At 49.8% G+C, this 56,368-nt stretch carries 62 protein-coding genes and 1 pseudogene (1 of these 63 cut by a window edge); 24 read left to right on the top strand and 39 right to left on the bottom strand.

Features of this window, described 5'->3' with window-relative positions; all coding sequences use genetic code 11:
- The 6 genes from KNP03_RS12120 to KNP03_RS12095 form a co-directional block, all read right to left on the bottom strand.
- A protein-coding gene (locus KNP03_RS12120) for a GNAT family N-acetyltransferase (protein ID WP_214829585.1) crosses the window boundary here: on the bottom strand, positions 1–334 show its 5' portion. The gene continues 185 nt to the left of window position 1, outside the view; 334 of the gene's 519 nt are visible here — the first part of the coding sequence; its start codon is at positions 332–334; the stop codon falls past the left edge of the window.
- Between the two features lie 49 nt (positions 335–383).
- Entirely contained in the window at positions 384–812 is a 429-nt protein-coding gene (locus KNP03_RS12115) for a hypothetical protein (RefSeq protein ID WP_214829584.1), read from the bottom strand.
- Entirely contained in the window at positions 809–1,228 is a 420-nt protein-coding gene (locus KNP03_RS12110; protein ID WP_214829583.1) for a YwiB family protein, read from the bottom strand. Before KNP03_RS12110 ends, KNP03_RS12115 begins: the two co-directional genes overlap by 4 nt.
- Positions 1,229–1,297: 69 nt before the next feature.
- Positions 1,298–1,861: a TetR/AcrR family transcriptional regulator gene (locus tag KNP03_RS12105; protein ID WP_214829582.1), complete on the bottom strand. Its 564-nt coding sequence runs from the start codon at positions 1,859–1,861 to the stop codon at positions 1,298–1,300.
- Complete coding sequence (locus tag KNP03_RS12100) at positions 1,858–2,745, bottom strand: SDR family oxidoreductase (protein ID WP_214829581.1); 888 nt, start codon at positions 2,743–2,745, stop codon at positions 1,858–1,860. The genes KNP03_RS12105 and KNP03_RS12100 overlap by 4 nt, the downstream gene beginning before the upstream one ends.
- A 156-nt stretch (positions 2,746–2,901) precedes the next feature.
- Positions 2,902–4,605 carry a glycoside hydrolase family 13 protein gene (locus tag KNP03_RS12095; RefSeq protein WP_214829579.1) on the bottom strand — a complete coding sequence of 568 codons (1,704 nt, stop codon included), beginning with the start codon at positions 4,603–4,605 and terminating at the stop codon, positions 2,902–2,904.
- Positions 4,606–4,817: 212 nt separating this feature from the next.
- Here KNP03_RS12095 and KNP03_RS12090 point away from each other — a divergent pair, with 212 nt between their 5' ends.
- Positions 4,818–5,282 (top strand): GNAT family N-acetyltransferase, encoded by a 465-nt coding sequence (locus tag KNP03_RS12090; protein WP_214829577.1) that lies wholly within the window; start codon positions 4,818–4,820, stop codon positions 5,280–5,282.
- A gap of 47 nt (positions 5,283–5,329) precedes the next feature.
- Positions 5,330–6,094, top strand: a complete 765-nt coding sequence (locus KNP03_RS12085) for a MerR family transcriptional regulator (RefSeq protein ID WP_214829574.1) — start codon at positions 5,330–5,332, stop codon at positions 6,092–6,094.
- 7 nt (positions 6,095–6,101) lie between these two features.
- Here the strand turns inward: KNP03_RS12085 and KNP03_RS12080 are convergent, their stop codons facing one another.
- The 5 genes from KNP03_RS12080 to KNP03_RS12060 are packed head-to-tail and all read right to left on the bottom strand — an operon-like array spanning position 6,102 to position 11,220.
- Positions 6,102–6,755, bottom strand: coding sequence for a hypothetical protein (locus KNP03_RS12080; protein WP_214829572.1), 654 nt, complete (start codon positions 6,753–6,755; stop codon positions 6,102–6,104).
- 18 nt (positions 6,756–6,773) lie between these two features.
- Positions 6,774–7,355 (bottom strand): hypothetical protein, encoded by a 582-nt coding sequence (locus KNP03_RS12075; RefSeq protein WP_214829570.1) that lies wholly within the window; start codon positions 7,353–7,355, stop codon positions 6,774–6,776.
- A gap of 12 nt (positions 7,356–7,367) precedes the next feature.
- Positions 7,368–8,510 carry an aminotransferase class I/II-fold pyridoxal phosphate-dependent enzyme gene (locus tag KNP03_RS12070; RefSeq protein ID WP_214829568.1) on the bottom strand — a complete coding sequence of 381 codons (1,143 nt, stop codon included), beginning with the start codon at positions 8,508–8,510 and terminating at the stop codon, positions 7,368–7,370.
- On the bottom strand, positions 8,507–9,361 hold the full coding sequence (locus tag KNP03_RS12065) for an NAD-dependent epimerase/dehydratase family protein (RefSeq protein ID WP_214829567.1): 855 nt from the start codon (positions 9,359–9,361) through the stop codon (positions 8,507–8,509). Before KNP03_RS12065 ends, KNP03_RS12070 begins: the two co-directional genes overlap by 4 nt.
- Before the next feature lie 14 nt (positions 9,362–9,375).
- Positions 9,376–11,220, bottom strand: coding sequence for a polysaccharide biosynthesis protein (locus KNP03_RS12060; RefSeq protein ID WP_240544600.1), 1,845 nt, complete (start codon positions 11,218–11,220; stop codon positions 9,376–9,378).
- 483 nt (positions 11,221–11,703) lie between these two features.
- On the opposite strand from KNP03_RS12060, the gene KNP03_RS12055 reads away from it, so the two are divergent.
- On the top strand, positions 11,704–12,456 hold the full coding sequence (locus tag KNP03_RS12055) for a hypothetical protein (protein ID WP_214829566.1): 753 nt from the start codon (positions 11,704–11,706) through the stop codon (positions 12,454–12,456).
- Between the two features lie 124 nt (positions 12,457–12,580).
- Here KNP03_RS12055 and speB read toward each other — a convergent pair whose 3' ends face one another.
- Both speB and speE read right to left on the bottom strand, forming a co-directional pair.
- The gene (speB, locus tag KNP03_RS12050; protein WP_214829565.1) at positions 12,581–13,462 is read right to left on the bottom strand and encodes an agmatinase; all 882 of its coding nucleotides are present in this window, start codon (positions 13,460–13,462) and stop codon (positions 12,581–12,583) included.
- On the bottom strand, positions 13,459–14,298 hold the full coding sequence (speE, locus tag KNP03_RS12045; protein ID WP_214829564.1) for a polyamine aminopropyltransferase: 840 nt from the start codon (positions 14,296–14,298) through the stop codon (positions 13,459–13,461). Before speE ends, speB begins: the two co-directional genes overlap by 4 nt.
- Positions 14,299–14,501: 203 nt before the next feature.
- Between speE and KNP03_RS12040 the strand changes: the two genes are divergently transcribed.
- The 4 genes from KNP03_RS12040 (at position 14,502) to cls (ending at position 18,717) form a co-directional block, all read left to right on the top strand.
- Complete coding sequence (locus KNP03_RS12040) at positions 14,502–15,449, top strand: EAL domain-containing protein (RefSeq protein WP_214829563.1); 948 nt, start codon at positions 14,502–14,504, stop codon at positions 15,447–15,449.
- 92 nt (positions 15,450–15,541) lie between these two features.
- Entirely contained in the window at positions 15,542–16,726 is a 1,185-nt protein-coding gene (locus KNP03_RS12035; RefSeq protein WP_214829562.1) for a chloride channel protein, read from the top strand.
- A gap of 65 nt (positions 16,727–16,791) precedes the next feature.
- Positions 16,792–17,142: a hypothetical protein gene (locus KNP03_RS12030; protein WP_214829561.1), complete on the top strand. Its 351-nt coding sequence runs from the start codon at positions 16,792–16,794 to the stop codon at positions 17,140–17,142.
- Positions 17,143–17,187: 45 nt separating this feature from the next.
- Positions 17,188–18,717 carry a cardiolipin synthase gene (gene cls / locus KNP03_RS12025; RefSeq protein ID WP_338082735.1) on the top strand — a complete coding sequence of 510 codons (1,530 nt, stop codon included), beginning with the start codon at positions 17,188–17,190 and terminating at the stop codon, positions 18,715–18,717.
- On the opposite strand, the gene KNP03_RS12020 is transcribed toward cls, so the two are convergent.
- The 8 genes from KNP03_RS12020 to ypfJ form a co-directional block, all read right to left on the bottom strand.
- Positions 18,693–19,226 carry a TVP38/TMEM64 family protein gene (locus KNP03_RS12020; RefSeq protein WP_214829557.1) on the bottom strand — a complete coding sequence of 178 codons (534 nt, stop codon included), beginning with the start codon at positions 19,224–19,226 and terminating at the stop codon, positions 18,693–18,695. The two genes, cls and KNP03_RS12020, sit on opposite strands and share 25 nt — an antisense overlap.
- A 72-nt stretch (positions 19,227–19,298) precedes the next feature.
- Complete coding sequence (locus tag KNP03_RS12015; RefSeq protein WP_214829554.1) at positions 19,299–20,564, bottom strand: dicarboxylate/amino acid:cation symporter; 1,266 nt, start codon at positions 20,562–20,564, stop codon at positions 19,299–19,301.
- 150 nt (positions 20,565–20,714) lie between these two features.
- Positions 20,715–21,218, bottom strand: a complete 504-nt coding sequence (locus KNP03_RS12010; protein WP_214829553.1) for a YwhD family protein — start codon at positions 21,216–21,218, stop codon at positions 20,715–20,717.
- Positions 21,219–21,283: 65 nt separating this feature from the next.
- Positions 21,284–22,636 carry a PTS transporter subunit EIIC gene (locus tag KNP03_RS12005; protein WP_214829551.1) on the bottom strand — a complete coding sequence of 451 codons (1,353 nt, stop codon included), beginning with the start codon at positions 22,634–22,636 and terminating at the stop codon, positions 21,284–21,286.
- Positions 22,637–22,649: 13 nt separating this feature from the next.
- Positions 22,650–23,564, bottom strand: coding sequence for an N-acetylmuramic acid 6-phosphate etherase (murQ, locus tag KNP03_RS12000; RefSeq protein WP_276313835.1), 915 nt, complete (start codon positions 23,562–23,564; stop codon positions 22,650–22,652).
- A gap of 136 nt (positions 23,565–23,700) precedes the next feature.
- A complete protein-coding gene (locus KNP03_RS11995) occupies positions 23,701–24,165 on the bottom strand; it encodes a GNAT family N-acetyltransferase (protein ID WP_214829547.1) in 465 nt (154 codons plus the stop codon).
- Complete coding sequence (locus KNP03_RS11990) at positions 24,162–25,010, bottom strand: MurR/RpiR family transcriptional regulator (protein WP_214829545.1); 849 nt, start codon at positions 25,008–25,010, stop codon at positions 24,162–24,164. The genes KNP03_RS11995 and KNP03_RS11990 overlap by 4 nt, the downstream gene beginning before the upstream one ends.
- A gap of 98 nt (positions 25,011–25,108) precedes the next feature.
- Entirely contained in the window at positions 25,109–25,963 is an 855-nt protein-coding gene (ypfJ, locus tag KNP03_RS11985) for a KPN_02809 family neutral zinc metallopeptidase (protein ID WP_214829543.1), read from the bottom strand.
- A 118-nt stretch (positions 25,964–26,081) separates the two neighbouring features.
- On the opposite strand from ypfJ, the gene KNP03_RS11980 reads away from it, so the two are divergent.
- Positions 26,082–26,303, top strand: a complete 222-nt coding sequence (locus KNP03_RS11980; RefSeq protein ID WP_276313834.1) for a 2-hydroxymuconate tautomerase — start codon at positions 26,082–26,084, stop codon at positions 26,301–26,303.
- Between the two features lie 36 nt (positions 26,304–26,339).
- Here the strand turns inward: KNP03_RS11980 and KNP03_RS11975 are convergent, their stop codons facing one another.
- Together KNP03_RS11975 and KNP03_RS11970 are read right to left on the bottom strand one after the other, a co-directional pair.
- Positions 26,340–27,923, bottom strand: coding sequence for a Na/Pi cotransporter family protein (locus KNP03_RS11975; protein ID WP_214829541.1), 1,584 nt, complete (start codon positions 27,921–27,923; stop codon positions 26,340–26,342).
- A 22-nt stretch (positions 27,924–27,945) separates the two neighbouring features.
- Positions 27,946–29,241, bottom strand: coding sequence for an HD domain-containing protein (locus tag KNP03_RS11970; protein ID WP_214829539.1), 1,296 nt, complete (start codon positions 29,239–29,241; stop codon positions 27,946–27,948).
- 107 nt (positions 29,242–29,348) lie between these two features.
- Between KNP03_RS11970 and KNP03_RS11965 the strand changes: the two genes are divergently transcribed.
- The 4 genes from KNP03_RS11965 to KNP03_RS11950 all read left to right on the top strand — a co-directional run bounded on the left by KNP03_RS11965 (position 29,349) and on the right by KNP03_RS11950 (position 33,157).
- Complete coding sequence (locus tag KNP03_RS11965; RefSeq protein WP_214829537.1) at positions 29,349–30,191, top strand: lipoate--protein ligase family protein; 843 nt, start codon at positions 29,349–29,351, stop codon at positions 30,189–30,191.
- Positions 30,192–30,196: 5 nt separating this feature from the next.
- A complete protein-coding gene (locus KNP03_RS11960; RefSeq protein ID WP_214829535.1) occupies positions 30,197–31,042 on the top strand; it encodes a DegV family protein in 846 nt (281 codons plus the stop codon).
- 319 nt (positions 31,043–31,361) lie between these two features.
- On the top strand, positions 31,362–32,309 hold the full coding sequence (gene lipA / locus KNP03_RS11955; protein ID WP_338082734.1) for a lipoyl synthase: 948 nt from the start codon (positions 31,362–31,364) through the stop codon (positions 32,307–32,309).
- 17 nt (positions 32,310–32,326) lie between these two features.
- On the top strand, positions 32,327–33,157 hold the full coding sequence (locus KNP03_RS11950) for a lipoate--protein ligase family protein (RefSeq protein WP_214829531.1): 831 nt from the start codon (positions 32,327–32,329) through the stop codon (positions 33,155–33,157).
- Between the two features lie 40 nt (positions 33,158–33,197).
- Here KNP03_RS11950 and amyS read toward each other — a convergent pair whose 3' ends face one another.
- From amyS to KNP03_RS11935, 3 genes are all read right to left on the bottom strand, one after another.
- Complete coding sequence (amyS, locus tag KNP03_RS11945) at positions 33,198–34,742, bottom strand: alpha-amylase (RefSeq protein ID WP_214829529.1); 1,545 nt, start codon at positions 34,740–34,742, stop codon at positions 33,198–33,200.
- A 172-nt stretch (positions 34,743–34,914) separates the two neighbouring features.
- Positions 34,915–36,042 (bottom strand): YfbR-like 5'-deoxynucleotidase, encoded by a 1,128-nt coding sequence (locus KNP03_RS11940; protein WP_214829527.1) that lies wholly within the window; start codon positions 36,040–36,042, stop codon positions 34,915–34,917.
- A 15-nt stretch (positions 36,043–36,057) separates the two neighbouring features.
- Positions 36,058–37,077 (bottom strand): ion channel, encoded by a 1,020-nt coding sequence (locus KNP03_RS11935; protein WP_214829526.1) that lies wholly within the window; start codon positions 37,075–37,077, stop codon positions 36,058–36,060.
- Positions 37,078–37,182: 105 nt separating this feature from the next.
- Here KNP03_RS11935 and KNP03_RS11930 point away from each other — a divergent pair, with 105 nt between their 5' ends.
- The 4 genes from KNP03_RS11930 to KNP03_RS11915 are packed head-to-tail and all read left to right on the top strand — an operon-like array spanning position 37,183 to position 39,631.
- Positions 37,183–37,641 (top strand): hypothetical protein, encoded by a 459-nt coding sequence (locus KNP03_RS11930; protein ID WP_214829525.1) that lies wholly within the window; start codon positions 37,183–37,185, stop codon positions 37,639–37,641.
- A complete protein-coding gene (locus tag KNP03_RS11925; protein ID WP_214829524.1) occupies positions 37,638–37,994 on the top strand; it encodes a hypothetical protein in 357 nt (118 codons plus the stop codon). The genes KNP03_RS11930 and KNP03_RS11925 overlap by 4 nt, the downstream gene beginning before the upstream one ends.
- A complete protein-coding gene (locus KNP03_RS11920) occupies positions 37,991–39,214 on the top strand; it encodes a glutathionylspermidine synthase family protein (protein ID WP_214829523.1) in 1,224 nt (407 codons plus the stop codon). Before KNP03_RS11925 ends, KNP03_RS11920 begins: the two co-directional genes overlap by 4 nt.
- Positions 39,215–39,217: 3 nt before the next feature.
- The gene (locus tag KNP03_RS11915; protein WP_214829522.1) at positions 39,218–39,631 is read left to right on the top strand and encodes a DUF350 domain-containing protein; all 414 of its coding nucleotides are present in this window, start codon (positions 39,218–39,220) and stop codon (positions 39,629–39,631) included.
- Positions 39,632–39,675: 44 nt separating this feature from the next.
- Here the strand turns inward: KNP03_RS11915 and KNP03_RS13520 are convergent, their stop codons facing one another.
- The gene (locus tag KNP03_RS13520; RefSeq protein ID WP_240544599.1) at positions 39,676–40,020 is read right to left on the bottom strand and encodes a GNAT family N-acetyltransferase; all 345 of its coding nucleotides are present in this window, start codon (positions 40,018–40,020) and stop codon (positions 39,676–39,678) included.
- A 360-nt stretch (positions 40,021–40,380) separates the two neighbouring features.
- Positions 40,381–41,481 (bottom strand): globin domain-containing protein, encoded by a 1,101-nt coding sequence (locus KNP03_RS11905; RefSeq protein ID WP_214829521.1) that lies wholly within the window; start codon positions 41,479–41,481, stop codon positions 40,381–40,383.
- Positions 41,482–41,668: 187 nt separating this feature from the next.
- On the opposite strand from KNP03_RS11905, the gene KNP03_RS11900 reads away from it, so the two are divergent.
- Positions 41,669–42,109, top strand: coding sequence for an RrF2 family transcriptional regulator (locus KNP03_RS11900; RefSeq protein WP_214829520.1), 441 nt, complete (start codon positions 41,669–41,671; stop codon positions 42,107–42,109).
- A gap of 23 nt (positions 42,110–42,132) precedes the next feature.
- Here the strand turns inward: KNP03_RS11900 and KNP03_RS11895 are convergent.
- Positions 42,133–42,357: pseudogene (locus KNP03_RS11895) on the bottom strand (VOC family protein); the annotation flags it as partial.
- 181 nt (positions 42,358–42,538) lie between these two features.
- Between KNP03_RS11895 and KNP03_RS11890 the strand changes: the two are divergent.
- From KNP03_RS11890 to KNP03_RS11875, 4 genes are all read left to right on the top strand, one after another.
- A complete protein-coding gene (locus KNP03_RS11890) occupies positions 42,539–43,972 on the top strand; it encodes an MATE family efflux transporter (protein ID WP_240544598.1) in 1,434 nt (477 codons plus the stop codon).
- Positions 43,956–46,241, top strand: coding sequence for a bifunctional glutamate--cysteine ligase GshA/glutathione synthetase GshB (gshAB, locus tag KNP03_RS11885; RefSeq protein WP_240544597.1), 2,286 nt, complete (start codon positions 43,956–43,958; stop codon positions 46,239–46,241). Before KNP03_RS11890 ends, gshAB begins: the two co-directional genes overlap by 17 nt.
- Before the next feature lie 63 nt (positions 46,242–46,304).
- Positions 46,305–46,637 carry an ArsR/SmtB family transcription factor gene (locus KNP03_RS11880; RefSeq protein WP_214829519.1) on the top strand — a complete coding sequence of 111 codons (333 nt, stop codon included), beginning with the start codon at positions 46,305–46,307 and terminating at the stop codon, positions 46,635–46,637.
- Positions 46,634–47,134, top strand: coding sequence for an SRPBCC family protein (locus tag KNP03_RS11875; RefSeq protein ID WP_214829518.1), 501 nt, complete (start codon positions 46,634–46,636; stop codon positions 47,132–47,134). Before KNP03_RS11880 ends, KNP03_RS11875 begins: the two co-directional genes overlap by 4 nt.
- Before the next feature lie 42 nt (positions 47,135–47,176).
- On the opposite strand, the gene KNP03_RS11870 is transcribed toward KNP03_RS11875, so the two are convergent.
- The 6 genes from KNP03_RS11870 to KNP03_RS11845 form a co-directional block, all read right to left on the bottom strand.
- Positions 47,177–47,548 (bottom strand): YidH family protein, encoded by a 372-nt coding sequence (locus tag KNP03_RS11870; protein ID WP_214829516.1) that lies wholly within the window; start codon positions 47,546–47,548, stop codon positions 47,177–47,179.
- 186 nt (positions 47,549–47,734) lie between these two features.
- Complete coding sequence (locus tag KNP03_RS11865; RefSeq protein ID WP_214829514.1) at positions 47,735–48,295, bottom strand: hypothetical protein; 561 nt, start codon at positions 48,293–48,295, stop codon at positions 47,735–47,737.
- A 16-nt stretch (positions 48,296–48,311) separates the two neighbouring features.
- Positions 48,312–49,505 (bottom strand): FAD/NAD(P)-binding oxidoreductase, encoded by a 1,194-nt coding sequence (locus KNP03_RS11860; RefSeq protein WP_214829512.1) that lies wholly within the window; start codon positions 49,503–49,505, stop codon positions 48,312–48,314.
- 230 nt (positions 49,506–49,735) lie between these two features.
- Positions 49,736–50,800: a threonine aldolase family protein gene (locus KNP03_RS11855; RefSeq protein ID WP_214829510.1), complete on the bottom strand. Its 1,065-nt coding sequence runs from the start codon at positions 50,798–50,800 to the stop codon at positions 49,736–49,738.
- Between the two features lie 56 nt (positions 50,801–50,856).
- Positions 50,857–51,837, bottom strand: coding sequence for a zinc-binding dehydrogenase (locus tag KNP03_RS11850; RefSeq protein ID WP_214829613.1), 981 nt, complete (start codon positions 51,835–51,837; stop codon positions 50,857–50,859).
- Between the two features lie 3 nt (positions 51,838–51,840).
- Positions 51,841–52,332 carry a lactoylglutathione lyase family protein gene (locus tag KNP03_RS11845; RefSeq protein ID WP_214829509.1) on the bottom strand — a complete coding sequence of 164 codons (492 nt, stop codon included), beginning with the start codon at positions 52,330–52,332 and terminating at the stop codon, positions 51,841–51,843.
- A 123-nt stretch (positions 52,333–52,455) separates the two neighbouring features.
- Between KNP03_RS11845 and KNP03_RS11840 the strand changes: the two genes are divergently transcribed.
- Complete coding sequence (locus tag KNP03_RS11840; RefSeq protein ID WP_214829508.1) at positions 52,456–52,764, top strand: winged helix-turn-helix transcriptional regulator; 309 nt, start codon at positions 52,456–52,458, stop codon at positions 52,762–52,764.
- Between the two features lie 28 nt (positions 52,765–52,792).
- Here the strand turns inward: KNP03_RS11840 and KNP03_RS11835 are convergent, their stop codons facing one another.
- Complete coding sequence (locus tag KNP03_RS11835) at positions 52,793–53,173, bottom strand: VOC family protein (RefSeq protein ID WP_214829507.1); 381 nt, start codon at positions 53,171–53,173, stop codon at positions 52,793–52,795.
- Positions 53,174–53,256: 83 nt separating this feature from the next.
- Between KNP03_RS11835 and KNP03_RS11830 the strand changes: the two genes are divergently transcribed.
- Positions 53,257–53,736, top strand: a complete 480-nt coding sequence (locus KNP03_RS11830; RefSeq protein WP_214829506.1) for a GNAT family N-acetyltransferase — start codon at positions 53,257–53,259, stop codon at positions 53,734–53,736.
- A gap of 79 nt (positions 53,737–53,815) precedes the next feature.
- Here the strand turns inward: KNP03_RS11830 and KNP03_RS11825 are convergent, their stop codons facing one another.
- Positions 53,816–54,646, bottom strand: a complete 831-nt coding sequence (locus KNP03_RS11825) for a TerC family protein (RefSeq protein WP_214829505.1) — start codon at positions 54,644–54,646, stop codon at positions 53,816–53,818.
- 253 nt (positions 54,647–54,899) lie between these two features.
- Between KNP03_RS11825 and folE2 the strand changes: the two genes are divergently transcribed.
- Positions 54,900–55,808: a GTP cyclohydrolase FolE2 gene (folE2, locus tag KNP03_RS11820; protein WP_214829503.1), complete on the top strand. Its 909-nt coding sequence runs from the start codon at positions 54,900–54,902 to the stop codon at positions 55,806–55,808.
- A 36-nt stretch (positions 55,809–55,844) separates the two neighbouring features.
- Here the strand turns inward: folE2 and KNP03_RS11815 are convergent, their stop codons facing one another.
- Both KNP03_RS11815 and KNP03_RS11810 read right to left on the bottom strand, forming a co-directional pair.
- Complete coding sequence (locus tag KNP03_RS11815) at positions 55,845–56,009, bottom strand: hypothetical protein (protein WP_214829501.1); 165 nt, start codon at positions 56,007–56,009, stop codon at positions 55,845–55,847.
- The gene (locus KNP03_RS11810) at positions 56,009–56,308 is read right to left on the bottom strand and encodes a rhodanese-like domain-containing protein (protein WP_214829500.1); all 300 of its coding nucleotides are present in this window, start codon (positions 56,306–56,308) and stop codon (positions 56,009–56,011) included. The genes KNP03_RS11815 and KNP03_RS11810 overlap by 1 nt, the downstream gene beginning before the upstream one ends.
- Positions 56,309–56,368: the final 60 nt, after the last annotated feature.

Raw genomic sequence — 56,368 nt, 5'->3', positions numbered from 1 at the left:
CGGTCGCATAGCCACGACCACGCGCACTCGGTTTGACCCCGTACCCGATATGTCCCCCGATGTTCAAGAGTGAGTCGTTCAATTCATGCCTTATGTTCGCCGCTCCAAGCAGCGCTTCCCCGTCGGTTAGCCAATACGTCGTGCTCGGTACCCATCCGTTCTGCACGTTTTCCCGACTTTCCTTCTCTCGCAAACCTTGTACATAAGCCTCAAAGTCAGATGTGTCACAATCAACCGATGTCGGGACGATTCGCTCCTCCCGCTCATACCATTCCTGCAGGAACTCTAAAATTTGTTCTTTCTGTTCGACTGATGTTTTCACTAATCGCAACATGCCGATTCCCCCTTATATGTATGAAAAAGACCGCAAATCAAATGCGGTCTTACTCTTCGAGTCCTAAACGTTTTGGCATATGCGGCGCAAGCTGTCTGGCTTCTTCGAGTCGTCCTGCTGCTACGATGGTGTGGAAGAGTAAAAATTGCTCATTCTCCGCATCACCGATCGCTGCCAAATAATCGATATAACGATCGTACACCGCTTTGTCCTCCGGACGGGCTTCGATCAATGAAACGTAAAGACGAACTGTGTCTTCCCCGTAAAGGAGCGGGAACTCGTCATTCAAATGAAGCAATTTATCAATCGAATCGATCTCTACCCCATTATTTTGGTCATAATGTGTGATGACGTGTTCGGCATGGTCTTCCAGGCGACCGCGCCATTCTTCATATTCATCCTCATTCGTCTCGAGCATCTCGAACCAATCTTCGTTCAGCATCTCTTCAATCTTATTGACGCGCTCTTTGAAATTCATCGGTTTTCTCCTCCTTCGAACGTCCAGGCAATATTAACTTCATAGATCCCGACATCCTCTTCGTTCATGGACAGTTCATACACGAAGGTACACTGTTCTTCTCCAATGTCCAACCGTGATGTCGTCGTCGCCATCGTCATGCTCATATATGGATTCTTATACATACTTTGCGTGAAACGCCCTTCGATAAATGAATGGTTCATCTCAATCGGTCCTTTGCAGATGAGTGCCAGACGGTCCGTTGTATATTTCACGGTCGTCGGCACGATGCCATCTTCACGTTCCTGATCGAACATGATGATAAATCCCGTTTTCAGCGGATAATACAATCCGTCAGCCGAGACCTCGATTGCTTCGTCGACGTCGCTCATCCGGGTCGTTTGACGGACATGCACGCGTAATGGTTCAATCGCCATGCTCATCCCCCTTTCCGTCATGTAATCGTACCACATTTTCTCGAAACTGACCGCTATACGCTACTTTAATCACATGCCTTCAAACGTTGCGTCTATCCATCGATCGACCAAGTTCGACAGTTCGGTGTGGTCGGGGTTCAGATTCGTATGCACGATCACACCGAGTGTCATCATGTCTAATAGTTGGAGTGACTCGACCAAATGGGGGGCATGGACCAAGACTTGTTTGGAGATGATGTTTTCTTCTATGATTTGTTGCTTCATCTCTTGGAACAACCGCTTATATGAAGGTTCCTGGAACGATTTACTGATGAACAGGAACAAAAGAGCATACTGTTCATTTTGATTGCCCGCTGATTGAATGAGCTCTCGGAAGTAACTGGTTACATTTTCTTTCAATGGTTTCGATGGATCATACGAGAACGGTTGAAGCGATTCATTCAAAACGGATAAAAACGTTTCTTTCAACACACTTTCGAGCCCATCGAAGTGATAATAGAACGAACCTTTACTCGAACACGCAGTTTTGATGATTTTATTGATCGAAATATTCTCCAATCCTTCTTCCATGATGAGCTGACGCGTGCTTCGAACAATTCGTTGCTTGGTTTCGCGTGCTTTTTGCGTCGTCATGTCCATTCCCCGCTTTCTTCCGATTGAGCGTATTGATGGAAGAACGTCTCTAAGTCCTCATCCCCAAAACGTTCACCGATTCCGTCCGTCAGCATGGACAGGACAAAAAATTTGATCAAGTCGGCTTTATGCGGTTGAACGTACTTCAACAACCAGGCGATTACCAAAATCGGTTGTGCCGGCAAATGCATGACGCGCTCTTTCTTCCCGTGGACGCGAAGTGCCAGCAGCGCGATTTCGTCATACGTATAAACCCGTGGTCCCCCAACATCGAACATGCCTGTCGAATGAAGCGCATGATGCACCGTGAATGCGGCCAAATCCTTTCCATGGATCGGATTCATCCGGGCCTGGCCATCCCCGACTAGAAACATCCATCCCGATGCCGCCAGATCCAATACATTTGTCAAATCCGAATAATAGCCGGTCGGACGGATGATCACGGACGGGAGCGAAGATTGTTTCAGTTCTTCACAGAATTTGATTTTTGCTTTTAAAATACCGGCATCCGTCTGCTCGCCATGCAATACGTGGATGTACGTAAATTTTTGAACGCCTGCCCGCTCCGCCTCTTCTAATAAATGCTTGTTCCCCAGATAATCAACGTCATGAAAAGAATGCCCATAGGAATTACGTGTCAGTCCAGCAGCCGAGATGACGACGTCAATCCCGCTGCACACGCCTTCAAGTGACGCTGGTTTGGTTAAATCCCCTTCGAATACGTCAACCGAATTAGGGTCAATCTTAGGGGAATGATACGGACCCGCCCCCGTCAACTTTGATGCGTCCCGTACCAATACCCGTACCTGTTGTCCATCTGCCAGTAATGTATTCACAAGATATCGACCCAGATAGCCGGTTGCACCTGCGACAAGAATATTCATCCTTACACCCGCTTTCAAGAGAATAGACGTACAAATCTGAACCTCACAACATCATTTTAGACCATTCGGTCTATTCGTGTCAAAATCAATCCGTTCTGTGATGCAGTCACCAAAAAGACCGTAGTCGATTTCTCGATCTACGGTCGCACTTCCTGTTTAGCTCAACTTATATACACGGCCTTCAAACGGCTTCAAGTGAAGAAGTGTCGTCTCGTCGTCGCCTTCAATCGGCATGTTACGCAACACGACATCTTTCGCACGAAGCGTTTGGTCCATGTCAAACATTGTCTCTTTCGCCGTCAAGTTCGTGACAACGAGGTACTGTGTCTCATCAAGCGTACGCGTATAGGCGTAAACTTCCGGATGATCCGGTAAGACGACATCATACGCCCCATATACGAACGTCTCATCGTCTTTACGAAGTTGAATCATCTCTTTATAGAAGTTAAAGATCGAGTCTTCGTCTTCAAGCTGTGATTCGACATTGATGTCTGTATAGTTCGGGTTGATCCCGAACCACGGTTTCTCCGCAAACGTGAACCCGGCGTTCGGTGCGTCACTCCACTGCATCGGTGTACGCGTGTTGTCGCGTGACGAGTTCCACGTGATGCGCATCATCTCGTCATGGCTCTTCCCTTGTTCGACACCGATATAGTAGCGGTTACGTGTCGCGATGTCATCATACTGGTCAATCGAGTCGAATTTGACGTTCGTCATCCCAATTTCTTGCCCCTGATAGATGAATGGTGTCCCTTGCATGAGGAAGTACATCATCGCGATCGACTTGGCGCTCTCTTTCCAGTAGCGCTCGTCGTCTCCCCATTTTGAAACGGTCCGGGTCTGGTCATGGTTTTCCACGTAAAGGGCGTTCCAACCGTCAGCCTCGAGACCTTTTTGCCATTTCGTCAGGACTTTCTTCAAGTGAACGACATCGAGTTTCGATTCGGCATCTTCACTCCAAAGGTCCATATGCTCAAATTGGAAGACCATGTTCATCTTCCCGTCCTTCTCTCCGACCCAAAGGTGGGCATCGTCAGGCGAGACACCGTTCGCCTCACCGACCGTCATGATGTCATGTTTGTTGAACGTCTCATCGCGGAGTTCTTCTAAATAATCGTGAATGCCGTCCACGTTCATATGCATCTTAAACGATGGCACATAGTCCAAACCGTCCGGGTTCGGCAAGTCGGCGAACGTCGGATTCTTGCGGATGTGACTGATCGCATCGACACGGAACCCGTCGATTCCTTTTTCGAGCCACCAGTTGATCATGTCGTATACGGCTGTACGCATCTCAGCGTTTTCCCAGTTGAGGTCCGGCTGTTTTTTCGAGAAGACGTGCAAGTAGTATTGCTCCGTCGCTTCATCGAATTCCCAGGCCGAGCCACCAAAGATCGATTCCCAGTTGTTCGGTTTCGATCCGTCTGGTTTCCCGTCGCGCCAAATGTACCAGTCACGCTTCGGATTGTCTTTTGAACTCTTCGATTCGATGAACCACGGGTGTTCATCGGACGTATGGTTGACGACGAGGTCAAGCAACAACTTCATATCTCGTTTATGCACTTCTTTCAGTAGACGATCGAAATCCTCCATCGTCCCGAACTCGTCCATAATGTCCTGATAGTCACTGATGTCGTAGCCGTTATCATCGTTCGGTGACTTATACATCGGACAAATCCAGATGACGTCAACGCCAAGGTCTTTCAAATAATCTAATTTATCGATGATTCCTTGAATGTCTCCAATGCCGTCTCCGTTCGCGTCATAAAAACTGCGCGGATAAATCTGGTAGGCGACCGCTTCTTTCCACCAGTTGCGTTTAAGCGTTTGTGTTTGTTGTTCTCGTTTTAAAAGTTGCATGTGATGTTGATACTCCTTATCCCAAAACTCACTGCTTTTTTATATAATCATATTATTCGTGCTGTGAACTTCATCTTCATAAGCGCAATCGTTTGCACGATGCAATAAATTTATCTTACCAAAAATCATTTGATGATACAAAGATGTTTCATCAGCTTACTCATCGTGTAGCCTACACGATTTTGAAAAGAAATGAAAGCGAGGCGACTCATATGATCCGTTTGGCCACACAGGCTGATTTTACAGCCATTGATCAATTGATTTTATTGAAAGCCCAGGAATTTCAGACAGCCGGAAAATCGCAATGGGTAAAGTATTTAGAACCGAGCCGGTCGGATTATGTCCGACATGATTTAACGAATGGAACGGTATACGTCTACGAACGCGATAATCAAATCCTCGGTTCTGTCAGTCTGATTCCCCCGACAGACTGGGACGACAACTTATGGAACGCCCATGATGGTGCTGTCTACTTGCATCGACTCGTCACCGACTCCCGAATGAAAGGCGAACGCATCGGGGAGCGCTTAATCCAATACGCCCTCTCCCATACAGAGGCAATCATCCGGTTGGACTGTGTCGCAGACAACACCTTCCTCAATGAATACTACCTTAAATTCGGTTTTCGCTATATCGGTGAACAGGACGGATTTTCTTTATACGAAAAACAGGCTTGACCTTGACGCGACGTCACCCTTTACGATGAATTCAAGGAGGTGAGGAGATGTATTCAATCCAACAACTCGCGACACTCGCCGGGACGACGACACGCACGCTACGACACTATGACCACATCGGTCTGCTTGTGCCCCAGCGCGATGAAAACGGATATCGTCGCTACACGACACATGACGCCGAGCAATTGCAGCTCATTCTCTTTTATCGGACTCTCGACTTCCCTCTCGAGACGATTCAGGAAATGTTGGTGGCCCCCTCATTTGACCGGGCCGCCACATTAGAACAACAAGTGCGGACACTTCGTGAGAAAGCCGATTATTTCGACCGTCTCGCCGATACCGCCGAAGCAACACTCGCCTCACTTAAAGGAGGAATTCATATGGAAGACAAGTCACTGTTCAACGGAATGTCGTTTGAAGAAATCAAAGCACACGAGGCCAAACACGAAGATGAGGTCATCGAGCGCTGGGGTGAAAGCGAGGCCTACCAAACGACCCGTACGCGTTCAGCGAATCGTTCGAAAGAAGAATGGGAGTCGCTCAGTGCACAGCAAATGGCGCTCGTCGAACCGCTCGTGCACCTGTTCCGTGAAGGCGTCCCAATCGAAGATGACCGTGTCCAAACGGTCGTACGACAGAATCACGCGTTCATTCACCAGCATTTCTACGACTGCTCGCTCGATCTGTTTAGCGGACTCGGGCAAATGTATGTGTCCGATGAACGATTCACCGCTTTTTATGACCAACATGAAAAAGGCCTCGCACACTACTACAACGAGGCCATCCAGTACTACTGCATCACAAACAGCTAACCGCATTTCATGCTTTCCGCCGGTCCGGTGACTCCGTCGCCGTCAATGCGGACTCGATGTGACGACGTAACATCGGCAGAAGGGTGGTGAGTTGAAGATATGGATAGGTCGCAAAATTATCGTCGCCTCCTTTGTACAGGATGGCCTGATCCAGAACGGTCCAACCACGTGGCGTCCAACGCTCAATCGTGACTTCGTTGAGAGACGGACGCCCTTGGACCGCCCAATAAGCTTGAACCTGCCCTTCCGCCATCGAAGGGCGAACCGTGATGACCGGACACGCCAGACGTCTCCATACTTCGTCCGCGATCGGGCCCGTTTCGTGCGTGACGACTAACTGAGGGGCTAACCGATCGAGCCACATCTCCGTCTTTTCATCATTCAGTGAAGTGACGTGAATCACATGATGCGGGGGAATCGGGTCTTCTACTAAAGGATAACGCTGTTTCAATTCATGGATTCGTTTACGGCTCGTCCATTTCATGAGCGGGGTCGCAAAACGGATGAATAGATGGGTCAACCATTGTTTAACAGAAGCCGGTCGATATTCAATCGGTCCATCTTCCTGAATGACGTGCGTGACCCCGAGATTTCGAATCGCATGGTATACGCAACGGGATGTTTGATGTTCACTGACGAGCAAAACAATAGGTCTCACCATCGGATGTCCCTCCTCTAGTTACGGCTTCACCTCTGCCGATTCACGAATGCCCAGTTCATCAAGCGCACGCTTCCAGGAGCCGAATCGTCTGGATACTTTGGCGACACTTGGTTTATGAAATTGCTTGGCCCATTTTTGATAAGTAATGGCATTGAACGGTCTCAACACGCGGTTTGCCTCGAACAAAGCCTGGACCATTTCAGCTTTCTCCCGTTCAGGTTGTACCGTAAAATGCTCTTCTTCCAATCGCTCGACCGCTTTAACGGCGAGACTCCAAGACCCAAAATGGGTAATAATATCACCTAATGAAGGAACATCCCGAGCATCTGCCCAGTGTTGATAGTGGGTGCTCGTCAGTCTTCCTTCCTCCTTCCATGCGAGGCGTAGGGATTGAATGATTTCGTGTGACTCGTATCGCCTCACTTCCAATAGACCTGATGCTCTCAATGCGCTCGTCCATGATCCATAGGCATGTAAAATGTCGAGAAACGTCGGAGCATCCCGGTCCCGGCTCCATAGTTGATATTGTTTCACCGTGAGTGATGGAGTCAGAGATGCGGCTGTTTGGAGTGCTTTGATGATCTCTGCTTCCTGCGTCATGTCTTTTCCCCCTTACACGCTTTTTTCTGTTGCAAAAGTGCGTGTAGCGAGCACGGCTTGAATCACTATTTGTTGCTGTCCAATTGTCAGATTCGAGCTGGATGGTAGACAGACTCCGTTTTCAAATAGACGGCGACTCACGTCTTCCCCATCAACCGTGACGTACTCTGCGTCTTGATAGAGCGGTTGAAGGTGCATCGGTTTCCAGACTGGGCGCGACTCAATCCCTGCATCAGCTAAATGGTGAATCAATTGATCACGTCCGATTGGGAAGTGATCAAGTTGCATGGCGGTCAACCACCGATTGGCTCGAGCGTGTTTGATTTCCTGTTGATAGCTGACCCCAATCCCTTCAAACATGCGTTCATACCGAGTGAATACACGGCGCCGGGCACGTACACGTTGCTCGATCACTTCCAGTTGCCCCCGACCGATTCCGGCCGACACGTTACTCAACCGGTAGTTGTACCCGACCTGTTCGTGCTCGTAATGTAAAACATTTTCTCTCGCTTGCGTGGCCAGCTTTAAAGCGAACGCTTTCTGTTGTTCCGTCGCAAGCAGCAACATCCCTCCTCCGGACGTGGTGATGATTTTGTTCCCATTGAATGAGTAAAATCCGAGGTCCCCGATTGTTCCGGTCATATGTCCTTTCCACGTCGCACCGAGTGACTCGGCCGCATCTTCAATCAAAGGCACCCCAAACTCATCACAGAGCTGACGAATCTCTCCGATCTTTGCCACGACCCCATACAGGTGAACGACGATGACCGCCTTCGGTAAATTTCCTTTTGTCGCCGCTTGAACAAGCGCTTTTCGCAACGCGTCCGGTGACATATTCCAAGTATCCGCTTCTGAATCAATGAAGACCGGTGTCGCGCCGACGTAACGAATCGGATTCACAGAGGCGACGAACGTGAGGGATTGACAGAACACCACATCTCCCGCCCCGACGTTCAAGGTGAGAAGCGCCAGATGAAGGGCTGCCGTTCCAGAGCTGGTGGCGAGCGCATGAGGATGGTCAGCATAGGCGGCCACTTCTTGCTCAAACGCATTCACGTTTGGTCCGAGCGGGGCGATCCAGTTGCTTGAAAAAGCTTCTTCCACGTACGCCATTTCACGGCCGGACATGTGCGGCTGAGACAGTAAGATGTTCATTTACTCATGCCCTCCTTCATCATCGTTTGATAAGCACCGTACCAATCGAGCACCTGTTTCAATCCTTCGTATAAGGACGTACTCGGATGAAAACCCGTCAACGTCTCTAATGTCGGGAGGTCATATTCATGGAACATCGGGTCACGGATCGGCAACGACACACGAACGGGTCGATGTAACAGCTGACCGATATCGGCGAGTAACGTTTGGACTTGTACATAATCTGATGCTTCGATTTGATACTGCCCGATTGGGGAGACACCTGATTGGAGGAGTCGGAGCAAACGCACGACCGATTCGACGACATCATCGATATGGGAGGCGTTCACAATATCGGAAGCGTAGGCACCGACAAAACGGTGCCCGCCATCCACTGCCAGGATTGCTTTTGAGAAGATGGAGGACTCATCATCCCACGGGCCGTATACATCTTCTGTGACGAGATGGATGGCGGATGTGGACTGCCGGGTCTCTTCAACAGGAAGGTCGAACGTGATCAGAGAGTTCACCGGTACGCGTTTTGATTGTCTGGAGACGTAGCGTTTCATCCGTTCATACCGCTCCATCAGATGCCCGTCATACGCTTTTGACGGACCCGCACATAGTAGGATGTGCGCCGGCTCATAGGTGGTCAAGACTTGTCTCATGTTTGCTTTTTGGGTCAAACTCGTACGGACGAGATGGAACCTTGGATGGGTGAGGACGTATAAGCGCTGCTTGGCGATCTGCGTTTTATATTTTCCTTCATCATCAATCCCTACCACGTCAAACCCTTCTTTCAATAAACGCCGTGCCAGGTGAAACCCTTTGAATGTCGAGACACCTACGACCATCACAGTTTGCTCCACCATCTTCACCCCTCCCCTCAATTTCCATCGACGACGCGCATGCGCATGTTCTCTGCCGGAATGAATTCAAGTCCGCTCGCAAAGATTCGTCGAAGGTCTGAATCAATGTCTTGGCTGTTCGCCACGAATAACAAAACATCAGTCAACGCGCCTGCATTTTCTCTGAACTGCTCAATCAAGCGCAATATCGGTGAAACGGATGTGAAGGGACGTGTACACCCTACAAATATTTTCGGGAATACGTTCGCTTCAGGGTCCAGTTCGTTCGATGCCAACAATTCTTCGTACAGTTTTTCACCAGGTCGAATCCCAGTCACTTGAATCGGAATTTGATCGATTGTGAATCCGCTCAGTTCAATCATTTTCTTAGCCAAGTCCATGATTTTAACGGGCTCTCCCATGTCGAGCACAAAAATCTCGCCGCCGCGTGATAAGACACTAGCCTGGATGACGAGCCGACTCGCTTCCGGAATGGTCATAAAGTAACGCGTCATCTCTTCATCCGTCACCGTGACGGGACCGCCACGTACAATCTGTTCCTTGAACAACGGAACGACGGAACCACGACTACCGAGCACGTTTCCGAACCGAACGACCGCAAAAATCGTATCGCTCGATCGCGCTTTTTCCTGGACGATCATCTCCGCAATCCGTTTTGTAGATCCCATGACGTTTGTGGGATTGACAGCTTTGTCCGTCGATACCATGACAAACCGATTCACTTGATGCTTTGAAGCGACATCGACCATGTTTTTCGTTCCATACACATTGTTCTTCACTGCTTCGAGCGGATTGTCTTCCATCAACGGCACGTGTTTGTGTGCGGCCGCGTGATAGACGATTTCAGGTTTGTATGTCTGGAACACGTGCTCGAGACGCTCCAAATCCTGAACGTCACCGATGACCGGATAGAGCACCGTGTCCGTGCCAAGTGCACGTAATTCTTTTTCAATTAAATAGATACTGTTCTCCCCGTGACCGAATAAAATCATTTCTGCGGGACCGAATTTAATCAATTGCCGGCAAAGCTCCGATCCGATCGATCCTCCTGCCCCTGTCACGAGTACGGTGGCTCCTTCCATATGTTTTGAAATCCCGGAAATATCAAGTTGGACCGGTTCCCTCCCTAACAGTTCTTCGATTTTCACTTCACGAATCTCGTTGATTGAGACTTTACCGGTGGCCAGTTCCGATAGCATCGGCAAAGCGTGTGATTCAGCACCGGTCTTCTCGATTCGTTTCAATAACTCAATTCGACGGGCATAAGTCAGACTCGGAATGGCTAAAATGACCACCTCCACAGCTTGCTCATGAACGACCCGTTCGAGTTCTGCGCTCGACCCAAGAATCGGTACCCCATGGACGTAGAGCGATTGGAGCATCGGATCATCGTCTAGAATTCCAACGACGTGTAACACGTTCGTCCGGTATTCTTTTAACTCCCGCACAATCAATTGACCGGAGTTTCCGGCACCGATGACCAATGTTTTTTTACCGCGGGGGGATTGTTGCGGCTTCAAAATGGACATGATTTGGTGACGGGCCAAAAAGCGAGTGAATATAATCAGGTTGAAGGCGAGTAATGCTTGTACGGCCATCATCACTTCCAACCCTGCCCCGAAGGTGGAGTAACTGTATGCATAAAGCACCACGTCACTGCTCAACAGCGCAATCGATACTTGCTTCATTTCATGAATCGAGGCATACCGCCAATCAATTCGATGAATCTTCAATAAGGCGCCGATTGTTATAAAGCTCATCATTTTAATCAGGACCATCGTCAACATGTCGGACGTGGTCGCTGAATACATAGCTATTTTCGAGAACAGTACTTCAAAGGTCACGAATAAAACGATCGCCATGATCACTATATCCGCACAAAAGAAAAGAACGTTTCTTCGATTTTTTCGGTATACATTGACGAGTGTAGCCATTCCCATTTGCACCTCCAAGATTCCGAGTTGTCCTGTCCGATGGTCTGATTGAGCGCCGTTCAATCACTGGAATTAGTCCGTGATGCTAGTAAACTACCCGAGTCCAATCAACAAATTTAAAGATTATTCGAGCTTTTTGTTATTAATGACCTAGCCGTAACAAATAAGTTCACAAAATTATTCTCATCTTTTCATTCACATAATGAATAATTTCCATACGGACGGGAATGGAAAGAATATATCAATCAAAATTGGGTTTTGTTTACAACCGTTTTTAGTCAAAAAGGAGGAACTTCATCGATTCGACTTTCTTGTCAGCCTAATGGCTCTTCCGACAACAAAATCTTGTTCATTCACACCACGACATCTTCTGCGACGTGTATACGTCCCTACTAAAGGAGAGACACCAACATGAAAAAATGGACACGCCCTCAGATCGTACAAGCGCTACAGCTAGCGGCTCAAGAATTCGCCGAGCTTGATTCCAAACGATACAGCATTTGGTCGCAAGACAAAAATGTGCCATCGTTATCTACCGTGATCCATCAATTCGGGTCATGGCGTGAAGCATTGGTCGCAGCACAAATCCAACTCTCTTTCCAATACTATTCAGACGAAGATATCCTCAAAGCCTTGAATCTAGCAGCAGAAGAGTTACCCCTTTTCACCAGCCAGACATATCGAGAATGGTCTAAAGTGACCCGTTCGCCTTCTCTCACCCTCATCAGCAGCCGGTTCGGATCATGGTCAAATGCCCTTCGGGAAGCAAAACTGCAAACTACCGCCGCCAAAAACAGTGAAGAACGAATCATCCAGGCCTTGATTGAAGCCTCGGAGGAACTCGAGCGATTGACTTCACAACATTATGCAGTGTGGGCACAAGAGCGTGGCTATCCGACAGTCGCCACTATCGCACGCAAATACGGATCATGGAGTTACGCCCTGTTCGTTCTCGACATCGCGCCACCGAAACGGAAGTGGGACGAAGAAGATGTGATTGAGGCACTCCGACTCGCTAAAACAGAGTTGCCCCATTTCAGCATCCTCCACTATCGGAAGTGGGCAGAGGGACGAAACGTTCCAAGTACATCTACCATCAACGTCCTGTTCGGCAGTTGGACAGCCGCGTTGAAATGCATGCAAGAGCAGAAAGTGACGCAATAATAAAATCCGTCTTCGATTGACGGATCCGGTTTACATGGAAGTGCCGTCCGTTTTGGAGGGCACTTCTTTCTATACAGAAAAGACGCACACCGTTTATTGGTGTGCGTCTGCTTCATGTAGCTGCTTATTTCACAAATCCAATCATCATCTCACGAAGAATTTTCGCTGCCGCGATGGCCGTCATATCCGACTGGTCATACGCAGGCGATACTTCGACGAGGTCCGCCCCGATGATCTCAAGGTCCGCATTCGCAATGGCATGAACCGCTTCGAGCAATTCTTTCGTCGAGATGCCACCGATTTCTTGCGTACCTGTTCCCGGTGCTGCCGATGGATCGAGTACATCGATATCGATCGTGACGTACACTTTCTTCCCGGCGAGTGTCGGGAGCACACGTTTGAGTGGCTCGATGACTTCGAATTTATGCATGTTGTAGCCAACTTCTTCTGCCCACTCGAACTCTTCTTTCATCCCTGAACGGATCCCGAACGAGTAACAGTTCGATGGTCCAATCAAGTTTGCCGCTTTTTTAAGTGGTGTCGAGTGTGAGAGCGGCTCCCCTTCGTACTCATCACGGAGGTCCGTATGCGCGTCCAGGTGCAAGATGACGAAATCATCGCCATACACATCGTGCATCGCTTTAATGATTGGCCATGTGACAAGGTGTTCGCCACCCATACCGAGCGGGAACTTCCCTGCTTCCACGATTTCTTTGACAAACGATTCGATCATGTCGAGCGACTTCGGTGCGTTTCCGAACGGAAGCGGGATGTCTCCGGCATCGTAAACTGCCGCATCAGCCAAATCTCCGTCAAGATACGGACTGTATTCTTCGAGTCCGATCGATACTTCACGAATCCGGTTCGGACCGAAACGCGAGCCCGGACGGAAACTGACCGTCCAGTCCATCGGCATGCCGTAAAGAACCGTCTTCGCCTCTGTCACCTCCGGGAGGCTGGCGATAAACACTTTACCTGAGTAGGCTTCGTCAAAACGTTTAATCATTTTGTTAAATCCTCCACGAATTTCGGAAGGACGAACGCTGCATTGTGAAGCTTCGGTGTGTAGTACTTCGTTTCGATGTCATGGAAACGCTCAGCTGATACTTGTTCCGGGTCGTACTTCTTCGAACCGATTGTGAACGTCCACATGCCGCTTGGGTATGTCGGAACGTTCGCTGTGTAAAGCTTCGTAATCGGGAAAATTTCTTTTACGTCGCGTTGAACCGTCTGAATGAGTTCCGGAGTAAACCATGGGTTATCCGTCTGTGCGACAAAGATGCCATCCTCTTTGAGCGCTTTTGAAATGCCCGCATAGAATCCTTTCGTGAACAAGTTCGCCGCAGGTCCGACCGGTTCTGTCGAATCGACCATGATGACATCATACTCGTTCTCCGACTCAGCGATATGCATGAACCCGTCCCCGACGATGACTTCCACACGCGGGTTGTCGAGTTCGCCAGCGATGTTTGGCAAGTACTTCTTCGAATATTCAATGACTTTCCCGTCGATATCGACGAGAACCGCTTTTTCAACTGATGGGTGTTTCATGATTTCACGAATGACACCACCGTCTCCTCCACCGACAACAAGCACGTGTTTTGGATTCGGGTGTGTGAAGAGTGGGACGTGTGCCACCATCTCGTGATAGACGAATTCGTCCTTATCCGTCGTCATGACCATCCCGTCAAGTAACAACATTGTTCCGAACTCGTCCGTTTCGACCATTTCTAGTCGTTGAAACTCCGTTTGTTCGCTCTCATAAACGTGGTTTACACGGAACGTGATTCCGTAATCTTCTGTTTGGTGCTCCGTAAACCATAATTTTAATTTTTGGTCCATCGATAGAACCCCTTTCTATTCAAAAAGTTGTTCGTATGCGAGTGGCGTTTTGAGGCGCTTCTTAATCATACGATAGGAAGTATACAAAACATGTACCCATTTTGCACGATTTTTTTATTGAATACGTAAGGATTGTGAGATTTTTGTGAGGTCATTCCGATATATTGAATGAACTCATTTTATTTTTAGAAAGGCGGAACGTTATGTGGTCTTCTTGCCCCTCTTGCAGTTTACACATTTCCTTCATTGAATCCGGTCTATTAATCGCTGGCGACAAGCGCTATCCTTACGCCTCGTATGATGAGCTCTCCGAAAAATTGACTCAGGTCGAAGGTCCGGTCCAGTGCGTGAATGAACAGACGCACCAGTCCACACCTGTACTGGCTGCTGACGAACTGATCGAGCAACTGCGTCATCGAAACATCCTCGAGTTGATTCAACACGGCGCGTTCGAGAGTCACCTCCAGCCCATCCTCTCGCTTGGATCCGGCGAAACGTTTGGCTATGAGGCTTTACTTCGGAGCCGGGATCACGTCTCCCCCGGCGAACTTTTCCGTACGGCGAACCGGTTCGGCCTCCACTCTAAACTCGACCAGCGGGCACGTGCCGAGGCCATCAAAGCTACGGCGAATGTCGTCCCCACACACGAAAAGACGTTCATCAACTTTTTGCCCTCGACGATTTATAACCCGGATTATTGCCTGCAGCACACATTTGACATCATCGACCGTTACGGATTAAGCCCGGACCGTTTCATCTTTGAAGTGGTCGAGACGGAAAAAGTGCACGACGTCGCTCACCTGCAACATGTCTTTGCCACCTACCAGAAACGCGGGATGCAAGTGGCGCTTGATGACGTCGGCGCCGGTTTTTCGACACTCGACATGTTAAAGCGCTTAAAACCGGATTATGTCAAAATCGACCGGTCCTATGTCTCATTTTGCGACCAGGATGCCGAGAAACGGGCTTTTCTCAAACAAGTCCGTCAATTGACGCATTCTATGAACATCACCTTACTGGCCGAAGGAATCGAACGTGCAGAGGAAGTGGACGTTTGCCGCGAGCTCGGTTTCGACCTCGCACAAGGGTACTTCTTCGGGAAACCTGTTGCACCAAATTCCATAGCGCCAGCTCATTCAATGCCACTCTGAGAAAGAGTGGTTTTTTATGTTTCGGGTCCGATGGTTCAGGAGATAGGAGGAGTAGACATTCAAAACGAGCCCGTCAAAAAGGGGGGAGATTGGTGAAGGCACTGATCGTACATGTGTATGCCATTCTACTTGGCATATTGATTGGATTGGTCAGCTGGTTGTTCTTATTGGTTGTCTATCGAGGAATTCACTTTGTTTGGCATACCGTCCCCGAACGAATCGACATTCCTTTTTATGCTGTTTTCGTCCCTGTCCTCGTCGGAATCGTGATCGGTTCCCTGCAACAGCGATATGGACGAATGCCACGACTTATGCCCGAGATTTTAGAAGAACGAAAAACCTCCGGTCGAATCGACTACCGCACAATCGGATTTACGACGGTGACCGCCCTTCTCGTCTTGGTCGGCGGCGCGAGCCTCGGTCCCGAAGCCGCCCTCGTCGGTATCGTCGGCGGACTGACGACCTGGTTTTCCGAGCGACTTCGCTACGTCCGGCGGGAATTGAATGAACTGCAGGAAGTAGGGCATTCGGTCGTGCTCGGGATTGTATTCAACGCCCCGTTGTTCGGTGCCCTCGCCGCTGAGGAAACCGAGCATAAAAAGCAACCGATGCTCAACCTAGTCGCTACAATCGCCGGACTCGGGACATTTTATTTACTGAACCGGGTCGACGAACGTCCCCCTTTCATCATTAAGTTCCCGACAATTGACTCCTTCCAGTTCTCCCCTGCCATCCTGCTCATCATCGTTACCGGAATGGCGTTTGGATGGTTTTACCTGGTCGGGGAGCACGCCTTGTTGCAATTGTCCGCCCGGGTCCCGATTTTCCCGTTGGCACTGTTGGGAGGAATCGGTATTGGTGCGATGGCTTACTTCTATCCGGATTTATTGTTTTCAGGAGAAGAGACGATCTTGGAGTATTTCGAGGAATGGACGCGTATTCCAATGTTCACACTACTCTTCTTCAGTTTAATGAAACTCGTGTTTACGGCCTTCTGTTTGGCGACGGGCTGGCGAGGGGGGCACATTTACCCACTCCTCTTCTCTTCCTTCACACTCGGCTACTTCTTCAGTTTGTGGTTCAATCTGGACGGCACGCTAGCGGTCGTCATCGCCACGAGTGCCTTACTGGCGACCGTCATGCGTCAGCCTCTTGCCGTGATTGTTCTGCTCGTCCTGTTCTTTCCTCCGAACAGCTGGCTCTATGTATTCGGAATCGTCGCCATCGTCTCACGAATTCCGCTACCTGCATTCGTGCAGCATCCGGTAAACAATTGATTTCAGTGTAAAGAAAAAGGGTATGAAATGAATAGTTATACAGTGCTTGGAAAGGAGGAAAGGTTATGAGCGAATACAATATGGCAGTAGAAAACCTCATCGATGCGGTCAGTTCGGATTGGATTAGCATTATTTTGGCGATTTTAGTCGTCCTCCTTGGAATTGTCGTCTTTATTTTTGTCGTCATGACAATCGTCGATATGTTTTTATCAAAAGACTTCCTCTGGGGAATCGTCGAAATCGTTGCTCTTTTTGTCGGTCTCGCCGTCCTGCTCTCCGTCTTTTATTACTGGAACCGGAATCGAGCAAAAGCGCAGTTTGCCCTCTTCCTCGTCCTCTTCTCATTTGCTGTCAATATTTACTTCTTCGTCCGTTACGCTGATGAAATCAACGCAGTACTAAACAGTGTGTACTAAAAAGACGAGGGGAGATTCCCCTCGTTTTCATCGTTCAGAAAGTAGGTGTCCAGTTTGAAACGTCGTGTCATTCAGTTCATTGCAGCGATTGCCATCCTCATATTATTGTTAATTGTGCTCTTTTGGATCGATGCGTTGCTTCCCATACTCATCTTCATTGCCATCGTGATGCCTTTTGTCATCGGCTGGCAAATTTTATTTGATCAAGTGCAGCCCCAAGGGAAGTTAGCTTGGTTGCTCACTGTCTTCTTCATCCCGTATTTCGGTGCGTTCGCCTGGGTACTATTCGGTAGAACGCCGCGTCGCCATCGCCGCATTAAACGAACCTCCACAGAAATCCGGATGTTGCGCCAGGCCATCGAGAGTGAACAAATCGAAACATCGCCCGACCTCGTCACCGCCTATCCGCTGACACGCACGCTTGAAAAACTCGGAGCGACCGGTGCCGACGGACACACTTCCACAAAACTGTTGGTGAATGGCGAGGCAAAATTTGAAGCGGTCTTACAAGCGATCGAACAAGCGACCGACCACATCCACCTTCAATACTATTTATTCCGTACAGATGAAATTTCTCTGAAAGTTCGAGATGCACTGATCAAAAAATCCAATGAAGACGTTACCGTACGGTTTTTGTATGACGGTTTAGGCAGTCAAGAAATCGGTGAAGATTTCATTCGACCCCTCCGCGATTCGCGGGTTCACGTTGAGGCCTTCGATCCGGTCGTCCATCCGCTTCTCGTCTTCAATGCCAATTTCCGCAATCACCAAAAACTGATTGTCATCGATGGTCGCATTGCTTTTACGGGTGGCCTGAATGTCGGTGACGAATATTTAGGGAAAGACGAAAAACTCGGATTTTGGCGCGACACCCACCTTCGTTTGGAGGGACCGCTCGTCCGAGAATTACAACAGCTATTCGTTGAAAACTGGCTATACGCCGGTCATGGTGCCCGTGAGGAGACATGGGACCTGTTTGCGGATGAGACGAACCTTCCCCGCTATTTTGTGAATGAACCCCAAGGGAAAAACGGGGCTACTCAACTCCTCGTGACGTCCCCGGGACAGGACGTGACCATTCGCGACGGATTGATCCGATTGTTGATGGAGGCAAAAGAGTCCATTTGGATCACGACGCCTTACTTGATCCCGCCACCAGAACTGCTCGCCATCCTCGAGGTCGCCAGTAAAAGCGGCGTCGACATCCGGCTCGTCGTCCCGGGAAAAGGAGACGAATGGTTCAGCTTCCACGCCTCGGAGTATTATTTTGAGGAACTGCTGAAACGCAACATTCGGATTTATAAATACAACCGACATTTTATTCATGCGAAAACCTTGCTCATCGACGGGAAGATTGCACTCGTCGGCTCGGCGAATTTTGATTTTCGCAGCATGTATTTGAATCACGAGATGATGATTGCCCAGTTTGATACGACTTCCATCCAAGAACTGCATGAAACGTTTTTAAACGACTTCGAAGAATCCATCCAGGTGGATTGGGCAATGCTACGGAAAAAATCAACCGTTAAACGATTCGCTGAAGCATTCTGTCATATCTTCTCGCCACTCCTTTGAAGCGTCCGCCACAGGAAATATGCACAGACGACAATTACGACGAGGATGAGTTGCCAACCGATGGTCAAACGCAATGCCGCACTGACTGCCAGCGCCTCCATGAACAGCGCGGGCACCTTGCCTAGCGTACTCGCTGTCGCAAAAGAAAGAAGCGACATTCGGCTGAACGCAGCGGATAGCGTGACAAGACCCGACGGCACGAACGGCATCAACCGCATCCCCAGGACGAGGAACCACGCCTCTCCTCCTTGCGTATCCCGTAGCCGTTTAAACCGCTCCCCTTTAGGTGAGCTGTACCGATGAAGCGCCGTTCGATAAAGCCAAAAGCTGAGAACGGCACCAATCGCCTCTCCTAGAATCGAGACGAGAACACCTGGACCAAACCCGAGCATACTTACGTTGATTGCAGTCAAAAAAGCGCTCGGTACGACACCCGAAACAGCAATCAAGCTATTCAAACCAATACTGACGACAATAAATAACGGGATCGGGAGGAGCTCCCATTCCATAAGGCATCCCTCTCTTTTCAAAAATAAGGACCACAACGTCTGTTGTGGTCCTTTACTGTATCATAGTGCTTCTTAAGATGTCGCGCCTGCTTCATCCCATGCTTCTTCATCCACTGGAGGAAGGTGTTTCTCTTCAAGCTTCGTGACAACAACCGCACATGTCGCATCACCTGTAATGTTCACCGCTGTGCGGAGCATATCTAGGATCCGGTCGACACCGATGATCAACGCGATTCCTTCAACAGGCAAGTTGACCGATTGCAAGACGAGCGCGAGCATGACGAGCCCTACACCCGGTACCCCGGCTGTCCCGATCGATGCGAGAACTGCCGTCACGACGACCGTCAACAGCTCGGCCGTTGTCAAGTTCGCCGAAAATACCTGGGCGATGAAGATTGTGGCGACCCCTTGCATGATTGCCGTTCCATCCATGTTGACCGTCGCTCCGAGCGGCTGGACGAAGGATGAAATCGAACGCGGTACGCCGAGTTTCGTTTGCGCGACTTCCATTGAGACCGGAAGTGTAGCGTTTGAAGAAGACGTCGAAAACGCGAACGTCATCGCTTCATAGAAGTTTTTGAAGAAGAAGACCGGACTCATCTTCCCGATGAAGTAGAGCGCGGCTCCGTAAACGATTGTCGCATGTAAGAACAACGTCAAGACGACCGCAGCCATATACCAGGCCATCGCCATCACCGCATCCAGACCGATTCCCCCGATTGCTGATGCGATCAAGGCGAACGCTCCGTATGGGGCGAGTTTCATGACCAAGTGAATGAGGTGCATCATAATCCGGTCACCCTGTTTGACGAAACGACGCCATGTCTTCGCTTTATCCCCAAGTGCAATCATGGCAAAACCGATGAGTGCAGCGAACACGATGATTTGAAGCATGTTGCCTTCAGCGAGCGCCGTGATCGGGTTCGTCGGAATCATGTTCACGAATGTTTGCACGATATTGGATGAATCTTCTGTTGCAGTTGATTCAAACTGTAAATTCTCTGTCCCAAAGGTTCCCCGTTCCCCTGGTTGAAGGACCGTCGCCACTCCCATCGCCAACATAATGGCGAGAGCTGTCGTCGTCAAAAAGAAGAGAATCGATTTCGTTCCGACACGTCCAAGTTCTTTCGGGTCCCCAAGACCCATTACTCCCAAGATGATGGAGAAGAACACGATTGGAACGACCAGCATTTTAATTAAGTTTAAAAAGATTGTACCTACCGGTGACAGTATGTAGGAATTCGCAACCTCATAAACATTATCCGGCAATCCAGCCAATCCAAGACCGACTAAAATACCGAGCGCGAGACCGAGTAAGATTTTTTTCGTTTCGCTCATCGTATCACCCTTTCTTATTCACAATGTAGATAGTATACCATATTACTGAATTTTCTTACAATTACAAAATAATATCATGTTCGTGACATCTCTTCATTTTATTTCCAAATTATAGATGCAAAAAAGATTGAGACGAAATCGTCCAATCTTTTACTCGGCGCGTAAACGCTCAAGTTCTTGATGAAGTTCTGTCGAATGCTCCCAAATCTCTGGGCGATGCTCTTGTAAGAATGTCGCTAAGACCTCACGTGATGGAGCGTCCATCATCTCGATCAACATGCGTCCTTTCAACGATTTATCCATTTGATTGACGTGATACGGCAATAGTTTATAACCTCGTCGCGTCTCGACGTCAATCAGCATATCACAAGCCGCTACGCCGCCATAATAAAATCCTTCAGGTTTTCGACCAACCGTCACCCAAACAATCCAATACAATTTCCCGTTCGGCACGGCTTCACGGTCCGTCAAAAATTTAATCCGTTTCTCGACGGCGGATTTTGCATGCATCGCACCCATATCGATGACTGCCGTCCCCGCTTCGGCATCAATGATGACCGGGGACATGTTGTTCAGACTGAGTGAACCGACGCCAAAACCACCATGACCGTCCGTCGCATCGTCTGAAATGATATTAAAATTAATGTCTTTCATGTTCCACCCTCCCTCTTTACTGTACACAATGAAACAGGGAGATGGCAATCGCGAGGACGTGATGGTTAGATTCCTTCAGCCATCTCCTCTTTAAAACCGAAGAGATACGTGAATACAAATCCTGCCCCGTATGAGATGAAAAGTCCTGTTAAATACACCATATATCTGCCGTCATCGATCAACGGGGTGAGGGTAAGGCCTGACACACCGATGCCGACTGCTGCCGTTTTCACCATGGCTTGAAATGCTCCGCCGACCGCCGCCCCGAGACAAGCGGTCAAAAAAGGACGTCCGAGCGGAAGCGTGACCCCGTATAGCAACGGTTCACCGATTCCAAGGAAACCGACCGGGATCGCCCCTTTGATGAGATTCCGAAGCCGTTCGTTCCGAGTTTTCACAAAAATCGCCATCGCGGCACCGACCTGGCCTGCCCCGGCCATTGCCAGGATCGGAAGCAGGGCCGTATTGCCGACCGTATGGATCAGTTCCAAGTGAATCGGGGTCAATCCATGATGTAAGCCAACCATGACAAGCGGTAAGAACAAACCGGCGAGGACCGCTCCTGCGACGGGTCCTCCCACTTCAAGCATCACTTCGATACTGTGCGTGACACCGTCGGATAATACCCCTGCCACCGGCATGATCGCATAAAGTGAGATGAAACCGACAAGCAACATCGTCAAAAGAGGTGTAAACAGAAGATCCACCGTATCTGGTATGACCCGTCGAACCCTTCGCTCCACCACCGTCATAAGCCACGCCGCGAACATGACACCGAACAGCCCGCCACGACCGACGACAAGCGGTTCATCGTACAAAACGATGTCTGAAAGCAACGGATTGAACAAAATCCCTCCAGCGATTGCGCCAAGGACCGGGGTTCCCTCAAACTCTTTCGCCGTATTCCAACCGACGAGAACAGCCAGGTAAGCGAAAATCGTACTGCCAAAGACGAGTAGGATTTGCATCCACGATACGGAGCGGTCGACGCCCATATTAATCGCAAAGTTGGCTCCGCCGTTAATCAGTCCGGAAGCGATGAGCCCCGGAATGAGTGGAATAAAAATATTTCCGACCTGACGAAGAATGCGACGAAAAGGGGAGCGGGCTGTCGAAAGGGTTTCACCTCCACTCCCCCTTTCTGTTTGGGAATCCGGTCGTTTCATCGCCTCACCTTCCGTCTCAGACAAATACGCGGCGACACGCGCCGACCTCCCCGGCCCGACTACAAGTTGAAGGGTCTCGTCTTCAATAACCTCGATGACCCCGTCCACACGTCGAAGATCTGATATTGTCACCTTGGTCGGATCATTCAAAGTCAACCGGACGCGCGTCATGCAATACGTCACCTGACGGATATTCCGTTTCCCTCCGACCTGTTCGAGGATTGCTTGCGCTAACACCTCTTCCTGAACCATGTCTACTTCCCCCTCATAAGGCATCCCGGACGAAACCGTCCGCTCGATCTAGACGTGCAATCGCATCCGGATAAGACACTCCGGTCAAAATCATGACAATCGCCACCTTGACTTGGCCATGCGCCTGCTCAAAATACATCCCTGCTTCTTCTTCCCCGACCCCCGTCGCCTCTGCGATGATTCGTCGTGCCCGCAACTTCAGTTTTTCATTCATCGGCTGAACATCAACCATCAAGTTCTCATACACTTTCCCCAGACCGACCATGGATGCCGTCGAAATCATATTGAGCACAAGTTTTTGCGCTGTTCCCGCTTTCAATCGGGTCGATCCGGTTAACACTTCCGGACCGGTTTCCACTTCAATTTTCAAATCGGCCAGTTGACTCAATGCCGCATGTGTATTGCATGAAAAAGCTATCGTGGTCGCCCCGACGTCTTGTGCGTATTCCAGAGCACCCATCACATATGGCGTCCTTCCGCTGGCAGCGATGCCGATGACGATATCCGATGACTGTAGACGAATCTCTCGCAAATCGTCTCTGCCTGTCTCTTTCTGGTCTTCCACATATTCGACGACACCAGCGAGTGCCGCGTCGCCTCCCGCAATGATTCCCATCACCCGATCCGGTGGGACACCGAACGTCGTGACACATTCTGCCGCGTCCATCACACCGAGCCGTCCGCTTGTTCCCGCTCCGATATAAATTAAGCGCCCGCCCCGCTGAAAGGAGGCAATGGTTTGCTTGACGACTTCCGTAATGACCGGGATTTGTCGTTTTATTGCGAGGGGGACCGAATGATCTTCGTCATTCATCACATGCAACAGGTCTTCCACCTTCATTTGATCCAGGTGCATCGTCCGGTCATTCCGCTGTTCTGTAGCCAATGGTTTTAACATCGTCATCACCCTTTCCGTTCGTGGACGCATTGTATTAAAACATACGTGTAACCCAGTACCATTATGTGAAGAGGACATGTCTTTTTCAATCAGTTGACGATTAAAAAAGACAATCCTGTCCGAACATCAGAATTGTCAGATACAAAAACCATTTAATCGGGACACGTTACGGTGTCTCGATTTCTTTTTTTAGGACATGGACCGATACACCGCGTCCGGTCACCGATTCCCGCTCATACACGTAACCGTTCCGTTCCCAGAATCGACGTCCCCGCTCGTTTTCCGGCAGGACACCTAAACGAAAGACATGATGGAATGGTCGCATATATTCCTGTTCGAGCTGTTCATATAAACGCTGGGCGGCACCTGTCCCTTGCAATGGCTCGTCGATGATGAACAGACCGAGCCAGAGGGAGCCGTCGACCGGGTGACGCTTCAATAAATCCGCAATGGCGACGATGTGATCATCTTGCTCCAACAGAAGGCTCACCGTCTCCTCCGCTTCAAAGTCGGACACGTTCTCATCACGAAACGCTTCTGCCGTTTGCCCGTTCATCGCGGCAAATCCGGTTTGACGCACTAAAAAGGCTTCGAGTTTTGTCTGGTCTGAGGGGGTGTACAATCGAATCATCGGCGTAATTTCACCATCTCATCCCGTGCTTCGGTATAGCGGTCGATGAGTCCTTCCCCTTTCCGATGAAGGAGACCCATGTAAAGTGTGTCGATGATGGTCAGTTGCGTCATCCGTGAAGCAATCGTTGCAATGCGGAGGTCGCTCTCCACGTTCGGTGTGCAAAGTCGGATCGTCGCTTCACGGTAAAGCGGTGATTTATCCAAATTCGTGATAGCGACGACCGGGACATTTTTCTTTTTGGCGAAGCGCACGAGTTCCAGTACGTCTTTCGTTCGACCCGACGTACTGATGGCGACGAACACATCCGTTGTTCCCAGATGCGGAATAAGAGACAGCATATAGTGAAAGTCAGGTGACGCCGTGGCGGCAAAGCCGAGTTTCGTAAATTTGTACTGGGCGTCCATCGCTGCAGTGGAGGAGCCGCCAACCCCATAGAAGACGACCCGGTTGGAGCGGGAAAAGACATCAATCGCCTGTTCGAGTTCACGCTTATCCATCGCTTCTGCACATGCCTCAATCGCCGTTTTGTTCACGTGAATGACTTTTTGAAACGAATCGTACGGCGTATCTTTACGCTGAAGAACATTAAAGTCCGTCAACGTCGTTTCGGTGACGGCCAAGTCCTTTACGAGCGCCAATTTGAACGCCTTGAAGCTGTCAATTCCGATCACACGTGCAAAACGAACGATACTGGCTTCAGAGACGTCTGTTTTATGTGCTAACTCTTTTGTCGTCATGTTTGGAATCAGCGTCGGATGCGATAACACGTATTCCGCGATTTTTTTCTCAACCGACGTCATATCGTCTTTCGCCAGATCGATTTTTGTAAGTAAGGATTCCATCGGGTCATTCCCTCCCTGCAACTAGTGTGTGCTTTTATGATAGCGGATTCTTGCATGACAATCCAATTTCGCCAAAAAAGGTCGAGCATTCGCCCGACCTATAAATTATTCGCGTTGAACGTGTCACCGCCTTGAATCGTTCCGTTCCGCAACCCTTCTTTGAACCAACGCACCCGCTGCTCCGAGGTGCCGTGTGTGAATGAATCGGGGGTCACATAGCCGCGCGCTTGTTTTTGTAACGTATCGTCACCGATTTGATGCGCTGCATTCAATGCCTCTTCCACATCTCCCGCCTCAAGGTAACCCAGCCCTTGTGCGTGATTCGCCCAAACGCCGGCGTAATAATCTGCCTGTAGCTCAAAGCGGACCAGGTACTTATTGAATTCGGTCTCGCTCATCTGATTCCGGAGCGGCATGATGTCTTCTGTCGTCCCGAGCAGTGTTTGTACATGATGCCCGACCTCGTGGGCGACGACGTAGGCCATTGCAAAATCACCCGGTGCATTGAAACGTTGACTGAGCTCATCGTAAAAGCTCAAATCAATGTACAGATTTTGATCACCCGGACAATAAAACGGTCCGACCGCTGTGCCGGCTATTCCGCACGCGGACTCGACCTGTCCGGAAAACAGGACGAGCGTCGGTTCACGATACACCAATCCGTTCTCTTCAAAAATGTCGGTCCAGACCTCTTCTGTATCTTTCAATACGACCGCCACAAAATCGGCCAGTTCTTCTTCCCGGGCTGTCCCTTGATAAGACTCACCCGTCTGAGGTTCGCCCAGTCCGATATTGTTGACGATATCACCTGTCCCTCCGCCGTTCAGTAAAGTGAAGACGATGACTAAAATCAATCCCAGTCCGCCGCCCACACCGGCGATTCCTTTCCCGCCGATCCGACTCCCCCTGCGGTCTTCGATGTTACGACTCTGCTGTCTGCCCTTCCATTTCATCTCTTGAACCTCCTACGACTAGTCTGTCCTTGTTATTACCCCATTTCCGGAAGGATTGAGCGTCCTGAAAAAGGAGCCGTTCATATTTTTCTTTTCTCGATTGGACAGATTCAATACAATGAAAGAGACTTCAACAAAGGAGGAACGGACAATGCCTTATGTAACAGTAAAAATGCTTCCGGGCCGCTCGGTCGAGCAAAAACGTGCCTTGATTGAAAAAGTGACGGATGCCGTGTCGGAAACGACGAACGCACCGAAAGAGAACATCACGGTCTTCATCGAAGAGATGGATGCAACGCATTATGGTCAGGCCGGTGTCATGCACGCAGATAAAAAATAACCCAACATCCCCGTTCCATAACTGGAGCGGGGATGTTTAGTCTTCCAGATTCACTTCAAACCGTTCACTCGGCACAGTCGGTTTGATTAGATGTCGTGTCGCCCGCCAAATGTGATAGCCGATTCGGTCTAACCAGAGCAGAACTTGTACTTTTTGAATCGTCTGTTCCATTTCAAGCTGATAGACAGCCGTCTCTTCGAGTAATTCGGATCGATGCATTTTTCGATACTCAGCCAATTGTTTGGATGCATGTTTCCACAGTTTCGAATCCTCAGCCGGTGTGTGATGATTCAAGCGCGTGACGAGCTCAAGCTCTTGCAGCACAAGCTGTTTCGCCGGTGAAAAGTCCGTATCCCGTAACGCCGTCGCCGGCTCCACTTCACGAATCACATAAAGCCAGCGTTCTAAATGATCGATTGTGTGGAGCAAGGACAAATGCTGACCGTAGTCATTTTGTTTCGCTTCCCCCTCCAATTGAATCGTACTTAAGAAGACGCGGACGTCACTCAACGTTTTGTCCACAAGCTTCAACTCGTCTTCACGTATTTTACCCGTTCGAAGCAATAACTGTGTCTCTTTCCCTAGGAACCGCTCGATTTCAATGAGTGACCGTCGGGCCGCCTCCAGCGCGACCGTCGGGAGTTGGGACATGTTCGGGTCGAGGAAGCGGATCAATTTTTCCGACCGGCTCGGCACCCACTTCAGCAACCGGTTGGCGAATGACTCATAGAACGGGAGAAAGAGCGCGATCCCTAACAAGAGGAACGTCGTATGGAACAGCGCGAGACGCAGAAGATCGTTCCACTGAAACCAGTCCGCCACTCGATTGACGAGGGCGAATAAAATCGGAAACGTCAGCCAGCCAACCAACAAGATGGAAACATGATACACCAAGTGCCCCAAGACGATGCGACGTGCTGACTTCCACCCTCCCAGTGATCCGATGGCGACGACGAGACTTGTCCCCGTACTCAGTCCGATCACGAGAAGAGCAGCTTGCGGGAGGGTCACGGTCGACGTTGTCAAAGCCGTCATCGTCAAAACCAATCCCAAAGTCGATGATTGCAGCACCGCCGTCATTAGAAACCCGATGCCAATTAAAAGAAGGCGTTGAACGAGCGTCGTCCCTTCTTGACCGAACGAAAAAGTGACGACGTCTCCCATGGCTTCCTGTAACGTTCCGATGCCGACAAAAATAAGGCCGATACTGACGAGCAACATGCCGAACCGTTTAAAACGGGACCCACTTAAACGAAACACCATCCCAATCCCGATCAACGGGAGGAACAGTTGCCTAATGTCGAGGTTGTATCCGAGTAATGCGATGATCCATCCCGTCGTCGCATTCCCGGCATTTGCCCCGATGATGAGCGGTAACGATTGCGTGAACGTGATGAGGCCGGCACTCACAAAACCGATGGTCATGAGTGTGGTCACGGTTGACGATTGAAATAACGTGGTCAATGTCGCACCGAACAAGGCACCTGACCAGGCCCCGCCCGTGAATTGATTCAAGCGACGACGCAGTCTCATCCCCGCCCAATTTTTCAAGGTGTCCGTCAGTAGCGTCATTCCGAGTAAAAAAATCCCCATCCCGCCGAGTAGCGTCACGATGTCCATCGTCTCACTCCCCTTTTAGCGCTTATTCCCCTTTCAATGTCGACAGCAACCAGGATTTCTCCGTCGCCTGCTCTTTCAGATTGAGTAAAACGTCTTCCGGATAATAGATTTTTTCATCCGACTGTCTGGAGTTCAAAATCGATTGGACGAGCATCGAGACTTCCGAGATTTCCTTTCGCTCCCCGTCATTCATCTGAAGGAAAATCCCTTCGTACTTCCCTTGCCCTTTGTATAAGTCATACGGCAACTGACTCAGTTGGTCCTCCAGCAGATAGTATTTCGGCGGCAACCCGATCGTCTCCATCGTTTTGCGCATGCGTTCCATATAACGAACCCGGTTCGCCTCAGAGAAGTTTTTATATTTCAACAGTCTCCGGTTGACGAAACGACTTGCCAAATCCGCCAAAATCGCGTCTTCTTCGTCCATCCATTCCTGGAAATAGAAATACACGACCGTCTCGTCTAACTTCAAATATTGCTCAAGCGACATCGTATTCCGTTCGAAAATCGGAAGAAAATGACGGGGTGTCATGTTGAAAGCATAACCTGCTTCATATAACTCCTGGGCCCGTTCCAAAATCGCTTTGAGCAACAGGTCACTCGAACGGGTCGCCGGATGCAGATACACTTGCCAGTACATTTGGTAGCGCCGCATGATATAGTCCTCAATCGTGTGCATCCCCGACTGTTTGACGACGACCTGATCCTCATCCGGACGAAGCACACGGAGCATGCGCTCTAAATCAAACTTTCCATAACTGACCCCGGCAAAGTGTGCGTCCCGCAACAAATAATCCATCCGGTCGACATCGAGCTGCGAACTGAGCATATTCACAATCAGACGGTTCGGGTGTGTTTTATTGATGATGGCTGCGACTTCTTCGGCAAACCCGACGCCCATCTCTGACAGCACCTGATTCACCTCGGTGTCGCCCAAAATGATTTGTTCTGTCCAGACTTCATGTCGAACTGAAAACACATGCTCAAATGCGTGTGAGAATGGACCGTGACCGACATCATGGAGCAACGCCGCCGCCAGTAGCAACTCCCGGTTCCGGTCATCCCACTCCGGGTACTGATGGAATTGATCAATCAGCTGACGGGCAATCTCATACACTCCGAGTGAATGGTGAAAGCGCGTATGCTCCGCGCCGTGGAACGTCAAGAATGACGTCCCGAGTTGCTTGATTCGGCGAAGACGCTGAAATTCTTTCGTGTTGATGAGTTCCCAAATCAGATGGTCGTAGACGTAAATATAACGATGGACCGGGTCCTTAAACACCTTTGACCCTGACAATTGACCGCGCGACGTATACATGACATGCCCTCCTACGTTTCGTTATGTTGTAGATTCGACTTCAAACGAATGGTTCCCTCCATGCTATAATGAGAAGGAAAATTATTTGTGAAAAGGAATTAATAAAGATGATTCATCCACTATTACGACAACCGACCTACCGGGTCATCGATCAATCCACGCTCGGGATGATGTTTCAGGCCGAGCAATCATTCGCGACGGACGACACGCTGTGTGCTTCGACACACGAACTCGGAGCCGTACTCCGGGCATGGGTGCACACGAACACGGTCGTACTCGGCATACAGGACGCCCGGCTCCCTCACCTGAAAGATGGGGTCCGCCATCTGCATGCGCAAGGTTTTCGTCCGGTCGTCCGTAACTCGGGAGGACTCGCCGTCGTCCTTGACGAAGATGTCCTTAACCTATCTCTCATTTTACCCGAGAATGATGGAATTCAAATCGATAGCGGATACGAGGCGATGACATCGCTCATTCAGAGCATGTTCGAAGACGTGACATCGAAGATTGTTCCTGGTGAAATCGTCGGCTCCTACTGTCCCGGCAGTTTCGATTTATCGATCGACGGTAAAAAATTCGCCGGCATCTCCCAACGCCGCGTCCGTGGGGGCGTCGCTGTTCAAATTTATTTGAGCGTCCGTCAAAGCGGGAGCGCACGGGCAGAAATCATCCGTGACTTCTATGACTTGGCCATCCAGGGAGAGCCGACCCGGTTCACCTATCCAACGATCGTTCCGGAGACGATGGCCTCCCTTGAAGAACTGCTTGGCATCCCACTCACCGTTCAGGATATGTTAGCCCGTGCCTATCGCGTCCTTTCTTCTGTGAGCAGCCTTCAATCTTCCACACTCACACCGGACGAACAAGCGACACTCGCCGGTCAGCTCGAGCGCATGTGGAAACGAAACGAAGGACTTCGAGAGATCGAACAACAACTAACCGAGGAGTGAAACCGATGTTCAAACTCATCACCGACACAGGTGCCGATTTGACACAGGAACAAGTGATCGAATACGGACTTGATGTCTTACCGCTCGGTGTCATCATCGACAATGAAGAGTTTTTAGATGGTGAGACCATCCAGTCAAAAGATGTGTACCAGGCGATGCGGGACGGCAAGACACCGAAAACGTTCCAAATCGAGGCATCCCGCATCGAGCAGTGCTTCCGTCAACACTTGGAAGCCAACGTGCCTTTCTTGTACCTCGTCTTTTCCGGAGAGCTCTCCGGTACATATCAGACGGCCGTCATGGTCGGGAACATGCTAAAAGAGGAGTATCCGGACCGCGTCTTCGATATCATCGATACACGCGCGGCTTCTGTCGGGCAAGGTTTGTTCGTCAAGACGGTCGCAACGTACAGTCAGGACCACACGTACGAAGAGACGGTCGCCTATGCCGCGTCCCTTGTCGGGAAAATCCGCCACCTCTTCACAGTCGAGTCGCTCGAATACTTGATGCGTGGTGGACGGGTCTCCAAAGCCAGTGCATTCATCGGGGACTTGTTGACCATCTTACCGCTCCTCACGGTCGAAGACGGGAAATTGGTTCCAATCGAAAAAATCAGGGGCCATAAAAAAGTGATGCGCCGCATGGTCGATTGGGTCGTCGAATCCAAATCGCTCGTCGAAAACGGTCATCTCTTCGTCGGTCACGGAGACGATGTGCCAAAAGCCGAACAGTTCGAGCAACTGCTCCGTGAACAAGTCCAACCGGCACAGATCACGAAAACGCTTGTCGGTTCTGCCATCGGTGCACATACCGGACCAGGACTACTTGTCATTGCATATTTTGAAGCATAAAGAAGAGACGGACATTCCAAATGGAATGTCCGTCTCTTCTTTCCCTGTTGCTTTACAAAACCTTTAGAATCAAAATCCGAATGACACAAAAAGACATGGAGGAACGAGCGTTGCCTCATCAACGCCCGCCCACTCCATGTCTGATTGGTTCAGATCATTGGTGCTTATTCAGGTGGTCAACAACAGTATAGCAACTCCATTTTCGGGAAACAATGACTCGAGTGAAAGCGTAACCATTTTGAAATAATATTTCTGAATTGTTACACACTTTTACGTAGTAGAGAAATAAAAAATTGGTGGTTCGTTTTTCCCTTCATTTTTGGTAAACTCAATTCGATACAGGTTAACTTTCAAAAAGGGGGTAATCATCTTGGCAAGAGGAGAACTCAAGCGAAAGCCAGAATGGTTAAAAATCAAACTCAATACGAACGAAACTTACACAGGTCTCAAAAACATGATGCGGGAGAAAAATTTACATACCGTATGTGAAGAGGCGAAGTGTCCAAATATTCATGAGTGCTGGGCGGTACGCCGGACGGCAACCTTCATGATTTTAGGAAGTATTTGTACGCGTGCCTGCCGTTTTTGTGCGGTCACGACCGGTAAACCGAACGAGTTGGACTGGGAAGAACCAAAACGCGTGGCCGAATCGGTCAAACTGATGAACTTGAAGCACGTCGTCATCACGGCGGTCGCACGTGACGACTTGAACGATTACGGGGCAACCGTATTCGCTGAAACAGTACGCGCTGTACGTGCCATGAATCCTGAGACCTCGATCGAAGTCTTGCCGTCGGACATGATGGGCGATTTTTCTGCCTTACAGACGTTGATTGATGCAGGTCCTGATATTATGAACCACAACTTGGAGACCGTTCGCCGCCTGACACCGAGAGTCCGTGCCAAAGCGACGTATGACCGTACCCTTGAATTTTTGAAACGCTCGAAAGAGTTGAACCCGGACATCCCGACGAAGTCGTCCATCATGGTCGGACTTGGGGAAACAAAAGAAGAGTTGATCGAGGCGATGGATGACTTACGGGCGCACAACGTCGACATCTTGACGCTCGGCCAATACCTGCAACCGACGAAAAAGCACCTTGACGTTGAACGTTACTATCACCCGGACGAGTTCGCCGAATTGAAAGAAATCGCGCTTTCAAAAGGGTTCTCACACTGTGAGGCCGGACCACTCGTTCGTTCGTCGTATCATGCGGATGAACAAGTACACAAGGCGCGTCGTCATACGATGCTGCCAATCGATTAAAAGAAAGAAGAGAGACAATGACTGGAACGACATGGCACTTACTCACAACCGAATCAAAGTCCCCGGCGGAGAACATGGCGATTGACGAAGCGATTGCCGGCTGGGTCGCAGAAGGTACTTTAAAACCGACGCTTCGCTTTTATTCCTGGACGCCGCACGCCATCAGTGTCGGACGTTTCCAGCGCGCGACACGTGACTTGGACCGGGAAGCACTCACTGCAAACGGAATACCGGTCGTCCGTCGCTTGACGGGAGGACGGGCCGTGTTGCACGCAGACGAATTGACGTATAGTGTCATCCTTCCTGAATCGACGCCGTCACTGCCCTCGAACGTGATTGAGAGCTACCGCCTGTTGACCGAGGGCGTCCGACGCGGTTATCACGCGCTCGGCGTCCCGGCCGAATTCTCGGTACCGCTCACCGAAGAAGATCGGGAAGCACTCCGTAAACCGAAGTCCGCCGTCTGCTTTGACGCCGCCTCTTACTATGAACTCGCGGTCGATGGCAAAAAGATTGCCGGCAGCGCTCAAGTGAGGCATCAGGGCGCAGTCCTTCAACATGGCTCCATCCCCCTCTCCATCGATGACGACGTGTTGTTTGACTGTTTCGCGATGGAAGATGCGGAAAAAGCAGACGCCAAAATCCGTTTTAGTGAAAAAGCCGTGGCTTTGAACGAGACATTGGACCGCTACGTGGCCTTTGACGAAGTCGCAGCCGCTTTCGAGCAAGGATTCCGTGACGCATTCGAGTTGACGTTCGAACCACTCGTCTTCACAGACGAGCAGCAAAAAGAAATCGACCGGCTCGTCGAAAAGTATGAGAGCGACGAATGGGTCTGGAAACGATGAAAACACGTCCCGCTTGGTGTCGGGACGTGCTTTTGTTTACTCATTGTTGTGTGTAAATCGATACGGATCCGCCGTTGACGAAAAACTCGCCCCATCCGTCGCCATTAATCGTGACGATCCGGCTGTTGTTCCCCGTCATATCTTTCCAAACCTCACCTGCGTTTTGGGTGCCGACATACATCCACTTCGACCCGCCCGGTCCGTCCGAAAGAATCGTCGCAAGACCGGATTTCGCCCGGTCACCGACGCCTTCACGTGTCCATCCCACCACATCCTGGTGGTCGAGATAGTCGTGCTGTGTGCCGTAGGCGAAATCTTTTCGTGCCTTCAAAATCGGTTGGAGAGACGCAGACATGTTCGGGATTTCATAGTTCGTCGTCCCTTTCGTCCCGTAGTAATCCCCATAGAAGAGGGCCGGATAACCTTGTCCCCGTGTCATGATGGTCGCATAGGCGAGCGGCTTGAACCAGTTCGCGACGGTCGACTCAAGTGCCTGTCCAGGCTGTGAGTCATGATTCTCGACAATCGTCACGGCGAGCGTCGGATGCTGTTCAACGACCGTCCCTTTCAGCAAGTTGCGCATATCATAGTATCCGCCACCATTTCCCGCCGCTTGGAAATTATAATGAAGCGGCACATCGAATACTGAGTGTGTATACCCTGTCTTCGCCAAATAATCATTGATGGCACCTAGGTCATTCTTCCAATACTCAGCGACCGTGAACATCTCTTTCCCTGTCGCCTGCCGGACACTCGTCACCCACTCCTTCAAGTAGGAATGATTGATGTGTTTCACCGCATCGAGACGGAAGCCGTCGAGTCCGAGTGAGTCCGCATACCATTTACCCCAATCCTTCATCTCTTGGCGCACTTCCGGATGCTCGAAGTCGAGGTCCGCATACATCAGGTAGTCGTAGTTCCCGTTCTCACCTGATACTTCCGTATCCCATGCCTTGCCCGTGCTCCGGAATTTATAAATCCGGCTCAAGCTTCGTGATTGGTCCCAATCCGTCCCATCAAAATGGTACCAGCGCCATTTGAATGGCGAATATGTATTGCCGCGACCCGAAAAATCAAACCCTGTCCAAGCCGAAATCGTGTACTCGCCAGACGTCTCCTGATTTCGGTTTGACGGATTGACTTCGACCGCCTGGACGGATTCCGTATAGTCGGCGCCTCCTTTATGGTTCATGACGACATCCCCGTACACACCAATCCCTTTTCCGTGAAGGTTTGAAATTGCCGATTGCAGCTGCGCTTTTGTTCCGTATTTTGTACGAACCGTCCCTTTTTGGTTGAACTCTCCAAGGTCGTATAAATCATACGCTCCGTACCCGACATCGTTTTGAGAGGTCCCTTTGTAGGCGGGCGGGATCCATACGGTCGAAATTCCGAGATCCTTCAAGTTCTGTGCATCACTTGATAACCGATTCCAATGTTGCCCGTCATTCGGTACGTACCACTCAAAATACTGCATCATCGTACCGTTCTGTGGTGTGGCCGATTGTGCGACCGGTTGCCCTGCAAGCAGTGCGATTGAGGTCACCCCGGCCACGAAAGCAAAGCCTTGACGTTTCTTCAACATGCCATTTTCCTCCTATAAAATATAATGAAAGCGCTTGCATTAATTATTGTGACGCATTCTGTATTCGTTGCCTAGACTCATATGGAAAAATGGTTCTCCTCGACTAGCTCAACGATGAAAAATAGTTCAGTAGACCAAAACAAAAACGGATGACCATGGCCATCCGTTTGTTTCAACTCGTCACATAATCCAAATCGTGCAAAATATAAGCGAGGAAGAAAATCATGCTCGGGTTCTCGTAACGCATCTGCACTTTACGCAGCTGTTCACGGTAGGTCACCTCATACTCCGCCCCATTCATTTTCCGTTCCATATTCATCTTGATCAACGCATCGAGCTTGTCCATCATGTCGACGAGCATCCCTTCATACGTGTCATCTTTTGATTCGACCATGTAACGGCGGAATGCCGGTTGCATATAGGACGGGAGAAAGGCCAGCAAGTTTTCACTCTCTGCTTTTTCATAGGCCTCAAACGCCGACCCGGTCTCTGCTGTCGAATGTTTTACCGGCCCGAGTACGTCCCCTGTCACGCCTTCGACGAGGTCGTGACAAAGGAGACGCGCGACCAGTTCGACCACGTCCACTTTGACGCCGTATTTTTCCTGTTCCAACAGTCCGCTGAACATTCCGAGGGCAGCGGCACGAAAACCATGGATCGCATCGTTGTCATCAATCGTGTTGAAGCGTCCCTTCCAACGCCGGACACTGTCCATGCGCATGACGTTCTCAATGAACGCAGCAACCCCCGTCCCGGTCTCGACTTGCTCGAAGAGCCATCTCACCGAGTTTACCGGATGCTCCCTCAATGATGCTTTCATCTCTTCAAATTTCTCATCGAAGTGTGGCGATCCGTGTGCCACTTCCCGACGGACGAACAACATCGCGTCGAACGAATCGATACCGTCGACCAACCGGCCTTCAAGCGAGTCATCTTCTGCTTCGACGAGAAAACGATGAAAGTGAGGGCGGAGCGACTGCGATAACAGCTCTACGAGACCGAGGCTTGCCGACCGCTCCATCCGTTCGATATGCCCGATGAGTGTCGGTTCTTTTTTCGTCCGGTGCATGATCGGTCCGGTCTGTACTTCATTCATGTCATGGAAAATCGCTTTTCCGAGCACATCTAATAAATTCATTTCATGTCCTTCGTTCATTTCATAAAAAGCGGCCATGAGACTGAACACGGCGACACGGAAACTGTGACTGGCTGCATTATCGTGGTAATGCGGTGCATACTCATCCCAGCGCTGCACATTTTGCATCCGCGTCATCTTCCGGATAAACGTACCGTTATGCATAAAATCATCCTTTCTTTAAGACAAACGTTCAAACACATCATCGTGGCAGACGACATAAAGCATGTCAGACGGCGCGACCGGTTCATTCAACATGGCCGCCACGTCCATCCGGTCATTGATCGCAATTAACGTCACCCCTTGGTTGAGCAACGCCTCGTTCGCCTGGCGCACGTTCGCCCATTCCGGCTTCGCATGCAGCGCATGAATGTTCCCGCCGGATTCTTTACTGAGCAACTGACGGAAAATGGCGGTCGTCCCCGGTTGGAGCGTCGCTTTCGCCATCAACAGTGACACCGAGTCATTCGCCAAAATAAAATCATCGACATCCACATGCTTGAACTTTGAGATGTTCCGCTCCTCGCATACCTCGACGATTGTATGCAAGTCGATCTGGTATTCCGTCGCCAACGCCTCGACCGCAGACGCAATCAGTAATGACTTCCCGTCTGCGAGGAGCGTCTCTGTAATTCGTGCATCCGCAAAAATGGCGACGCGACGCGCCTTTAAAATATTCGCCTGGAGCAACACCGCTTCATCCGAAGCATCGCCACTCACAAAATGGATGTTTTCGTGCACGTATGGCTCTTCTTTCAACTGGTCGATCAAGACAATCTTCGTCTTCGGCTCATGCATGAGCACCTCGTCGATTGCTTTTTTCGTTTTCGGGGACCACCCGATATATACGTAATGCCCTTCTCCGCGATACACTAGCTTTCCCTCCCGTTTTAAACGTTTATACGTAGACCCGACTTCTACCAATCTCCCGATCAATGTCCCGATGACACCGATCCCAAACATGAACAGGAAAATCCCGAGCCATCGTCCCGCCACGGTCGTCGGGTAAAAATCACCATACCCTACCGTCGTGAGCGTCGTCATCGTCCACCAAAATGAATCAAACACCGAGTCGAACGTCTCCGGTTCTACTATGTACCCGAGGAATGTTCCAATTAAAATAATCCCGAGGGATGTCAAACCGATACTTAAAAACGATAATTGGGACAACCCCCGCCAGATTCGAAATACAAATTGCACTGTTTCCGCCTCCTTCTCTCTTCTATACTAAACCTATACCAAAAAAGATTCACGAAACCATTGTGACATTTCTCCCGTATAAATAGAAAAAGGAAGGACTGACCTATGCATTCGATCGTACTAGAGTATCGTCTCTATAAAAATGAACTGGCTTTCGAGCCACTGTACCACTATACGTCACTCGGGCTCGACGAAGTGCTTGCTCGCCGCGAGTGTGAATTTTTCGTCAAAGACGGAATGACCTACAAACAGCGTTCTTCCGCCTTGGAGGGCGACCAATACTTTTTGATTTATGTAGACCGGTACACAGAAGGACCCGCCGACAAAAAAGAGACGGATGAAATCAAAGTGGAGATCCGGACGCTCGACGACCGCTTCGACAATCCGTTGCTCGAGGCCTATTATGTAGACCGTCATCTTGACGCCCTCGCGATGCTCGGGAGCCAATACGTTTACGTCGCGGGCAAGGAATACGAACGAGATTCGGCAGAGACGGACGAGGACCGCGGGGTTTATGTCCTTTACGTCACACCGACTGGGTATGAATTGGAGGAAGAATCATGAAAAGAAGCAACAAAATTTTGAGCGGACTTTCCGCTGCTGTCTTGACGACATCGCTCGCCGCGTGTGGAGATGGCTACGAAGAGGCGTCTCTCCCGGAAGAGCCAACCGGGTACGAATGTGATGATTGGGACTGGGACGACGTGACCGAATCGTATTATTGTGATGATGACCGTTCCCCTCATTACGGGAGCTACTTTCTCCTCGGCAGTTTATTCCGTTCCAAGAGTGCATTGAAGAACTCATCTTCCTATAAAACCTATAAAGCAAATGGCGGCGCGACCGGTGCCAGCTTCAATTCAGGCACGTCGAAGTCAGGACTCGGTTCCGGCTCCAAAGGTGGATTCGGCGGATGACGCGCGACGAGCTATATGGCCGAATCCCTTATTTTTGGCCCGATTTAAACGATGAAGAGTATGCGCTTTACGACTGTTTCGAAATGACGGCGGAACATGTTTCCTTGATTCGGGAGGCGACCCGAGCCGTCGATGCCATTTTTCGAAAAACCAATCGGCTGCTGCGCACCCTGCCGGATGAAACGCTCCTGCTCCTCGGCTATCCCGAAGCGAGTCTGCCTTTCATCCGTGACAAGGCCATTCCGCAAGAAACCATCATCGGTCGCTATGATTGGATTGTAAAAGACGATCAACTCAAATTGATGGAGTTCAATGCAGACACGCCGACGTTCATCAAAGAATTGTTTGACGTGAACGGTTACGTCACCGATGCGTTCGGATTGAACGATCCGAACAAACAGTCCGTCCTACAATTGAAAGAAGAGCTGCGAAAAGCGATCGTGGCTGCCTGGCAACGACTGAAGCGGGAAGGCACACCGAAAATCGTGTTCACCGCCCATGACGATGACATCGAGGACAAATGGACGTCACGTTTCTTACAGGAGACGCTCGACTTGCCGTCCGAATTCGTCCCGCTTCACCTGTTACTCGTTGACCAGGACGGCGTGTACACACCGGCCGGCGAACGAATTGACATCTTATACCGCCAGACGTACCCAATTGAACATCTCGTCGACGACCGCTCTCCTGACGGGGATCGAATCGGCATTCGCCTCCTCGAACTCAATCAACAAAAAGTCGTCTCGCTCCTCAATCCCCTCTCTGCGTTTCTCATGCAGTCCAAAGGGGTTCAGGCGCTCATCTGGGAATTATATGAGACAGAGACGTTTTTCGATGAAGCGGAGCGGGACATCATTCATACGTATTTTTTACCGACTTACTTAGAAGCGGCACCATTTTTCGGACAGGCCGACTACGTCAAGAAACCAGCCTTCGGACGCGAGGGCGATTCGGTCATTCTCTATACAAAAGACGGACGACCGTTTCATAAAGAAGCGTTACAAACGTACGCAGAAGAGACCGCCGTCTATCAACAGTTCATCGAATTGCCGACACGAATGACCCAAACGATGAAAGGCTTAACGGAAACGCACGTTATGGTCGGTTGTTTTTGTTTGAACGGTCGTCCGTCCGCACTCGGCGTCCGCGCCGGCAGCAAAATCACCAATAATCATTCGTATTACTTAGCCGTCGGCACACCATCACACGAAGGAGCATAAAACATGACACTCATCACACTCGATTCGATTTTGAGTTTCCTCGCCCATCTCGGGACAGGATTCGGCCTTGTACTCGCCGGACTCATCATTTTCGCACTGACGACCAAGTATTCAGAACGCCAATTGATCAAAGAAGGCAATCTCCCCGTCGCGCTCAAGCTTTGGGGCAAGGCGCTCGGACTGGCCATCGTCATTTATACCGTCTGGGCGAACAGCATCAATCTTCTTGACGCCTTCATCTGGGGCATCGTCGGAATTATCGCCCAGGTACTTGCTTTTTGGGTGTTTGAATACATCCTCACCCCTGGCGTCAATCTGGAGAAAGAAGTAGAGAACGGGAACATGGCCATCGGCTTCAGTCTTTTCTCCGCTTCGATCGTCGTCGGCATCATCGTCGCCGCGAGTTTGACCTACTAAAAACAGCCCGCATCCCGTTTGTCAGGATGTGGGCCATTTTTAATTCATACCTTTACATAATCCTCCTGCAATAGACCATAAATCGCGCAATCTTTATACTGATTTTTGGCATTGCGAATCATATGTCTCACCATTCCTTCTTGCTCCATCCCGTTTTTCCGCACGATGATGCCCGATGCCGGATTATCAATATTATGTGCTGCAGATATTTTATGGATGTTCATCTTTTTAAAACCAAAATCTAGCACGGCTCCCAACGCCTCGGTCCCATAACCTTTGTTCCACCAATTGAAGCCGATGGCATACCCCACCTCGCAATTCTCCGTCAGGGAATCAAAATTAAAAAGATCAATGGCCTCAATCAATTCCCCCGTGGACTTCAATTCCATACCCCAATAGCAAAACTCCAATGAATCATAGAGTCAACCACTTCATTCACTCTGTCCACAGTTTCTGAAATCGATTGATGCGCCCCCCTGATTAAATGATCCATGACCCGTTCGTCACTCAACCAATGATGAAAGATCGTTTGCGCCTCGTCTCTTCTCACCCTTCGAAGATGTAACCGTTCGGTCTCCAGTCTGACCGTCCCTAAAAAGTGAATCATCTATTCCCCTTCTCTCTTCCTGATATCGAATCTGGTCTTATTCGTCAATTCGCGAATACATTCCTCCTCGTCTGATAAAAAAGCCGTTCAGTTTGGGAGGCTTCCCTTCTGAACGGCTTTTTTAAGTGATTGCGAATTGTGATTATGCCTGCACAAGGTTTGCTGATGGTCCGAAAAATTCGTAACGTGCATTTGGAATGACACGCACGACTGTTTCCATCATGGCATTCGGACCACACGTGTATACATCGTGTCCCTCGAAGTCGAGTTCTTCGAGTTGCTTCTCGCTCAAGCATCCTGATACTTCATCCACATGTGTGCGCAATTGAAGTCCTTCGTTCACCAATTCATCGAGTTCGTCTCCAAGTGGACGGAGCGACATACTCCGCACTGCATGTAAAAGTGTGACCGAACGCCCTTGACGCACTGCTGTCTTCGCCATATTGAAAAGTGGTGTGATACCGATGCCACCCGCGATCAATAGAAGCGGCCGGGTTGTCTGTTCTAAGACGAACTCTCCCGCTGGCGCACTGACGGGAATCTCGGTGCCAATCACTTGATTGTGGAGCCAGTTCGACACGAGTCCTTCTGCTTTTGGTGCGATCCAGTAACCATCTTCTGTCGTTTCAACAACACTATATTGACGATGATGCAAGATTTCCTCTCCCGGGATGCGTGCCTGGATCGACACATATTGCCCAGGCACTGCCGTACCGACTACTCCATCGTTCGCCACGAGACGGAACCGTTTCACCTCGGGTGTTTCTTCAATGATTTCCGCTATCGAAAATGATTTGAAACCAAGCCATGGTGCTTCATCGTAGAGCTTTTCCTCTAATGAGATAAAGATGTCTGCAATGACACCATATGCTTTCGCCCATGCATCGATGATTTCCGGAGTGGCCGCTTCACCGAGCACCTCCTGAATTGCCCCAAGTAGATTCGCTCCGACAATCGGATAATGCTCCGCTCGAATGTTTAAGCTCTTATGTTTGTGAAGAGCTGGTTGAATGGCCGGTAAAATCGCTTCAAGTCGGTCGATATGTAGCGCTGCCGCATAAACGGTATTCGCCAGGGCTTCCGGCTGACGTCCACGTTTTTGGTTTGTATGATTAAAGAATTGACGAACTTCAGGATTGTTTTCAAACATGCGTTTATAAAAATGTTTCGTGATGGTGACCCCATGCTCTTTTAACACAGGAGCGGTTGATTTGACGATTTCGATTGTTTGTTGATCTAACATCGTGATTCCCCCTTTTTTAAGTACATGTACATTATGTGAGGTATATCACCTTTAAATCAATATATTAAATACTTCTTTAAAACATCGTTCACCCTTTCGACTTGTTTTGGTCAATGTTTTTTCACATTTGTTGAAATCGCACATTCCCCTGTTGTCTTGTACAATGATAAAAGAGAGGTGACCGATTATGCGACTCACGCAAACGTGCGATTACGCACTCCGAACACTTATGTATAGCGCCACATTTTCGCATCGACTTGTCACGATTCAAGAAGTGGCAGACCAATATCAAATTTCGAAGAACCACGTCATGAAAGTTGTCTATGAACTTGGAAAGCACGGCTATCTCGAGTCAGTGCGTGGCCGCGGCGGCGGCTTTCGACTTGCTCGTCCGATGGCAGAGATTAACGTCGGAGATGTCGTCCGGACGATGGAACCACTTGAACTTGTCGAGTGTTTTGGTGAAGGGCATTGTGTCATCGCACCTGCATGTGATTTACGAAGTGTGTTGAATGAGGCGATGCTGGCGTTCTTTCATGTGCTCGACCGATACACGATTGCCGATCTCGTCGCCAATCGAACGAATGAACTCGGCATGCTACTAGGCATACAAAACCCGACGGACTGAAAATAGGCCGTCGGGTTTTTCGATTATATCGGTTTTAACTTCGCTTCGATTTCCGCCCGTCCCGCCTCAAGAAACGGCGGCAAGGCGAGTCGATCTCCGAGTGCTTCGATGGATTCATCCGTCGCGAACCCCGGTTCATCTGTCGCCAGTTCCACTAAGATCCCGCTCGGTTCGCGGAAGTAAATCGACTGAAAATAGTAGCGGTCAATCAGACCGGAGTGACTGATACCGTGTGCATCGAGCGTCTCATTTGGTATATCCGTACCTATTTTTATGGGGTCGTTCATGTTCTATCCGTTGTTTGAAGATGCCCTCCCCACTTATCCAATCTACGCCCTTGCTTCAACGCTGATCATCGCGATACTCGTTTACATGACGACTTGGATTCGTGCCTATACACATTAAGGAATTCGCCCTGAATTCCTTTTTTTGTGTCGATTTTTTATCAAGTCACCTCTCTCGATTGCTAATCTGTTTCCATCGTGCTTATATATAACTAAATGGTTATATATAGTAGAAAAGAGGTCTTGTTTTGTGAAAACCGTTGATTTGACGACCGGATCGGTACAGCGTGTCATTCTCACGCTCGCCCTGCCGCTCGTCGGTAGCTCACTCTTACAGTTCACGTATAGTCTCGTCGATATGTTTTGGGTCGGTGCACTCGGAAGTGATGCCGTCGCCAGTATCGGGGCGGCCAGTTTTTATATCTTACTCGGACAGGCGATTCAGTCACTGATTGTCGTCGGCGCAGGAATTAAAGTCTCTCAGGCAGTCGGAAAGCGTGATGACTCACGCATTCAGCGTTACGTTCGGGCCGGACGACGCGCGAACCTGATGCTCGGCCTTCTATTCGCCGGAGTTCTCGTTTCAACCGGTCCGTACTTGATTGGATTTTTAAATATGCAGGACCAAGGCGTCGAAGAACTCGCCTACCGTTACTTACTCGTCAGCGCACCGATGCTTGTTTTTTCTTTCTTCAACCTGCTGTTCGCACGTCTATTCAGCGCTTACGGCAACACGACGACGGCGATGCGGATTAACGCGACCGGAGTCATTTTGAACATGGTTCTCTCCCCGCTTTTCATCTATCCGCTCGGTCTCGGCGTTCTCGGGGCGGGAATCGCGACACTTGTCGCAAACATTGTCATGTTCGGCTTCTTCTGGCATCGTGCCCATGCCTTATTTCAATGGAAAAAGACGGTCATGCCGACATCTGAGGATTATAAAGAGCTTCTACGGCTCGGGTTCCCGATGGCGACGCAACGTGTCCTCTTCACCGTCATCGGCATCATTCTCGGCCGGATGATCGGTACGTACGGCACCGAGGCGATTGCCGCTCAACGGATCGGTCTTCAAATCGAATCGATCGCCTATATGATGATCGGAGGGCTGAACGGGGCGATTGCCAGCTATACCGGGCAAAACCTCGGGGCACAAAAAGTCGAACGCGTCCATGAAGGATATCGGGTCACCACCCGTCTTGGAATGCTGTATACCGGACTCATCATGCTCGTCTTCCTTCTCGTTCCGGATACTCTGATCGGGTTATTCGTGGAGGATGCCCGGACGATCGACATCGGAGCCAGTTACCTTCAAATCATTGGATTTTCTCTCGTGTTCGCTTCCCTTGAAATGATAGGAAACGGCTACTTTTCCGGACTCGGTTTGCCAAAAATTCCAGCCACCATTTCCATCGTCTTTACGGTCGCCCGGATTCCCCTTGCACTGCTACTGGAACCTTACCTTGGGATCGATGCAATTTGGTGGAGTATCGCGCTCTCGAGCGTGATCAAAGGACTCGTGTCCGCTCTCTATGTTCAATTTACGAAAAAGGAAGTGACTTCCCTTGCAGAAACGGTTTGAACAACTCCCGAAACACTTGCGCATGAGCGGTGAATTCGCTCTCGAGCGTGAGATGCTACGTGTCACGAAAGACGGGGCGCTCGCTTTGACGGCACACCCTTCGTCTCTCGGAGACAAGGCCACCCACCCGTATATCACGACCGATTTTTCCGAGAGTCAGATTGAATTGATCACGCCCCCGTTCCCGACCCTCGAGGCGGCACATCAGTTTTTAGAGACGCTCTATGACATTACGGCTCTTCATATCGGGGATGAACGTTTATGGCCTCAGTCGATGCCATGCCCTTTACCGGACGGTGAAGCCATTCCAATCGCCAACTTCGGAACTTTCGCGCCGGATGCCGGGATGTATCGGGAACACCTCCTTCATAAATATGGGGCGAAACAGCAGTTGATCTCGGGCGTTCATTTCAACTTTTCATTCTCTGATGATTTGATTGCCGCCTTACACGAGGGGTCACCCGAATGTTACCCGCACTTTAAAAATTCACTCTATCTCAAACTCGTCCGTAACTATTTACGATTCCGCTGGTTGATCGTGTATTTACTCGGTGCGACCCCCGCGGTCCACACGAGCTATGAAGAACGGTGTGTCAGCCGGATGCAGGCAGTAAACGAAGATGTGTATTCGAACCAGATTGCCCTCTCTTACCGAAACAGCGATTGCGGCTATACGAACATCGAACCGCTTTACCCGAACTATTCGTCTCTTCAAGGTTATACGAGCAGTGTACGCCACTTTATTTCGCAAGGCGATATCGTCACCCCAAACGAATTGTATTCGCCGGTCCGTCTGAAGACTTCACGGGGTGGAAATGATTTATCGAACCTTGAGCACGATGGGATCGATTATATCGAGATTCGTAATATCGACCTGAATCCGTTCGAGAAGACAGGCATCGCCCGGAAGGATTTACAATTTCTCCATGCTTGCCTGCTCTACTGGACGTTCAAGGAGGAGACTTCGTTTCCTGATTGGCAGGCCGAGGCGTTTTCTAATCAGCAACGCGTCGCCAAGGAAGGGTTGTCTCCTGACTTGATGTTGCATCGTGATGGAAATGAGGTTTCCCTGCAATTATATGCACAGGAGCTCCTCGATGAGATCGAGGCATTTCACTCGCTTTCTCCCGAACTCGAGGACGTCTTCTCAGCCATGCAAGCGCGCATCAAGGACATTGACCTGACCTATTCATCCAAAGCCACCGCCGCCATGACGAAAGACGGCTATACGCAATGGTCGCTCCGTCAAGCGGAAACGTTCTACCAGGACGCCTACGCCAACCGTTTCCGTGTCCATGGTTATCTCGATTTGGAGTTGTCGACCCAGGTGTTGATGAAAGCCGCCTTGAAGCGGGGATATAGGGTCGACGTCATCGATCGGGGCGATCAGTTCATTCGCATTCGCCACGGTCAACACGTCGAGTACGTCAAACAAGCGACGAAAACCTCGAAGGACAACTATGTGTCCGTCCTCATGATGGAAAATAAAACGGTGACAAAGCACATTTTGGCCGAGCGAGGCATTCGAGTGCCTGAGGGCGTCGAGTTGAGACAGGTTCAGGACCTGCTCGAGGTGTGGAATGCATACGAGCAGCGCCCCATTGTCTTAAAACCAAAATCGACGAACTTCGGCATCGGCATCCACATCTTCAAAGACGGTGCCACACGCGATGAGGTAATTGCCGCCTTTCATCATGCGAAGTCGTTCGACGAGGTCGTTTTGCTCGAGACGTTCATACCCGGTAAAGAATATCGTTTTCTCGTCATCGGGGATGAGGTCGCCGGTGTCCTCCACCGCGTCCCGGCGAACGTGACCGGAGACGGCGTGTCGACAATCCGCGAACTCGTCACAAAGAAGAACGAAGACCCGCTTCGGGGAAAGGGGTACAAGACCCCGCTTGAAAAAATCGAGATCGATGACATCGTAATCTCGTTTTTGCATGCACAGCATAAAACCCCGGATGACATTCTTGAACACGGTGAACGAATTTTCCTACGAGAAAACTCCAATATTAGTACGGGTGGTGACAGCATCGACTACACGGACTCGATGCCTGAGACGTATAAAAAAATTGCGGTCGATGCAGCAAAATCGATCGGTGCGACCATATGCGGCGTCGATATGATGATCCCTTCTCTCACGGACGAATCGATCGATTACGGCATCATCGAACTGAACTTCAATCCTGCGATTCACATCCATGCCTATCCTCATGAGGGGACCGAACGACCGATTGGAGAAAAAGTGCTCGACTTGTTGTTCTCTTAACAATATTCCTTGTTTGGAATATTCCAAATCGGGAATATATAAATAAGAGGACGGTGACGAAACATGGAGGAGCAACTTGTATCGTTGTTTCAAGCGTTAGCCGACCCGAATCGTCTGCGAATCATCGATTTGTTGCGCGAACAAGAATGGACGGTCGGGGCGATGGCTCGACAACTGAACATGAGTCAACCACAGACGTCCAAGCATTTGCGTATTCTTCATGAGGCAGGTCTCGTATCGGTCACCATCGATGCGAATCGCAGGCGGTACGCTTTGAATCGTCAAGCGTTTCAAGCAATGGATGCATGGCGGACGTACATCGAACGGGAAACGTCACGACTCGATCGGTTAGAGGCGTTTTTAGAGGAGTCACACCGAGAGGAGAATTTAGAATGAGTACTGTCAAATCACATGTAGAAGGCACGACGCTCGTGATCGAACGGATTTTCAATGCGCCACGGCAACTCGTCTTTGAGGCGTTTTCCACCCCGGCCCACCTTGAGGCCTGGTGGGGACCAGCCGGATGGAAAACCGACGTCCACGCGTTTGAATTCAAACCCGGCGGCATTTGGCATTATTGCATGACGTGCATCGACAAGGAACAAGGTGATTTTTACGGCATGGAGTCGTGGGGCAAGTCGACGTTCATCGACATCGACCCATACGCCCGAATCGTCTATACAGATGCTTTTTCGGACGCGAGCGGACACGTGAATCCGGACATGCCGGTCATGACGATTACAAATGAGTTCGTCGAGACGCCAGAAGGAACGTTGCTCATCAGCCGTTCTGAGCTCCCAGATGAAAAAACACTCAAACAAATAATCGATATGGGTTCCATCGAAGGCTATTCTTCTCAGCTCGATCGTCTCGACGCGATCCTTTCGCAATAAACAACAAACACCGCCACTCCCGAAGTGGCGGTGTTGTCATGTTTAAAACAAAAAGTAACTCACAATCAAAATGAGCGAAAAGATGAATACCATCCCAATTGCCAGGGCAACGAGACTCATCTTCGCCGATTTGAACTGTTGCGTGTTGATGGTTTTCACTTTCTTTAAATAGGAACGTGTCCCGACGAGAATCGTCGCAATACCGAATAAGATGGACAACATGCCGATCACGGTGATGATTTGATGCTCCATCGCACTCAAATTCTCACTTCGATAGTAGTGAAAATTGGTGACTAAAAAGCCAATCCCGATCACGGTGATGGCTGTACGAATCCAGGCAAGGAACGTACGCTCATTCGCCAAGTGTTGTTGAATGTACTGTGAATCGATCGTCTTTTCTAAATCAAACTTCATTCTTTCTCCTTCTTTCTTCACCTTTTCCATGAATCAGTCTTTACCCTCATCATACCCCTAGGGGTAAACGATGCCAACCATTCCGCTTTTCCCATAAAAAAAACGGACGTGATCACATCACGCCCGAAAAACTGACAACATGGAGCTCGATTTAGTTTGAAAAGCGAGCGTTCATCTTTTGAGGACTCACCGCTTCGCTGACCGTTCAGATAATACGTCGATCGTCGCCTGCATATATTTGAGTCCGTGCTGGACAGACGGCTCTTTCAGCCATTTCATGAGCGAGAACAAGGTGATTTGTCGATCGTCTTCCGCTACACGACGCTGCACTTCTTCGAACGTAGCGCGAGACCATTCGACTTTTTCTTTTGCAGGTGTCACGTATTCCTCGACGCGTCGTCCGATCAATTCTTTTGTTTCTTCATCCTGGTACACGTCTTTCGCAAAGTCGAACATCGCTTCGAGTTGGTTCGTCACTTGCAGTAACATCGGTAATTTTTCGATTAACTGCATCGCTGCTTCTAGCGTCTCGACTTGAATGTTCGAGGAATCCATCACGCGATCGAGTTTATCTTTCACTTCTTCGTCTTGAATTGTCGCCATACCGAAATCGACCGCGTCTTCTAAGCGTCGTAAGGATTGTTCAATCTTCGGTAAGCGATCCACGAGGGAGATGAGCGCCTGCTCGACATCCGGTCGTGTCAACACGGTTTCGACGGTTTGTTCTTCTGTTGTTGAGCGTTCCATTCTTCTCTCCCCTTTCTCACATCGTCCCATTCAGCATGCCATTCCAATATAAAAGTGGAAGAAAATCTTTTTTCAGGATGTACATGCTGTGGCGCTCTTTCGCCTGATTGAACGGCATCGACTCTTGCGGTACTTTTTCATAGTCAAATTCGGCAAGGATTAGTGAGTTGTAACCTGTTACGATCGGACAGGACGAATAGCCATCATATGTGGCGACCGGGACTTTTCCGTACATTTGGTCGAGCAGATTGTGCACGACGACAGGTGCTTGTTTGCGAATGGCAGCCCCGGTCTTCGAAGTAGGTAAATTCGTACAATCTCCAAGGCCGAACACATTTTCATAGCGTTTGTGCTGTAGCGTGTACTTGTCCACATCCAGCCATCCGCCCGCGTCCGCTAGTTTGCTTTCACGGATCGATGCCGGCGCCTGCATTGGCGGCGTGACATGAATCATGTCATAGTTCATCTCGAACGTCTCATGCGAATCCAGGTTTTCAAAGACGGCGACCTTTTCATCTGCTTTGATTTCCGTCAAATTGACGCGGAAATGGGTCTCGATTCGTTTTCGGTCCAACACCTTCTCAAGCGCCTCTCGATATTTAGTGACATCGAAGATAGCAGGGTTTGCCGAACCGAAGACGATGTTACTGTTTTCCCGTACCCCCGATTTCGAGAAGTAGTCTTCCGCCAAGTACATGATTTTTTGCGGTGCGCCTCCACACTTCACTGGAGACGCCGGATGGGTGAACAGAGCCGTTCCGCCCTCAAAACCACGCAACGTTTCCCACGTGTAATCCACGTGTTCATATGAATAGTTACTGCACACTTGTTTCGTACCGAGCGCTTCTTTCAACCCTTTGATTCGCTCCCAGTCGATTTCGATTCCGGGAGAAACCACGAGATAGTCGTATTGAATCGAACCGTTATCTGCCGTCTCCACTTGATTGGCTTCAGGGTCAAAACCGACCACACGGTCCTGCAACCAGATGGCTCCGTCAGGAATGAGTGACATCATCTCCCGAACGGATTCTTCTTTCTTGACGGCGCCAGCTCCGACAAGTGTCCAAAGCGGCTGATAATAATGCTTCGTCTCAGGGTCAATCAACAGGATATCATCCGCCAAATGACGTTTTTCACGAAGCATTCGAGCAGCGACACTGATCCCCCCGGTTCCTGCTCCTACGATGACGACTCGATAATGTTTACGCATAGCGCAATTCCCCTTTCGTCTTCAATTTCACACATGTTGTTCTTCCCTAACCCGTACACGTCTTTCCCTTCATAACAATATTGAAAGCGCATACACAAAAGGTCATGAGATGTCTTCATTCATGATCTTAACTTCAATCTCATTATACCCCACCAGGTATAATAAGTGTAATATATAGGTATGAAGAAATTAAAAAAACTGAAGAAACGTTTGTTTCTTCAGAAAGGGTTTCACAGGCGGACAAGCGCGTCGATCAAGCGATCAATTTCTTCTTCTGAGGCTTTACCGAACGCATCTCCAATACTAATTTCAGTTGAACAATAGCCGTCTTTCGGCACGATATATCCAATCAGTCCAATACTCGTCTCTTCCTGCGCAACCTGAATGCGTCGTGCGACCGTTTCCGCGTCTCCATTCCAGTGAAGATGGAACATGTTGGTGACCGGTACACCCGGGGTCGTCCACACTCCATCGATTGCGTTTAGCCGTTCAGCCAAGGATTGTGCTTGCTCCATATACGACTGCATCCGATCCTTACGCAGCTCGTAATAATAATCGGAAGACAGAATATATGGATACAGGCTGATCAAATCACCCCCGTAACGGCGCTTCCAAACTTTCGACGTGTCGCAGAATGAAGTCGGTCCGGCTAAGATGGCCCCCGCGATTCCGCCGATGCCTTTATAGAACGAGACGTACACACTATCGAACAACGCGCATACTTCGGCTGCCGTTTTTTGATAGTGGGGGAGAGATTCGAATAATCGCGCCCCGTCCAAATGTAGATGGATGCCCCGCTCTTTACAATGACGGCTGATGGCGACCAGTTCATCAAACGATGGCAGTTCACCGCCGATTTCACGTTGCGGCAACTCCAGGAGTAGACAAGCAATATCCGGCAACGCTTCGATTTCTTCCAGTGTCATGAGTCGGTTCGCCTCACCGACTAAAAGCGGTTCGATGTGATGGAGTTCTTTTAATCCATCCTGCTCATGAATTTCTAAATGAGAGAGTGGATGGTAAGCGACCGTGCGTTTCCCCGTTTCGTCGCACCAAATCCGTAACGCAATCTGTTGCGCCATCGTCCCGCTCGGAAAAAAGACCGCCGCTTCTTTCCCGAGGTCACCGGCCAGCTTTTCTTCGAACTGCCGAATGACTTTTCCCCGTCCATACTGATCGCTCGGCTCTTCATCACTCACTTGCTCCAACGCACGTTTCAACATCCCGACTTCGCGCTTCCCATGTCCGTTCAGATGGACGCTTGCGTAGTGGTACGATTCGGCCAACTGTTCCATTCCTTCCCCTCCAATGCAATATAGACTCCCTGTCAGTATAACAGGAAGTCTACGATTTAGTTCCGGACGCGAACAATCAGTTTCCCACGGACTTTCCGTGTCTCCAACTGCTCCAACCCTTCTTTCAATTGTTCAAACGGCAACACGTCCGTCACGAGATCTTGTAACTCGCCCGCCTCTAAAAGTGCCAGCAGTTCTTCCGCCATATACGATAAGTTTCGAATCGCATGCTCATTCCCGCTCGCATGTGCGGCGCCCAGTGCGACCTCATGAATCGACGGAGACAACGTGAACCCTTTCATATTCGACAGATCAGGCGGACCTGCAATATGCGCGAGATGTCCACTATACGCGAGGCGGTCCAAGTCGGCTGTCGCGACGTCACGTCCGACCGTGTTCAAAATTAAATCGACCCCACGGCCATGGGTCTCTTCCATAATCCGTTCTGTGACATCCTCGACGTTGTAATCAATCATCACATCCGCACCGAGGGATTCGACCCAGTCGAAGTTTTCCGGAGATGCTGTCGTGAATACTTTCAAACCTAGCCGTTTTGCGAGCTGAATCGCAAATCCGCCGACACCACCTGCACCGGCATGAATTAAAATCGTTTCTTTATCCCGTGTGTTCAACTTCTGCATGATGGCCTCATATGCCGTCATTCCCGCACAGAGGATCGAAGCAGCCGCTTCATCACTCACCGTCTCCGGGACGACGGCACAGGCACGGGCATCGACGACCGTATATTCAGCGAACCCACCGTATTTCGTCAAATCCGTGTGTACGGCCACGCGTGCCCCTGTAATGATGTTGGCGATGCTTGAGCCGACTTTCACGACTTCTCCGACGAGGTCGACCCCTAATATATGCGGATATGACCAATTCGGATTCCCGTTCGAACCGACTTTATAATCGACAGGGTTTAAGGCGACCGCCTCCACCCGAATCAACAGTTCACCTGCCTCAGGCTCTGGTCGTTCTATCTCACCTAGGTGCAAGTGTTCAAGACCAGGCTCATCCAACAACCAAGCTTTCATCATTTAGTATGCTCCTTCCGAATACGTGAGCTCATAAGAGTGTGAGTAAATTTCGACAAGGTTGCCGAACGGGTCTTCACAGTACACCATGCGGTACGGTTTTTCTCCTGGGTAATATTCCCGGATCGGCATGCGCTGTTTCCCGCCATGGGCAACGATTTTCTCCACAAGCCCCTCGATATCCGGGTCTTGGACACAGTAATGGAAGATCCCAGTCTTCCAAAACTCGAAGTTATCCTCCGGCGTCTCATTGTTCGGGAATTCAAACAGTTCGATTCCGATCCCGTCACCTGTCGACATGTGGGCGATACGGAATTTACCCCAACCTGGTCCGAAAACGTCTGTGCACATCACACCGATTGGTGAATCATCCTCGACAACATCGGATGGCGTCATAATCGTGTACCATCCCATGACCTCTTCATAAAACTTAACTGCCTCTGTTACGCTCGGTACAGAAAGGCCGATGTGTGAAAATATTCTTGGATACGTCATAGTTGATTAGCTCCTTTTCTTTTTGTTTGCTCATTTTGGTGGATAACGATAAGATACCTTCATCGAAACAATAAAAAAAGTACGCACATTGAAGTAACTACCCGAAAGTGAGGCATCCTGAACATGACGACATCGTTCCCTGTTAACCGTGCTCTTGAGATTATTGGCGGCAAATGGCGACCGCAAGTGTACTGTACCCTGCAAGATGGTCCCCGCCGTTTTTCTGAGATTCAACGTGCCATCCCGGACGTCAGCCGCAAAGTGTTGACTGACCAATTGCGTGAGCTCGAACAGCTCGGGATGGTCCGTCGCATCGACTATTCAACCGAAAAACAACTCCATGTCGAGTATTCGTTGACAGAAGAAGCCCGGGGACTGCAACCCGCGATGAATGCGCTCTGTTCGTGGGGCGAATCACATGACGAAAAATAAATCCCAGCCGAATCCGGCTGGGATTGTTTTATGAAGCGAACAAACTGATCAAGTTTCCGTCTGCATCGAGAACGATCGCATAGCGTTGCCCCCAGAACGCATCCCACGGCTCGCGATAAGAACGATATCCTTTCGCCACGATTTCGTCATGTAAACGGTCAAGTGCTTCGCGACTCTCACACAAAAAGGCTAATTCAATCCGGTGACCTTCAGACGGCTTCCATTCCCCGTACACGGATTCGGCTACTTCCACCGTATCAAACGCGAGGCGGACGCCACCCTGGTCGATTTCGACATGCGCTTCCTCATTCGCTGATTCCGGGATATCAAAACCGAGCGTCCGGTAAAAATCGAGAGACTGTTTCATTTCCGTCACGACAACCCCAACCATATCTAATTTGACTGTCATCCATCTCACTCCCCTATTCCATTTCTTGATACTATAAAGAGTGTACCATGCTGATTTAGAAATAAAGGAGATGGAATCAGTCAATGACCTATACCTTTCGACCGATGTCCCAAGTTCAAGCTGAAACAATCGCCTTCCAGTGGCGCTATGATGACGATTATGCATTCTACAACATGGACGCCGACGAAGAGGATTTAGCTGCTTTCTTAGATGCCAAACAACGTGGTGACAAGACATTCGCCATCTTCGATGACGATGAGCTAGTCGGGTTCGTCATCCTTCAATTTTCCGATGCACAAACCGTCGAAATCGGACTCGGGATGCGCCCAGACCGGACGGGGAATGGGCAAGGAAGAACATTCATCACCTCCATTTTACATTGGATTGAAACAACTTATGGACCGAAAACTGTCACATTAGCTGTCGCCACATTTAATGAACGGGCCATTCGTGTTTATCGAGCATGTGGATTTGAATCAACCGGAACGTTCTTGCAGGAAACAAACGGTGGGACATATCTGTTTCAATCCATGAGTCGGTCATCCGCCCAGGACAGACAATAGTCAGTCTGTGGCACTCGCGAAGCCTGAGATTCTTTCAGCATAAAAAAATCCAGCTTCTCCATGGAGAAGCTGGATTTTTTTAGTGTTTGACCGCAGCTGGTTTTGAAGAGAACCAGCCCCATACGGCGATTCCAACCATGACAGACCAGAAGAAGAGCGTCCATCCCGTCGAGTGGACAAATCCGTCCGGAAGGCCCATGAACTCGAACGGCGTCCCTTCAATCATCGCTTTAAACTTCGGATGTTCGAGCACGAGGACAACGAGTTTCACCCCGACCCAGCCGACGATCACGAAGGCTGCCGTCTCAAGCGATGGGCGTTGATGTAACAGCTTGACGAAGATTCGGGCTGCAAACCGCATTAAGATGACACCGATGAGACCACCCGTCAACACGAGGAAGAATTGACCCGAGTCGATCCCGCCGATTGTTCCGAGTCCAAGTGGCTTCACACTGACAGCGAGCGCTACAGCGGCAAGAATCGAGTCAATGGCAAACGCGATGTCTGCAAATTCGACTTTTGCGACCGTCCACCAAAATTCTTTCTTCGTCACCGGTTTTTCTGTCACCGCCGCCTCTTCTTTCGCTTCTATCGGAAGGTCTTGCTTCGGATCCACCCCTCGCGCCTTGTGCGTTTTATACAAGTGACGCGCACTCATACCAATCAAGTAAAGGGCACCGAGCGCTTGAATCTGCCAGACGTCGATCAAGAATGAAATCAGGAACAAGGCGATAAAACGAAATACGAACGCCCCTAACAATCCATAGAATAGTGCCTTTTTCTGTTCGGTACGTGGCAAGTGCTTAACCATGACGGCCAAGACGAGCGCGTTGTCTGCAGACAACAGGCCTTCGAGACCGACGAGTACAACGACGATCCAGGCATACTGCAGAAGTAACTGCCAATCCATTAAAACCTCTCCTTTATCTCAATTCATTCATATTTAACAGTGATCTATTTTTTAAGTTCACAGGACCATTTTATTCCCGTTTTTCCTGTAAATCAATCCTCGTTCTTCAATAAATGAAGTTTTTTCTTTCCGTTTTACAGATTCAAAACATGTTTGGAGAGCAAATTCATACCCGGTCCACCTCGGTTTCGTGATAAAATCCTAACAAGAACGAGTGGTACCTTGTACCTCTCTGAAAAAGGAGAATCCGAATATGTCTACAAGCCATGTTGCTTTACCTACAAAAGCAGAACGACATAAATTGTTCGGGTCGGTCCCACCGATTAAAGGAACAAAACCGACCGAGAAAGAACAAATGGTCGATTTACAAAATACACCGAAAAATTTCTTATTCGCGCTCGACAGCGTCGGCATCTCAAACGTTAAACACCCCGTCAACATTGAGACACCAAACGGCGTACAATCGACGGTCGCAACGTTCGAGCTGACGACATCACTCGTCCAGGACCGCAAAGGAATCAACATGTCCCGTTTAACCGAACAACTCGATGCCTACCACCAGCAAGGCTGGACGATCTCGAACCGTACTTTGATCGAGTTCGCCCAGGAGCTCGCAGAACGTATGGAACAAACGGAAGGTCAATTGACTGTCCGCTATCCATGGTTCTTCACGCGTAAAGCACCGGCTACCGGTCTCAGCGGGTTGATGAATGCAGATGTCATGCACCGTGTGACATACAACCTCGAGACAGGGACTGCGAGCGTCACGGTCGGTCTCATCATCAACGTGACGACCCTTTGCCCATGCTCGAAAGAGATCAGCGAGTATAGTGCGCACAACCAGCGCGGCTATATCACGATCGAAGCCGGTCTCGACGAAACATCGCTCGACGGCTTTGACTGGCGGGTTGCGTTGCTTGATGCAGCGGAATCAAACGCCTCGGCACCGCTCCATCCGGTCCTCAAACGCCCTGATGAGAAACGTGCGACAGAAATCGCCTACGAAAATCCCCGCTTCGTCGAGGACATGGTGCGCTTGATTGCAGCAGACCTTTATGAGTTGAAAGAAGTCGTCAACTTCTTCATCGAGTGCCGGAATGAAGAATCCATTCACCAACACGATGCCATCGCATCGATTACGTTCGATAAGCGCGAAAACTAAAAGAACGAGTGTGGTCTCAAAGGCCACACTCGTTTTTCATGTATTTAAAACGAGCTGCACCGTCAATAGGACGATGATGAGCATGACCCAAACCGCCCAGACGAGCCGCCACGTTCTCCAATCAACCCGCTTCATGACAGCGTATATCGTTCCGAATAAGACGAGCAAGAGCGGAATGACGACCCACGGATTTTCTAACATCACGCTTCCACGTCACCGTCCCACGCAAGCATGCCGCCTTCCACGTTCACAACCTGAAACCCTTGAGATTCCAAATAGTCACACGCCCGTTGGCTGCGACCTCCTGAACGGCAGACCACGTGGTAGACGTTATCTTTCGCTAACTTTTCGGTCACGTCCGGAAACTCCGAAAGCGGATAAAGCGGCACGTTCGGGATATGCCCCGCCTCGTACTCGTCCTCTTCCCGTACATCGATTACATGAAGTGACTCCCCGTTCTCCAACTTTTCCCGTAATTCTGTCGCATGAATGCTTTGCATGATGATTCCCCTTTCAAATAGAAACTCCTTTATTAGTTTACCTCAGTCCTAACGTGAAAA

Source organism: Exiguobacterium algae (genome assembly GCF_018617875.1).
GTDB lineage: Bacteria > Bacillota > Bacilli > Exiguobacteriales > Exiguobacteriaceae > Exiguobacterium > Exiguobacterium algae.
This window is presented reverse-complemented; position numbering and strand designations above follow the sequence as displayed.

Coding starts and splice junctions, on each gene's coding strand:
- KNP03_RS12115 (WP_214829584.1), bottom strand. CDS start 812: ATGAATTTCAAAGAGCGCGTCAATAAGATTGAAGAGATGCTGAACGAA.
- KNP03_RS11930 (WP_214829525.1), top strand. CDS start 37,183: ATGCATTCGATCGTACTAGAGTATCGTCTCTATAAAAATGAACTGGCT.
- KNP03_RS12060 (WP_240544600.1), bottom strand. CDS start 11,220: ATGGCGATCGTTTTATTCGTGACCTTTGAAGTACTGTTCTCGAAAATA.
- KNP03_RS11995 (WP_214829547.1), bottom strand. CDS start 24,165: ATGATTCGATTGTACACCCCCTCAGACCAGACAAAACTCGAAGCCTTT.
- KNP03_RS11840 (WP_214829508.1), top strand. CDS start 52,456: ATGACGACATCGTTCCCTGTTAACCGTGCTCTTGAGATTATTGGCGGC.
- KNP03_RS11915 (WP_214829522.1), top strand. CDS start 39,218: ATGACACTCATCACACTCGATTCGATTTTGAGTTTCCTCGCCCATCTC.
- KNP03_RS11950 (WP_214829531.1), top strand. CDS start 32,327: ATGACTGGAACGACATGGCACTTACTCACAACCGAATCAAAGTCCCCG.
- KNP03_RS12010 (WP_214829553.1), bottom strand. CDS start 21,218: ATGAAAGACATTAATTTTAATATCATTTCAGACGATGCGACGGACGGT.
- KNP03_RS13520 (WP_240544599.1), bottom strand. CDS start 40,020: ATGGAATTGAAGTCCACGGGGGAATTGATTGAGGCCATTGATCTTTTT.
- KNP03_RS11870 (WP_214829516.1), bottom strand. CDS start 47,548: ATGAAGTTTGATTTAGAAAAGACGATCGATTCACAGTACATTCAACAA.
- ypfJ (WP_214829543.1), bottom strand. CDS start 25,963: ATGAAATGGAAGGGCAGACAGCAGAGTCGTAACATCGAAGACCGCAGG.
- KNP03_RS11975 (WP_214829541.1), bottom strand. CDS start 27,923: ATGGACATCGTGACGCTACTCGGCGGGATGGGGATTTTTTTACTCGGA.
- KNP03_RS11865 (WP_214829514.1), bottom strand. CDS start 48,295: ATGGAACGCTCAACAACAGAAGAACAAACCGTCGAAACCGTGTTGACA.
- KNP03_RS12015 (WP_214829554.1), bottom strand. CDS start 20,564: ATGAGCGAAACGAAAAAAATCTTACTCGGTCTCGCGCTCGGTATTTTA.
- speB (WP_214829565.1), bottom strand. CDS start 13,462: ATGATTAAACGTTTTGACGAAGCCTACTCAGGTAAAGTGTTTATCGCC.
- KNP03_RS11835 (WP_214829507.1), bottom strand. CDS start 53,173: ATGACAGTCAAATTAGATATGGTTGGGGTTGTCGTGACGGAAATGAAA.
- KNP03_RS12040 (WP_214829563.1), top strand. CDS start 14,502: ATGTGGTCTTCTTGCCCCTCTTGCAGTTTACACATTTCCTTCATTGAA.
- KNP03_RS11900 (WP_214829520.1), top strand. CDS start 41,669: ATGCGACTCACGCAAACGTGCGATTACGCACTCCGAACACTTATGTAT.
- KNP03_RS11925 (WP_214829524.1), top strand. CDS start 37,638: ATGAAAAGAAGCAACAAAATTTTGAGCGGACTTTCCGCTGCTGTCTTG.
- KNP03_RS12090 (WP_214829577.1), top strand. CDS start 4,818: ATGATCCGTTTGGCCACACAGGCTGATTTTACAGCCATTGATCAATTG.
- KNP03_RS11880 (WP_214829519.1), top strand. CDS start 46,305: ATGGAGGAGCAACTTGTATCGTTGTTTCAAGCGTTAGCCGACCCGAAT.
- KNP03_RS11875 (WP_214829518.1), top strand. CDS start 46,634: ATGAGTACTGTCAAATCACATGTAGAAGGCACGACGCTCGTGATCGAA.
- KNP03_RS11845 (WP_214829509.1), bottom strand. CDS start 52,332: ATGACGTATCCAAGAATATTTTCACACATCGGCCTTTCTGTACCGAGC.
- KNP03_RS11940 (WP_214829527.1), bottom strand. CDS start 36,042: ATGCATAACGGTACGTTTATCCGGAAGATGACGCGGATGCAAAATGTG.
- KNP03_RS12055 (WP_214829566.1), top strand. CDS start 11,704: ATGAAAAAATGGACACGCCCTCAGATCGTACAAGCGCTACAGCTAGCG.
- KNP03_RS11860 (WP_214829512.1), bottom strand. CDS start 49,505: ATGCGTAAACATTATCGAGTCGTCATCGTAGGAGCAGGAACCGGGGGG.
- KNP03_RS12075 (WP_214829570.1), bottom strand. CDS start 7,355: ATGACGCAGGAAGCAGAGATCATCAAAGCACTCCAAACAGCCGCATCT.
- KNP03_RS11830 (WP_214829506.1), top strand. CDS start 53,257: ATGACCTATACCTTTCGACCGATGTCCCAAGTTCAAGCTGAAACAATC.
- KNP03_RS11970 (WP_214829539.1), bottom strand. CDS start 29,241: ATGTATACGTCGCGCGGTCAATTGTCAGGGTCAAAGGTGTTTAAGGAC.
- KNP03_RS12065 (WP_214829567.1), bottom strand. CDS start 9,361: ATGGTGGAGCAAACTGTGATGGTCGTAGGTGTCTCGACATTCAAAGGG.
- KNP03_RS11980 (WP_276313834.1), top strand. CDS start 26,082: ATGAAAGAGACTTCAACAAAGGAGGAACGGACAATGCCTTATGTAACA.
- KNP03_RS12005 (WP_214829551.1), bottom strand. CDS start 22,636: ATGGTTCAGGAAGAGGTGTTAGCGCAAGCAATCCTCGAACAGGTCGGA.
- KNP03_RS12100 (WP_214829581.1), bottom strand. CDS start 2,745: ATGAATATTCTTGTCGCAGGTGCAACCGGCTATCTGGGTCGATATCTT.
- KNP03_RS12110 (WP_214829583.1), bottom strand. CDS start 1,228: ATGGCGATTGAACCATTACGCGTGCATGTCCGTCAAACGACCCGGATG.
- KNP03_RS12095 (WP_214829579.1), bottom strand. CDS start 4,605: ATGCAACTTTTAAAACGAGAACAACAAACACAAACGCTTAAACGCAAC.
- amyS (WP_214829529.1), bottom strand. CDS start 34,742: ATGTTGAAGAAACGTCAAGGCTTTGCTTTCGTGGCCGGGGTGACCTCA.
- KNP03_RS12030 (WP_214829561.1), top strand. CDS start 16,792: ATGAGCGAATACAATATGGCAGTAGAAAACCTCATCGATGCGGTCAGT.
- KNP03_RS12105 (WP_214829582.1), bottom strand. CDS start 1,861: ATGACGACGCAAAAAGCACGCGAAACCAAGCAACGAATTGTTCGAAGC.
- KNP03_RS11815 (WP_214829501.1), bottom strand. CDS start 56,009: ATGTTAGAAAATCCGTGGGTCGTCATTCCGCTCTTGCTCGTCTTATTC.
- KNP03_RS12080 (WP_214829572.1), bottom strand. CDS start 6,755: ATGGTGAGACCTATTGTTTTGCTCGTCAGTGAACATCAAACATCCCGT.
- KNP03_RS11855 (WP_214829510.1), bottom strand. CDS start 50,800: ATGGAACAGTTGGCCGAATCGTACCACTACGCAAGCGTCCATCTGAAC.
- KNP03_RS11825 (WP_214829505.1), bottom strand. CDS start 54,646: ATGGATTGGCAGTTACTTCTGCAGTATGCCTGGATCGTCGTTGTACTC.
- murQ (WP_276313835.1), bottom strand. CDS start 23,564: ATGCGTCCACGAACGGAAAGGGTGATGACGATGTTAAAACCATTGGCT.
- KNP03_RS12085 (WP_214829574.1), top strand. CDS start 5,330: ATGTATTCAATCCAACAACTCGCGACACTCGCCGGGACGACGACACGC.
- KNP03_RS12070 (WP_214829568.1), bottom strand. CDS start 8,510: ATGAACATCTTACTGTCTCAGCCGCACATGTCCGGCCGTGAAATGGCG.
- KNP03_RS11990 (WP_214829545.1), bottom strand. CDS start 25,010: ATGGAATCCTTACTTACAAAAATCGATCTGGCGAAAGACGATATGACG.
- KNP03_RS11960 (WP_214829535.1), top strand. CDS start 30,197: ATGTTCAAACTCATCACCGACACAGGTGCCGATTTGACACAGGAACAA.
- KNP03_RS11965 (WP_214829537.1), top strand. CDS start 29,349: ATGATTCATCCACTATTACGACAACCGACCTACCGGGTCATCGATCAA.
- KNP03_RS11905 (WP_214829521.1), bottom strand. CDS start 41,481: ATGTTAGATCAACAAACAATCGAAATCGTCAAATCAACCGCTCCTGTG.
- speE (WP_214829564.1), bottom strand. CDS start 14,298: ATGGACCAAAAATTAAAATTATGGTTTACGGAGCACCAAACAGAAGAT.
- KNP03_RS12020 (WP_214829557.1), bottom strand. CDS start 19,226: ATGGAATGGGAGCTCCTCCCGATCCCGTTATTTATTGTCGTCAGTATT.
- KNP03_RS11920 (WP_214829523.1), top strand. CDS start 37,991: ATGACGCGCGACGAGCTATATGGCCGAATCCCTTATTTTTGGCCCGAT.
- KNP03_RS11810 (WP_214829500.1), bottom strand. CDS start 56,308: ATGCAAAGCATTCATGCGACAGAATTACGGGAAAAGTTGGAGAACGGG.
- KNP03_RS11850 (WP_214829613.1), bottom strand. CDS start 51,837: ATGAAAGCTTGGTTGTTGGATGAGCCTGGTCTTGAACACTTGCACCTA.
- folE2 (WP_214829503.1), top strand. CDS start 54,900: ATGTCTACAAGCCATGTTGCTTTACCTACAAAAGCAGAACGACATAAA.